Annotated in this window: 43 protein-coding genes, 1 other RNA gene and 2 pseudogenes; 33 read left to right on the plus strand and 13 right to left on the minus strand. The window is 68.4% G+C overall.

What is annotated here, in order from left to right:
- The 11 genes and pseudogenes from FE811_RS27420 to phoB form a co-directional block, all read left to right on the plus strand.
- A pseudogene (locus tag FE811_RS27420) lies at window positions 1-446 on the plus strand (hypothetical protein); the annotation flags it as partial.
- Window positions 447-552: 106 nt separating this feature from the next.
- Complete coding sequence (locus tag FE811_RS09695; RefSeq protein WP_116221134.1) at window positions 553-2,577, plus strand: hypothetical protein; 2,025 nt, start codon at window positions 553-555, stop codon at window positions 2,575-2,577.
- Entirely contained in the window at window positions 2,574-4,607 is a 2,034-nt protein-coding gene (locus tag FE811_RS09700) for a type I secretion system permease/ATPase (RefSeq protein WP_116221133.1), read from the plus strand. Before FE811_RS09695 ends, FE811_RS09700 begins: the two co-directional genes overlap by 4 nt.
- Window positions 4,604-5,935, plus strand: a complete 1,332-nt coding sequence (locus FE811_RS09705; protein WP_116221132.1) for an HlyD family type I secretion periplasmic adaptor subunit — start codon at window positions 4,604-4,606, stop codon at window positions 5,933-5,935. Before FE811_RS09700 ends, FE811_RS09705 begins: the two co-directional genes overlap by 4 nt.
- A 208-nt stretch (window positions 5,936-6,143) precedes the next feature.
- Window positions 6,144-7,244, plus strand: coding sequence for a chorismate synthase (aroC, locus tag FE811_RS09710; protein ID WP_072460827.1), 1,101 nt, complete (start codon window positions 6,144-6,146; stop codon window positions 7,242-7,244).
- Window positions 7,245-7,497: 253 nt separating this feature from the next.
- A complete protein-coding gene (locus tag FE811_RS09715) occupies window positions 7,498-8,526 on the plus strand; it encodes a substrate-binding domain-containing protein (RefSeq protein WP_116221131.1) in 1,029 nt (342 codons plus the stop codon).
- Between the two features lie 61 nt (window positions 8,527-8,587).
- A complete protein-coding gene (gene pstC / locus FE811_RS09720) occupies window positions 8,588-9,778 on the plus strand; it encodes a phosphate ABC transporter permease subunit PstC (protein ID WP_036756841.1) in 1,191 nt (396 codons plus the stop codon).
- Window positions 9,775-11,118 (plus strand): phosphate ABC transporter permease PstA, encoded by a 1,344-nt coding sequence (pstA, locus tag FE811_RS09725; protein ID WP_036756844.1) that lies wholly within the window; start codon window positions 9,775-9,777, stop codon window positions 11,116-11,118. The genes pstC and pstA overlap by 4 nt, the downstream gene beginning before the upstream one ends.
- Before the next feature lie 20 nt (window positions 11,119-11,138).
- A complete protein-coding gene (gene pstB, locus FE811_RS09730; protein ID WP_116221130.1) occupies window positions 11,139-11,936 on the plus strand; it encodes a phosphate ABC transporter ATP-binding protein PstB in 798 nt (265 codons plus the stop codon).
- A gap of 18 nt (window positions 11,937-11,954) precedes the next feature.
- On the plus strand, window positions 11,955-12,665 hold the full coding sequence (phoU, locus tag FE811_RS09735; protein WP_036756850.1) for a phosphate signaling complex protein PhoU: 711 nt from the start codon (window positions 11,955-11,957) through the stop codon (window positions 12,663-12,665).
- A 3-nt stretch (window positions 12,666-12,668) separates the two neighbouring features.
- Window positions 12,669-13,358, plus strand: a complete 690-nt coding sequence (phoB, locus tag FE811_RS09740; protein ID WP_116221129.1) for a phosphate regulon transcriptional regulator PhoB — start codon at window positions 12,669-12,671, stop codon at window positions 13,356-13,358.
- A 1,082-nt stretch (window positions 13,359-14,440) separates the two neighbouring features.
- Here phoB and FE811_RS09750 read toward each other — a convergent pair.
- The 3 genes from FE811_RS09750 to tldD form a co-directional block, all read right to left on the minus strand.
- Complete coding sequence (locus tag FE811_RS09750; protein WP_116221127.1) at window positions 14,441-16,600, minus strand: OmpA family protein; 2,160 nt, start codon at window positions 16,598-16,600, stop codon at window positions 14,441-14,443.
- 108 nt (window positions 16,601-16,708) lie between these two features.
- Window positions 16,709-17,941: a DNA-processing protein DprA gene (dprA, locus tag FE811_RS09755; protein ID WP_370362670.1), complete on the minus strand. Its 1,233-nt coding sequence runs from the start codon at window positions 17,939-17,941 to the stop codon at window positions 16,709-16,711.
- Between the two features lie 104 nt (window positions 17,942-18,045).
- Window positions 18,046-19,467 (minus strand): metalloprotease TldD, encoded by a 1,422-nt coding sequence (gene tldD / locus FE811_RS09760; protein ID WP_072460821.1) that lies wholly within the window; start codon window positions 19,465-19,467, stop codon window positions 18,046-18,048.
- Between the two features lie 160 nt (window positions 19,468-19,627).
- Between tldD and coxB the strand changes: the two genes are divergently transcribed.
- The 10 genes from coxB to FE811_RS09810 all read left to right on the plus strand — a co-directional run bounded on the left by coxB (window position 19,628) and on the right by FE811_RS09810 (window position 28,527).
- Window positions 19,628-20,524: a cytochrome c oxidase subunit II gene (gene coxB / locus FE811_RS09765; RefSeq protein WP_036756866.1), complete on the plus strand. Its 897-nt coding sequence runs from the start codon at window positions 19,628-19,630 to the stop codon at window positions 20,522-20,524.
- 9 nt (window positions 20,525-20,533) lie between these two features.
- Window positions 20,534-21,451, plus strand: a complete 918-nt coding sequence (gene cyoE / locus FE811_RS09770) for a heme o synthase (protein ID WP_036756869.1) — start codon at window positions 20,534-20,536, stop codon at window positions 21,449-21,451.
- Window positions 21,451-21,708 (plus strand): hypothetical protein, encoded by a 258-nt coding sequence (locus FE811_RS09775; RefSeq protein ID WP_036756965.1) that lies wholly within the window; start codon window positions 21,451-21,453, stop codon window positions 21,706-21,708. The genes cyoE and FE811_RS09775 overlap by 1 nt, the downstream gene beginning before the upstream one ends.
- Window positions 21,705-22,289 carry a cytochrome c oxidase assembly protein gene (locus tag FE811_RS09780; RefSeq protein ID WP_072460818.1) on the plus strand — a complete coding sequence of 195 codons (585 nt, stop codon included), beginning with the start codon at window positions 21,705-21,707 and terminating at the stop codon, window positions 22,287-22,289. Before FE811_RS09775 ends, FE811_RS09780 begins: the two co-directional genes overlap by 4 nt.
- A gap of 34 nt (window positions 22,290-22,323) precedes the next feature.
- Entirely contained in the window at window positions 22,324-23,148 is an 825-nt protein-coding gene (locus FE811_RS09785) for a cytochrome c oxidase subunit 3 (protein WP_072460817.1), read from the plus strand.
- A 65-nt stretch (window positions 23,149-23,213) separates the two neighbouring features.
- Entirely contained in the window at window positions 23,214-23,885 is a 672-nt protein-coding gene (locus FE811_RS09790; RefSeq protein WP_116221126.1) for an SURF1 family protein, read from the plus strand.
- Between the two features lie 10 nt (window positions 23,886-23,895).
- Entirely contained in the window at window positions 23,896-25,284 is a 1,389-nt protein-coding gene (gene thrC, locus FE811_RS09795; protein ID WP_116221125.1) for a threonine synthase, read from the plus strand.
- Window positions 25,281-26,546: a pitrilysin family protein gene (locus FE811_RS09800; protein ID WP_072460814.1), complete on the plus strand. Its 1,266-nt coding sequence runs from the start codon at window positions 25,281-25,283 to the stop codon at window positions 26,544-26,546. The genes thrC and FE811_RS09800 overlap by 4 nt, the downstream gene beginning before the upstream one ends.
- Window positions 26,546-27,127 (plus strand): GNAT family N-acetyltransferase, encoded by a 582-nt coding sequence (locus tag FE811_RS09805; RefSeq protein WP_036756879.1) that lies wholly within the window; start codon window positions 26,546-26,548, stop codon window positions 27,125-27,127. The genes FE811_RS09800 and FE811_RS09805 overlap by 1 nt, the downstream gene beginning before the upstream one ends.
- Complete coding sequence (locus FE811_RS09810; protein ID WP_116221124.1) at window positions 27,127-28,527, plus strand: FAD-binding oxidoreductase; 1,401 nt, start codon at window positions 27,127-27,129, stop codon at window positions 28,525-28,527. The genes FE811_RS09805 and FE811_RS09810 overlap by 1 nt, the downstream gene beginning before the upstream one ends.
- On the opposite strand, the gene FE811_RS09815 is transcribed toward FE811_RS09810, so the two are convergent.
- Window positions 28,490-29,401 carry a LysR family transcriptional regulator gene (locus FE811_RS09815; protein ID WP_116221707.1) on the minus strand — a complete coding sequence of 304 codons (912 nt, stop codon included), beginning with the start codon at window positions 29,399-29,401 and terminating at the stop codon, window positions 28,490-28,492. The genes FE811_RS09810 and FE811_RS09815 overlap by 38 nt on opposite strands.
- Before the next feature lie 103 nt (window positions 29,402-29,504).
- Between FE811_RS09815 and FE811_RS09820 the strand changes: the two genes are divergently transcribed.
- Window positions 29,505-29,930: a DoxX family protein gene (locus FE811_RS09820; protein ID WP_116221123.1), complete on the plus strand. Its 426-nt coding sequence runs from the start codon at window positions 29,505-29,507 to the stop codon at window positions 29,928-29,930.
- A gap of 126 nt (window positions 29,931-30,056) precedes the next feature.
- Complete coding sequence (locus tag FE811_RS09825) at window positions 30,057-31,559, plus strand: acetyl-CoA hydrolase/transferase family protein (protein WP_116221122.1); 1,503 nt, start codon at window positions 30,057-30,059, stop codon at window positions 31,557-31,559.
- Between the two features lie 114 nt (window positions 31,560-31,673).
- On the opposite strand, the gene FE811_RS09830 is transcribed toward FE811_RS09825, so the two are convergent.
- The 5 genes from FE811_RS09830 to FE811_RS09850 all read right to left on the minus strand — a co-directional run bounded on the left by FE811_RS09830 (window position 31,674) and on the right by FE811_RS09850 (window position 35,535).
- Window positions 31,674-32,456 carry a MetQ/NlpA family ABC transporter substrate-binding protein gene (locus FE811_RS09830; RefSeq protein WP_116221121.1) on the minus strand — a complete coding sequence of 261 codons (783 nt, stop codon included), beginning with the start codon at window positions 32,454-32,456 and terminating at the stop codon, window positions 31,674-31,676.
- Window positions 32,457-32,475: 19 nt separating this feature from the next.
- Entirely contained in the window at window positions 32,476-33,150 is a 675-nt protein-coding gene (locus FE811_RS09835; RefSeq protein ID WP_116221120.1) for a methionine ABC transporter permease, read from the minus strand.
- Entirely contained in the window at window positions 33,140-34,186 is a 1,047-nt protein-coding gene (locus FE811_RS09840) for a methionine ABC transporter ATP-binding protein (protein WP_116221119.1), read from the minus strand. Before FE811_RS09840 ends, FE811_RS09835 begins: the two co-directional genes overlap by 11 nt.
- 132 nt (window positions 34,187-34,318) lie before the next feature.
- A complete protein-coding gene (gene tpiA / locus FE811_RS09845) occupies window positions 34,319-35,062 on the minus strand; it encodes a triose-phosphate isomerase (protein ID WP_116221118.1) in 744 nt (247 codons plus the stop codon).
- A 101-nt stretch (window positions 35,063-35,163) separates the two neighbouring features.
- Complete coding sequence (locus FE811_RS09850; RefSeq protein WP_036756906.1) at window positions 35,164-35,535, minus strand: iron-sulfur cluster assembly accessory protein; 372 nt, start codon at window positions 35,533-35,535, stop codon at window positions 35,164-35,166.
- A 196-nt stretch (window positions 35,536-35,731) separates the two neighbouring features.
- On the opposite strand from FE811_RS09850, the gene rpsD reads away from it, so the two are divergent.
- A complete protein-coding gene (rpsD, locus tag FE811_RS09855) occupies window positions 35,732-36,352 on the plus strand; it encodes a 30S ribosomal protein S4 (protein ID WP_036756914.1) in 621 nt (206 codons plus the stop codon).
- A gap of 240 nt (window positions 36,353-36,592) precedes the next feature.
- Window positions 36,593-37,207, plus strand: a complete 615-nt coding sequence (locus FE811_RS09860) for a hypothetical protein (RefSeq protein WP_072460905.1) — start codon at window positions 36,593-36,595, stop codon at window positions 37,205-37,207.
- 186 nt (window positions 37,208-37,393) lie between these two features.
- On the opposite strand, the gene acnA is transcribed toward FE811_RS09860, so the two are convergent.
- Complete coding sequence (acnA, locus tag FE811_RS09865; protein WP_116221117.1) at window positions 37,394-40,153, minus strand: aconitate hydratase AcnA; 2,760 nt, start codon at window positions 40,151-40,153, stop codon at window positions 37,394-37,396.
- 258 nt (window positions 40,154-40,411) lie between these two features.
- Between acnA and FE811_RS09870 the strand changes: the two genes are divergently transcribed.
- The 8 genes and pseudogenes from FE811_RS09870 (at window position 40,412) to rpmG (ending at window position 48,232) form a co-directional block, all read left to right on the plus strand.
- The gene (locus FE811_RS09870) at window positions 40,412-41,530 is read left to right on the plus strand and encodes a thioredoxin family protein (protein ID WP_116221706.1); all 1,119 of its coding nucleotides are present in this window, start codon (window positions 40,412-40,414) and stop codon (window positions 41,528-41,530) included.
- 93 nt (window positions 41,531-41,623) lie between these two features.
- Window positions 41,624-42,229 (plus strand): inner membrane-spanning protein YciB, encoded by a 606-nt coding sequence (locus FE811_RS09875; RefSeq protein ID WP_036756925.1) that lies wholly within the window; start codon window positions 41,624-41,626, stop codon window positions 42,227-42,229.
- A gap of 69 nt (window positions 42,230-42,298) precedes the next feature.
- Window positions 42,299-43,495 carry an O-succinylhomoserine sulfhydrylase gene (metZ, locus tag FE811_RS09880; protein WP_116221116.1) on the plus strand — a complete coding sequence of 399 codons (1,197 nt, stop codon included), beginning with the start codon at window positions 42,299-42,301 and terminating at the stop codon, window positions 43,493-43,495.
- 118 nt (window positions 43,496-43,613) lie between these two features.
- Window positions 43,614-44,543, plus strand: a pseudogene (folE2, locus tag FE811_RS09885) (GTP cyclohydrolase FolE2); the annotation flags it as partial.
- Window positions 44,543-44,845 carry a hypothetical protein gene (locus FE811_RS09890; RefSeq protein WP_140847295.1) on the plus strand — a complete coding sequence of 101 codons (303 nt, stop codon included), beginning with the start codon at window positions 44,543-44,545 and terminating at the stop codon, window positions 44,843-44,845. The pseudogene folE2 and the gene FE811_RS09890, both read left to right, overlap by 1 nt.
- 55 nt (window positions 44,846-44,900) lie before the next feature.
- Window positions 44,901-47,291: an ATP-dependent helicase gene (locus tag FE811_RS09895; RefSeq protein ID WP_116221113.1), complete on the plus strand. Its 2,391-nt coding sequence runs from the start codon at window positions 44,901-44,903 to the stop codon at window positions 47,289-47,291.
- Between the two features lie 204 nt (window positions 47,292-47,495).
- Window positions 47,496-47,865: RNase P RNA component class A (gene rnpB, locus FE811_RS09900), an RNA gene on the plus strand.
- A 199-nt stretch (window positions 47,866-48,064) separates the two neighbouring features.
- Window positions 48,065-48,232 (plus strand): 50S ribosomal protein L33, encoded by a 168-nt coding sequence (rpmG, locus tag FE811_RS09905; RefSeq protein WP_036638206.1) that lies wholly within the window; start codon window positions 48,065-48,067, stop codon window positions 48,230-48,232.
- 84 nt (window positions 48,233-48,316) lie between these two features.
- Here rpmG and tam read toward each other — a convergent pair whose 3' ends face one another.
- From tam to FE811_RS09920, 3 genes are all read right to left on the minus strand, one after another.
- Window positions 48,317-49,084: a trans-aconitate 2-methyltransferase gene (tam, locus tag FE811_RS09910; RefSeq protein ID WP_116221112.1), complete on the minus strand. Its 768-nt coding sequence runs from the start codon at window positions 49,082-49,084 to the stop codon at window positions 48,317-48,319.
- 79 nt (window positions 49,085-49,163) lie between these two features.
- The gene (locus FE811_RS09915; protein WP_116221111.1) at window positions 49,164-52,397 is read right to left on the minus strand and encodes an error-prone DNA polymerase; all 3,234 of its coding nucleotides are present in this window, start codon (window positions 52,395-52,397) and stop codon (window positions 49,164-49,166) included.
- Window positions 52,397-53,462, minus strand: a 1,066-nt coding sequence (locus FE811_RS09920; protein WP_140847297.1) for a DUF6504 family protein, incomplete at its 5' end; no start/stop codon positions are given. The genes FE811_RS09920 and FE811_RS09915, both read right to left, overlap by 1 nt.

Here is a 53,462-nt window from a genome sequence, read left to right on the forward strand (position 1 = left end):
CGGGCTTCGGCGCTGCCCTGTCGGCGGCCGGCAACGGCGGCCGTGCGGACGGCACCGGCGAAGGCTACGGCGATGCCGTGGGCGGCAACGGCCTGGGCGGTGCGGCCAATGGCACCACCGGCGGCGCCGGCGGCGCGGCCAGCTCGACCGGCGGCTATGCCCTGGGCGGCAGCGGCATGAACACCAGCAGCGGCAATGGCGGCGACGGCGGCCAGGTGATGTCGGGCGACGGTGGCTATGCTCATGCCGGCACCTGGGGGTCGAACAATGGCGATGACGGCTATGTCAACGGCTATTCGACCGCTTCGGCCGACTCGATCCTGGATACCTCGGCGTTCAACCAGAGCATCGTGATGGGTGCGAACGTGCTGGGCAACACCGTCGACATGACCGTGGTCGGCGGCGATCTCAGCTCGTCGGTGATCGGCCAGGACGATCTGGGCTGACAGGCCCCCACGCGAACGTCCTGCGCAGGGTCTTCCTGCGCAGGTTTCCGTTTAATTGATTTCCCTCGGCCTTGCCGGAATTGTTTTATCGAGGAAGGTGGCAGACATGCTGGTGATCGACGCGACAGAAGAAGCGATCTGGCACTTCATCGGAATTTTCCACCTTGCGGAAGAACATGGGCGGATGCGGATCGAATACGATCGCCTGACCGCCCGGAAGGCCGGCCCCGACCTGGGCCCGGTCGAACCGACCCACCAGGCGGCCGACCATTCCTATCAGCCGCTCGATTACCAGCCCGAGATCCGCTACGCACCGCCCTATCGCCCCGGCGAGGGGCTTTCGGCCGATCCGGCCCCGCCCGTGCTGGTGCTGGACCACCATTTCCCGCGCGCCTCGGTTTCGCCCGAGGTGATGTCCGCCAGCATGCCCAATGCCGGCGTGCCCTGGTCCGCCAAGCCGCCGGGCGGCGTGGTGACGCCGGTGCCGGAATGGGTTCTGCCGGTGCCGGGCTCGGTCGCCGTCATCGTGGTCCAGAAGACCCGGCTGGCCGATGACGACCAGGTGAATGCCGACGCCATGCGCGAGGGGGTGGTCGATCTGCAGCTGTTGACGGACCGGCTGGAATCGCTGGCCGCGCAGGCCGAGCAGCTGGGCATCGCCCTGCCGGTGGCGATGCCGGCGGACGAGCCCGCCTTTCGCCTGATCGCTGAGACCTTCCGCCAGACCGACCTGCCCGAGACCGAAGCCCCCGGCGCCGAGGTCCATGCGCGCCAGGGCGCCGATGCCGAGGGCCTGTACCAGAACGGCGTCAAGGTCGATGCCCGTCCCGACATCGACGCGCTCATGCCCGCATACCGCCAGGAGGTGGCGGCCGAGCAGGCGCGCGAGGCGCAGGAGGGCGCCCCGGTCACCAGCCGCGACGGCCCGACCTCGGCCGGTCCCACCAGCGTTGCCGGCCCCGGCGAGATCGGGCAGGGCCATGACCTGATCCTGGGCAACAATACGCTGATCAACCAGGTCACGATCCATTCCGCCGCGGTGACGGCGCCGGTCGTCGCCGTGGCGGGGGGCGTCTACAGCTACAACATCATCAGCCAGACCAATGTCTGGAGCGATACGGATGCGCTGGGCGGCCTTGCCGCCGCCGCGCAGGGCCAGGCCAGCCCGACGCAGGGGCTGAACTTCGCCAGCTACACCAGCTTCTCGAACCCGATGCCGGTGCCGCAGGGCGACGATGATGCGCCGCAATACTGGGTGACGGCGACGCTGGAGGGCAGCCTCATCAGCATGAACTGGATCGAGCAGTTCAACCTGATGTCGGACAACGACATCGCCTCGATCACGCTTCAGGCCAACCAGACCCTGCTGCTGATGGGCGAGAACGGCGCGCTGAACCACGTCTCGCTGCTGGAGCTGGGGATGAGCTACGATCTCATCATCGTCGATGGCCAGGTCATCAACCTGAACGCGATCCTGCAAACCAACGTGCTGCTGGACGACGACCGCATCATGGTCAGCGACGGCCATGGCGGCAGGATCAGTTCGGGCGACAACCTGCTGATCAACGATGCGACCATCCATCAGGTCGGCCTGTCCGGCGTGGTCGCGACCGGCGCGGACCATGCGGCGATGCTGGCGGGGGCGGCGGCGGGCGATGTCAGCCTGCCGCAATCGGTGCTGAACGATCCCGCCTTCCAGGGCCTGGACCTGGTGCGGGTGCTGCATATCAAGGGCGACATGGTTTCGGTCAACCTGGTGCGGCAGACGAACGTGCTGGGCGATGCCGACCAGATCGAGGTCTATCGCGACGACCTTCTGCAGGCGGGGGGCGAGATCAACGTCGTCACCGGCTCGAACCTGCTGGTGAACGCGGCGGTGATCGCCGAGTTCGGCGTCGATGCGACGATCTATGCCGGTGGCGAGGTCTATTCCGACGCGCTGCTGCACCAGGCCGAACTGGTCATGACCCACGATCCGCTGATGCCCACCCCGCCGCCCGGCCTGGCCAGCGAGGCGGTGCTTTTCCTGGCCGAGGGGATGCTCGGCGACGATGCCGGCGACGGCGATTTCGTGCCGATCGGCACGAATGCCGATGTGCCCGCCGACATCATGCAAACGGTGCTGGCATGACCCGATCCGACAAGACCAGCGAGCGGCTGGTGCTCGAACCCGAGATGTGCGTCGATTGGCAGGGCGAGAAGCCCCGCCCGCCGGCCTCGAAGCCCATGGGCACCGGCCCCACCATCGAGCGGCAGGCCGGGCGCATTCCCCCGGCGCCCGCCACGGTGCAGGCAAAGGACGGCGCCGCCTTCCACAAGCGGGTGTCCGAGCCCGACATCGCCGGGGCGCTGGGCGCGACGATCCGCCGGATCTGGGCCAATATCCTGGGGGTTCTGCTGTTCAGCGGCGTCTCGAACATGCTGGTGCTGGCGATCCCGATCTACCTGTTCCAGATCTCGGACCGGGTGCTGACCAGCCGCTCGATCGACACGCTGGTCATGCTGACGGTGGTGATCGTCGGCGCCGTGCTGCTGCAGGTGGTGTTCGACGCCATCCGGCGCGGCATGCTGCTGCGCAGCTCGGTCGACATCTCGGCCCGGCTGGGCGCGCCCATCCTGTCGGCGGCGGCGCGCGCCTCGCTGCAAAGCGCCGGGCAGGAATACCAGACGCTGGGCGATCTGCAGCAGGTGCGCAGCTTCCTGGTCTCGGGCACGCTGCTGTCGCTGCTGGACCTGCCCTTTGCGCCGCTGTTCATCCTGGCGATCTTCCTGGTCCATCCGCACCTGGGCCTGATGGTGCTGACCACGGCGGTCCTGCTGATGGCCATCGCGATGATGAACCAGCGCGCCACCGCGAAATCCTTTGCCGAGGCGAACCGGCACCTCAGCCGCGCCAACCTGCACCTGGATTCGATGATGCGCAATTCGCAGATCATCAACGCGCTGGCGATGATCCCCGAGGCCGTGACCATCTGGGGCCGCGACGCCGCCAGCTCGATGACGGCGCAGGTGCGCGCCCAGGACCGCAACATCGCCTTTGCCGGCGCCTCGCGTGCGGTGCGGCTGCTGACGCAGGTGGGACTGCTGGGCTGGGGCGCCTACCTGGCGCTGCACGGCGAGATCACCGGCGGCATGGTCATCGCCGCCTCGATCATCGCCGGCCGCGCGCTGGCCCCCATCGAGGGCGCCATCGAGGGCTGGAACCACGTGCTCTTGTCGCGCGCCGCCTATGGCCGCATCTCGGCGCTGCTGAAATCCTCGCCGCTGAACCAGCAGCGGCTGAAGCTGCCCCATCCCGAGGGGCGGCTGGATGTCGAGCGGCTGCTCTACGTCCCGAACGGGACCAAGCGGGTGGTGCTGAACGCGATCACATTCTCGCTGAACCCCGGCGCATCGCTGGCCATCGTCGGCAATTCCGGCGCCGGCAAGACGACGCTGGGCAAGATGCTGGTCGGTTCGATCCTGCCCACCTCGGGCAGCGTGCGGCTGGACCTGATGGACCTGCGCAACTGGGACCAGCGCCAGCTGGGCCAGTGCATCGGCTATCTGCCGCAGGACGTGCAGCTGTTCCCCGGCACCATCAAGGACAACATCGCCCGGATGCGGCCCGACGCCCGCGACGAAGAGATCTACCAGGCCGCGGTGCTGGCCGATGTCCACGACATGATCGCCAAGCTGCCCGAGGGCTACGAGACCATCGTGGCCGCCGACGGATCGCCGCTGTCGGGCGGGCAGAAGCAGCGCATCGGCCTGGCGCGGGCCTTTTTCGGCGGCCCCCGCCTGGTGGTGCTGGACGAGCCGAACTCGAACCTCGACACGGCGGGGGACCGCGCGCTGTCCAGGGCGATGGCGCTGGCCAAGAAGGACGGCATCACCATGATCGTCGTGACGCAGAAATACCAGCTGCTCCAGGACGTGGACAACATCATGCTGCTGGCCGACGGGCAGATCGCCGCCTTCGGCGCGCGCGACCAGATGCTGGAGCGGCTGGCGAGCCGCAAGCAGCCGCCGGGCAACCAGCCCCCCGCCATGGCCCGCCCGCCGCAAGCCCCGCAGGCCCAGGCCCCGCAACCCCAGGCTGCCCAGCCGCAAGCCGCCCCGCCCCAGGCAGGGCCGGGCCGGCAGCCCGCGACACCCCCCGCACCGGAGGCAGGCCGATGACCAGCAGATCCGACCCCGACGGCCTCTATGACCGGGTTCCGCGCTCGGTGACGCGGCATCTGGTCTTTGGCATCGCCCTGCTGGTGCTGTCCCTGGGCGGGTTCGGCACCTGGGCCTTCCGGGCGCCGCTTGCCGCGGCGGTGATGGCGCCGGGCAGCTTCGTCGCCACCGGCCGCAACAAGATCGTCCAGCACCTGGAAGGCGGCATCATCCGCGAGATCCTGGTCGACGAGGGCGAGGAAGTGACCGAGGGCCAGGTGCTGATCCAGCTGGACCGCACCGCCGCCATCGCCAACCGGCGCGAGCTGGAATTGCGCCGCGCCCGGCTCGAGGCGATCAGCGCCCGGCTGCGGGCGGAATATGCCGGCGCCGAGACGCTGGTCTTCGACGGCTTCCTGCAGGAATATGAGGACGAGCCCAGCTTTGCCGCCATCATGGCCGAACAGCAGGCGGCCTTTCGCGCCGCCCGCGCCCGGCTGGATGGCGAGGTCATCCTGCTGCAAAGCAATATCGCCGCCAGCCGGTCGCGCATCGAGGGCTACCAGGGCCAGCTGGCCGCCATCGAGACCCAGCTTGCCCTGCTGCGCGAGGATCACGGCGCTCGCGACACGCTGCTGCAGCGCGGGCTGGTGCGGCGCAGCGACGTCAACGTCCTGGCGCGGGCCATCGCCGATGCCGTGGGCGAGGGGGGCCGCATCAGGGCGCTGATCGCCGAGACGGAAGAGGCCGTGCGCAAGGCCGAAAGCGAGATCGAGCAGGCGCTGACCCAGCACAAGCAGGCCGCGCTGAACGAAAGCCAGGGCATCGAGGCCGAGCTGGACAGCGTCCGCGAGCAATCGCTGAAGGCGCAGGACGTGCTGGAGAGGGCCTATATCACCTCGCCCGTGTCGGGGACCATCGTGCGCATGCATTACCACACGCCCGGCGGGGTGATCGAGGCGGGCAAGCCGATCCTCGAGATCCTGCCGCAGGATGCGCCGCTGATCATCGAGACCCATGTCGCGCGCACCGACATCGACGAGATCGAGGTCGGGCAGAAGGCGGCGGTGCGGCTGACTTCGCTGAACCAGCGCACCACCCCGGTGCTTCAGGGCCACCTGGTCTATGTCTCGGCCGATGCGCTGGCCACGCAGACCGACGGTATCCAGCGCGAGGTCTATGTGGTGCGCATCGACCTGCCGCCCTCGGAGCTTGGGCGGGTGCATGGCTTCCGGCCGACGCCGGGGATGCCGGCGGAGGTCATGATCGAGACCTCGGCCCGGACCTTCGCGCAATACCTGGTCAAGCCGATCGAGGACAGCCTGTCGCGGGCCTTCCGCGAGAATTAGCCTTGGCGGCGGCGGGCCGGCCCGGCAGTGCCGGTTGGCGTGGCTTTCGGCGCGGAACCGGCCTTGGCATTGAAAGGAAAGGATAATTTCCCGCGCAGCGGCCCGGTTTGCCGCGGCACCCCTGCGGGCCGGTCCGGCGGCGGGCCGGGCTGGGGATTGCCCCTTGCCCGGCCTGCGGCTATCGCAGGCAAAAAGGGGTCCGGCAATCATGAGCTTCAACACCTTCGGTCGCGTCTTCACCTTCACCACCTGGGGCGAAAGCCACGGCCCGGCGCTGGGCGCCACGGTGGACGGATGCCCGCCGGGCGTGGCGCTAGACGAGGGCTGGATCCAGCAATTCCTGGACCGCCGCCGCCCCGGCAGTTCGAAATTCACCACGCAGCGGCAGGAGCCGGACCGGGTGCGCATCCTCTCGGGCGTCTTCGAGGGAAAAACCACCGGCACGCCGATCCAGCTGATGATCGAGAACACCGACCAGCGCAGCAAGGATTACGGCGAGATCGCCCAGGCCTTCCGCCCTGGCCATGCCGACATCGCCTATCATCTGAAATACGGCATCCGCGACTATCGCGGCGGCGGCCGTTCCAGCGCGCGCGAGACGGCGGCGCGGGTCGCGGCGGGCGGCGTCGCCCAGGCGGTGCTGCGCGAGCTGGCGCCGGGGCTGAAGATCACCGGCTACATGGTGCAGATGGGCGAGCTGCATTTGGACCGGGCGAATTTCGACGCGGCCGAGATCGGCAACAACCCGTTCTTTCTGCCCGACGCCTCGGCCGTGCCGGCCTGGGAGGATTACCTCAACGCCATCCGCAAGGCGCAGGACAGCGTCGGCGCCGCCGTCGAGGTGCTGGTCCAGGGCTGCCCGCCGGGGCTGGGCGCGCCGGTCTATGCCAAGCTGGACACCGACCTGGCCGCCGCGATGATGTCGATCAACGCGGTCAAGGGCGTCGAGATCGGCGAGGGCATGGCCGCCGCCGCCCTGACCGGGACCGCGAATGCCGACGAGATCCGCATGGGTAACGAAGGCCCGCGCTTCCTTTCGAACCATGCCGGCGGCATCCTGGGCGGCATCTCGACCGGGCAGGACATCCTGGTGCGATTCGCCGTCAAGCCGACCAGCTCCATCCTGACCCCGCGCCGCACCATCGACCGGCGGGGCGAGGAGATCGAGCTGATCACCAAGGGCCGCCACGATCCCTGCGTCGGCATCCGCGCCGTGCCCATCGCCGAGGCCATGGCGGCCTGCGTGATCCTGGACCACCTGCTGCTCGACCGGGCGCAGACCGGCGGGCAGCGCGGCCGGATCGGCTAGGCAAGGCGCGCGACGGGCGGGGAAGGGGAGGGGAACGCCGTTCCCCTCTTGGCCCGTTCCGGGCCAATTCACCCCATGGGGTATTTGGAAAACGGAGAAGGCCCTGGCGCGGCGGGTTTCAGCCGTTCACCGTTTTGCAGATACCCCTGCATTGTTGCGGAACTGTTACATTGCTTTCGCATAACCGTCGCACCGGCGTTCTAGAGAACGCACAGGCCGAATCCGGCCCCATGGAAATGTCAGGAGTGATCCTATGAAATCCGCGAAATTCACCGTGTCGGCGCTGGCCGTGATCGCCGCTTCGGCCACGGCTGCCGCCGCCCGCGACCAGATCCAGGTCTCGGGCTCGTCCACGGTGCTGCCCTATTCGACCATCGTCGCCGAGGCCTTTGGCGAGAATACCGATTTCCCGACCCCGGTGGTGGAATCGGGCGGCTCCTCGGCCGGGCTGAAGAAATTCTGCGAGGGCGTGGGCGAGAACACCATCGACATCGCCAACGCCAGCCGCCCGATCAAGGCCAGCGAGATCGAGGCCTGCAAGGCCGCCGGCGTGACCGAGATCATGGAAGTCCGCATCGGCTATGACGGCATCGTCTTTGCCAGCGACATCGAAGGCAACGACTTTGCCTTCACCCCGGCCGACTGGTTCAACGCGCTGGCGGCCGAAGTCGTGGTCGACGGCAAGGTCGTTGCGAACCCCCATGCCAAGTGGAGCGACATCCGCGCCGAGTTGCCCGACCAGGAGATCCTGGCCTTCGTGCCCGGCACCAAGCACGGCACCCGCGAGGTCTTCGAGGAAAAGGTGATCGCCGCGGGCTGCGAGGAATCGGGCGCCGCCGAGGTGCTGAAGGCCGAGAAGGGCGAGGACGAGGGCGCATCGGCCTGCATGGCGCTGCGCACCGACGGCAAGTCCATCGACATCGACGGCGACTATACCGAGACCCTGGCCCGCATCCAGTCGGCCAAGAACGGCATCGGCGTCTTCGGCCTGTCCTTCTATGAGAACAACACCGACAAGCTGAAGGTCGCGACCATGGCCGGGGTCAACCCCTCGACCGAGACCATCGCCTCGGGCGAATACCCGGTTTCGCGTCCGCTGTTCTTCTATGTCAAGAAGCAGCATATCGGCACCGTGCCGGGGCTGAAGGAATTCGCGGAATTCTTCGTCTCGGACGAGCTGGCCGGGCCGGAAGGGCCGCTGGCCGCCTATGGGCTGGTGGCCGACCCGGAACTGGCCGTGACCCAGGCCGCCGTCGCCGACGAGGCGATCCTTTCCGAATGACCTGCCGGGCGCGGGGGGCTGCCCCCCGCGCCCGTTCCGTTTCCCTGGCTCGAGGGCTCACATGCCTGTCTCATGGACCTTGCTCGTCGTCCTTGCCCTTGCCGGCGCGGGCTATCTTGTCGCCCGCGCGCGCGTCGTCGCGATGGCCGGGGGCGATGTGCGGCGGCTGCATTCGCGGCCCAGCTATCACGGCTGGAACGCCGCCCTGCTGACGGCGCTGCCGGCGCTGTTCCTGATCGCGATCTGGCGCTTCGTGCAGCCGGCGGCGAACCCGACGCCCGTCGCCATCCTGGCGCTGGTGCTGGCCGCGGCCGGGCTGGGCCTTGCGCTTTTCCGCGCCGCGCCGGGCTTTCGCGCCCGCAACGCGGTCGAAACCATGGTCAAGGGCCTGCTGATCCTGTGTTCCAGCATCGCCATCCTGACCACCGCCGGGATCGTCTTTTCGATGCTGTTCGAAACCGGGCATTTCTTCCAGAAATATTCCTGGCACGAGTTCTTCTTTGGCACCACCTGGTCGCCGCGTTTCGGCGGCGGCTCGCAGCTGGGCATCCTGCCGCTGCTGTGGGGCACGATCTACATCTCGCTGATCGCGCTGGCGGTCTCGGTGCCGATCGGGCTGTTCGCGGCGATCTACATGTCCGAATACGCCTCGGCCAGGCTGCGCGGCGTGGCCAAGCCCATGATCGAGGTGCTGGCCGGCATCCCGACCATCGTCTACGGCCTTTTCGCGCTGATTACCGTGGGCCCGATGCTGCGCGACTACTTCGCCCAGCCGCTGGGCCTGGGCAATTCCGGCTCGTCGGTGATGACGGCGGGGCTGGTCATGGGCATCATGCTGATTCCCTTCGTCAGCTCGCTGTCGGACGACATCATCAACGCCGTGCCGCAATCCTTGCGCGACGGCGCGCTGGGCCTGGGCTCGACGCAATCGGAAACCGTGCGCAAGGTGGTGCTGCCCGCCGCGCTGCCGGGCATCGTCGGCGCCGTCCTGCTGGCCGCGTCCCGCGCCATCGGCGAGACGATGATCGTCGTGCTGGGCGCGGGGGCCGCCGCCCGCATGGACCTGAACCCGTTCGAGGCCATGACCACGATCACCGTCAAGATCGTCAGCCAGCTGACCGGCGACAACGATTTCGCCGCGCCCGAGACGCTGGTCGCCTTTGCGCTGGGGCTGACCCTTTTCGTCATCACGCTGGGGCTGAACATCGTCGCCCTCTACGTCGTGCGCAAATACCGGGAGCAATACGAATGAGCGACGCAACCCTGCAAGGCGCGCAGCCCCGCCCGTCGCTGCTGGCCGCCGACCCGCGCACCCGCAAGCGCAACGCCGCCGAGGCGCGGTTCCGCGCCTATGGGCTGGGCGCCATCCTGGTCTCCATGGTGATGCTGGTGATCCTGCTCTTCACCATCCTGACCGGCGGCATCGGCGCCTTTCGCCAGACCTACCTGGAAATCCCGGTCGCGCTGGACGCGGCGCAGCTGGACAAGAACGGCAACCGCGACCCCGCCGACCTGCGCAAGGTCCTGACCCTGACCTATGGCAAGATCCTGCAGCAATCGCTGGAACAGTCCATCGCCGACAAGGGCATCGCCATCGCCGAGCTGTCCGACAAGGACGTCTCGGGCCTGATCTCGAAAGAGGCCTCGGCGCAGCTGCGCAACCGCGTGCTGGCCGACCCCGAGCTGATCGGCCAGACCGTCGAGGCCCGCGTGCTGGTGAACGGCCGGGTCGACGGCTATTACAAGGGCCGCGTCAGCATGGAAAGCGCGGCGCGCGACGCCAATACCTCGCCGGCGCAGCTGCAACTGGCCGATGCGCTGAAGGCGCAGGGCATGCTGGCGACCCAGTGGAACTGGTCCTTCCTGACCAGCCCCGACGCCTCGGACCAGCGCCCCGAGGCCGCCGGCGTCGGCATCGCCATCCTCGGCTCGCTCTACATGATGCTGGTGGTGCTGGTGCTGTCGGTGCCGATCGGCGTCGCCGCCTCGATCTACCTGGAGGAGTTCGCGCCCAAGAACCGCTGGACCGACATCATCGAGGTGAATATCTCGAACCTGGCCGCGGTGCCCTCGATCGTCTTCGGCATCCTGGGCCTTGCCGCCTTCATCAACTTCGCCGGGCTGCCGCAATCGGCGCCCATCGTCGGCGGCCTGGTGCTGACCCTGATGACGCTGCCCACCATCATCATCGCCACCCGCGCGGCGCTGAAGGCGGTGCCGCCCTCGATCCGCGACGCGGCGCTGGGGGTGGGGGCGTCCAAGATGCAGTCGGTGTTCCACCACGTCCTGCCGCTGGCCATGCCGGGCATCCTGACCGGCACCATCATCGGCCTGGCCCAGGCCCTGGGCGAGACCGCGCCGCTCTTGCTGATCGGCATGGTGGCCTTCGTCAAGAACTTCCCCTCGGCCCCGCCGGACGGGCTGTTCGAACCCGCCTCGGCCCTGCCGGTCCAGGTCTACAACTGGACCCAGCGCGCCGACCCCGCCTTCATCGAGCGCGCCTCGGGGGCGATCATCGTGCTGCTGGTGTTCCTGCTCTGCATGAACCTGCTTGCCATTCTCCTGCGCCGCAAGTTCGAGCGCCGGTGGTAATCTCGGGAAGGAGACCCGATATGAACGACATGAGACTTCTGGAGCGCAGCGTGGACCAGTCGGAAATCAAGATCGCCGCCCGCGACGTGCAGGTCTGGTATGGCGAAAAGCACGCGATCAAGGACGTGAACGTCGATCTGCTGGACAAGACCGTGACCGCCTTCATCGGTCCCTCGGGCTGCGGCAAGTCCACCTTCCTGCGCTGCCTGAACCGCATGAACGACACCATCGACATCAGCCGGGTCGAGGGCAAGATCACGCTCGACGGCGAGGACATCTACGACAAGCGCGTGGACCCGGTGCAGCTGCGCGCCCGCGTCGGCATGGTGTTCCAGAAGCCGAACCCCTTTCCCAAGTCGATCTATGACAACGTGGCCTATGGCCCGCGCATCCACGGCCTGGCCCGCAACCGTGCCGAGCTGGAAGAGATCGTCGAGAAATCGCTGCGCGGCGCGGCGCTGTGGAACGAGGTCAAGGACCGGCTGAACGATCCCGGCACCGGCCTGTCGGGCGGACAGCAGCAGCGGCTTTGCATCGCCCGCGCCGTGGCGACCCAGCCCGAGGTGCTGCTGATGGACGAGCCCTGCTCGGCGCTGGACCCCATCGCCACCAGCCAGGTCGAGGAGCTGATCGACCAGTTGCGCGCCCAGTTCTCGGTGGTGATCGTGACCCATTCCATGCAGCAGGCGGCCCGCGTCAGCCAGAAGACCGCCTTCTTCCACCTGGGCAACCTGGTGGAATACGGCAACACCGACGACATCTTCACCAATCCGCGCGATCCGCGCACCGAAAGCTATATCTCGGGCCGCATCGGCTAGGCCGGAAAGGGATCTGACATGAACAACGAACGCCACATCCTGTCCGCCTTCGACCGTGACCTGGAAACCGTGCAGGCCCTGGTCGTCAAGATGGGCGGCATGGTCGAAAGCGCCATCCACGACGCCGCCATCGCGCTGGAAACCCGCGACGGCGAGCTGGCCGACGACATCCGCCGCCGCGACAAGGCCATCGACGCGCTGGAGCATCAGATCAACGAGGAGGCGGCGCGCCTGATCGCGCTGCGGGCGCCGCGGGCGACCGACCTGCGCATGGTGCTGTCGGTCATCAAGATCTCGCATATCCTCGAGCGGGTGGGCGATTACGCCAAGAACATCGCCAAGCGCAGCAACGTGCTGGCCGACATGCCCGCCATCGACGGCGCCGGCATGGCGCTGCGGCGCATGTCCGCCACGGTCGAGGCGATGATGAAGGACGCGCTGGACAGCTATATCCAGCGCGACGCCGCGCTGGCCGCCGACGTGCGCAAGCGCGACCTCGAGGTGGACCAGATGTATAACGCGCTGTTTCGCGAGTTCCTGACCCATATGATGGAAGACCCGCGCAACATCACCGCCTGCATGCACCTGCATTTCATCGCCAAGAACATCGAGCGCATGGGCGACCACGCCACCGGCATCGCCGAGCAGGTGATCTACCTGGCCACGGGCGAGCTGCCCGAGGATCCGCGCCCCAAGGGCGAAAGCGTGCCGCGCATGGAGGGGGCCTGATCCATGGCGCAGACCCAACCCTGTGTCCTGGTCGTCGAGGACGAGGGCGCGCAGCGCGAGGTGCTGAAATACAACCTCGAGGCCGAGGGCTTCGACGTCGTGCTGGCCGAGAACGGCGACGAGGCCATGCTGCTGGTGGCCGAGGAGCAGCCCGACCTGATCGTGCTGGACTGGATGCTGCCCAATGTCAGCGGCATCGAGATCTGCCGCCGGGTCAAGGCCGATCCCTCGACGCGGCAGATCCCGATCATCATGCTGTCGGCGCGTTCCGAAGAGGTGGACCGGGTGCGCGGGCTGGAGACCGGTGCCGACGACTATGTGGTCAAGCCCTATTCCGTGGTCGAGCTGATGGCGCGGCTGCGCACCCAGCTGCGCCGCACCCGGCCGGCCTCGATGGGCGAAAGGCTCAGCTTCGGCGACATCATCCTGGATGCGGGCGAGCATCGGGTGTTCCGCGCCGGCCAGCCGCTGCACCTGGGCCCGACCGAATTCCGCCTGCTCTCGACGCTGATGGAAAAGCCCGGCCGGGTCTGGACGCGCGAGCAATTGCTGGACCGGGTCTGGGGCCGCGACATCTATGTCGACACCCGCACCATCGACGTCCATGTCGGCCGGCTGCGCAAGGCGCTGATGGCCCATGGCGGCGACAACCCGGTGCGCACGGTGCGCGGCACCGGCTATTCGCTGGGCTGAGGATCCGGCCACCGCCGTTTTCCCGCCCGTTGCCATGGCTGGCGGCCCCCGCCTGCATGCGGGGCCGGTGCGGCCAAGGGGCTTAGAGCTTTCCAGGCTTACCTCGCCAGGGAGCCTCGATCCGCGAAATCCTGCGGCCGCAGCTCCGGCCCGGTCCTGAGCTGGCGGATGCCCGGCGGACCGCAGCGCGCCAAGCCTTCGCAGAGGAGCGCCGGCGGTTCGGGAGTGCCGCGTGGCTTCCAGGTTCTGCACTCGCAAGCGGGCTTCCGTTTGGGAACGGTTCGTGCTTCGAGCGTCTTGCGGAGCTTGAATGGCACCTCTCGCGCTGAGGGATCGGGAATGGGCGCGGATTGCACCGCTTCTTCCCGACAAGCCTCGTGGCCTTGCGCGGACGGACGACCGGCGCGTCCTGAACGGGATCTTCTCCATCCTGCGGACAGCGCCGGCCCTGGCGCGACCTTCCCAAGCGTTACGGTCCACATGCGACCGCTTCCAGCCGATGGGTCAGGGTGGGCGTTTGGCTTGGGGTTTTCGAGGCATTGGCGGCCGCTTCGCTCCAGTCGATGCCGTTGATCGACAGTTCCATCATCCGGGCTCACCAGCATGCCGCCGGCGAAAAGGGGCCCCGGATCATGCCATTGGCCGCTCTCGTGGAGGACTGACCAGCAAAATCCATGTTGTGCTCGACGAAAGCGGACTGCCGGTTCGCCTCGTTCCTGCGGCGGGCCAGGCTTCCGACAAGGTGCGGCGCCCGCGCTGCTTGAACAGCCGCCCGCCGCCTGCATCGTCGCTGCCGGTCGCGGCTATCACGGGCAGCACCTGGTCGATCTGGTTGCCCGACGGGACGGGCAAGCCCAGATCCCCACCCAGCGCGACCGCAAGGTCCAGCGATCGCTCGACCCAGCAGCCATCTGCCGCTAGGGTCTACGGGTCTACGGGTCTACGGGTCTTGCCGATCCGGGGAACTTCCCTTCCGATTGCCGGGTCGTGCAGACGGCAACCGCCAGCCGCGGGAACTGGTCCCGCGGCTGGCTTTCGGTCTCGCGGCTGCGGGCTTGAGCTCCCGCACCCCACGCCCGCAGTCAGTTCTGCGCCAGCAGGTCGGTGATGCGGCGCACGGCGACGCGGCGGTTCTGCCGCTCGGGCCCGTCGGTCGACACCAGCAGGAACTGCTCGCCATAGCCCTGCACCACCATGTTCTCGGGCGGCACCTGGAAATATTCCGCCAGCGCCAGCGCCACCGATTCCGCCCGGCGGTCGGACAGCGCCAGGTTGGCGGCATCCGAGCCGACGGCATCGGTATAGCCCTCGATCATGTAGATCTCGCGCGGGTTCTGGTCGATGCTGTCGCGGATCACCTTGCCCAGCGTCGCCAGTTGCTGCGCCTGGTCGGGGGTGATCGCCGAGGAGCCGGTGTCGAAGGTGATCTCGGGCACGTTCACCGGCGCGACCAGGGCGCGGACCTCGGGGATGTTGCGGACCTGGCCCAAGCTGAAGCGGCGGTCCACCGCCGCCTCGCGGTTCAGCGCCTCGCGCAGCGCGGCCTCGTCCAGCCGCTCGCGGTTGATGCGGACCGGCGGCGGCGCCGGCAGGGTCGAGATCTGCACCGGCTGCGCCTGGGTATCGTCGATCAGCCGGGTTTCGGTGCCATCGGCACGCAGCAGGGTGCGGCGCAGGATGTTCATGTTCGCGTCGCGGATGGTGACGACCCGGCTGCCGTCGGCACGCACCACCGTGGTCCGGGTCGAGCCGTCGTCGAAGGTTTCCGTCTGCACGTTCGAGCCGGGCCGGTACAGCAGGGTATTGTCGTCCTTGATCACCTGCTGGCTGCCGTCGGGCAGGGTGACGACCACCCGGTCGCCGGTGTTCAGCGCCACATGGCGGTCGTTGGACAGCATCTTGCCGACCGCCATCCCGGCCGCACCGGCAAGCAGCAGCTTGGCGATGTCCTTGACCGTGTCGTCGTCATCGTCGTCCTGGCGCGCCTCCTGCGCTTGCGGATCGGCGGCGGGCTGCTGTTGCTGTTGCATGCCCTGCATGACCGAGGTGGCGAATTCCTCGGCCGAACTGCGGGCGTTTTCCTCGGTGATCTGCATCTCGTCCAACTGGCCCTGCGCCGGTTCGGCATCGCCGGCGGCCAGGGCGGCGGCTGCCGCGGGGGCCGCTTCCTCGGCCGCGCGCTGCGCGACGGCGTTCGGCTGCGCCTGGGCCTCGGGTGCCTGCACCTCGGCGGCCTGTTCCGGCTGGCCTTGCTCGGGTTGGGGCTGCTCCGGTTGGGCCTGCCCGGTTTGGGCCTGCCCGGTCTGGCCTTGCTCGGGCGCGGTCTCTTCGGGTTGCGTGGGCTGGCCGTCGGCCTGTTCCTGCAAGCGGCGCTCCAGCTCTTGTGCATCGGGGCGCGGTTCTTCGCCCGTGGCCTGTTCGCCGGGCAGGGCCTGCTCCGAGGGCTGGTCCGATTCGGGCCCGGTCTCTTGCGCCTGCTCTTGCAGACGGCGTTCCAGTTCCTGCGCATCGGGGGTCTGGGAAGGCTGGGCCTCATCCGCGCGGGCCGGGTCGGCCGGCGGTTCCGCCTGCCCGGCCGATTGCGGCTGTTCGGCCGAGGTCTCGGCCTCGAGCGCCTTCTTCAGCGCCTCGGCGTCCTGGGCCGGTTCGGCCTGCCCGGCCTGGCCGGCATCCTGCGGCGTGGCCGCATCCGGCTTTTGCGCGGGGGCGGGATCGGTCGTGGTCACGGCTTCGGGCGTATCCGGCTTGGGCGCAGGCTCGCCTTGCGGGGCCGCCTGCTCGGGTTGCGCGACCTGGGGCTTGGCCGGCGGCTCGGCCGCCTCGACCACCGGGGGCTTGGGTTGCGGCTCCTCGGCCTGGGTCACTTCGGGCTTGGGTGCGGGGGAAGGGGCCGGCTGCTCTTGCGGTGCGACCTCGCCCTGGGCCTGCGGCTCTGCGGCCGGTTCGGCGCCGGGTTCTGCGGCAGGTTCCGCGGGGGCTTCGGTTTCGGCGCCCTGCGCCTGCGGCTCGGCGGGGGCCTCGCCCTCGGCCTGCGGCTGTTCGGCCGGTTCCGGGGCAGGCTCTGCCGCGGGTTCGGGCGGCTCTTGCGGCTGCCCGGCCTCGGCCCCAGCTTGCTGGTCCGGCGGCAGGATGACCTGTTCGTCAGCGCCTTGGCCCTGCTGGTCCTGCGCCACCGCCAGTTGCGGGGCGATCAGGGACAGGCAGGTCACCATCGCGGTCGTGGTCTTGTAGATGCGGCGCATGTCGGTCCTCTTTTTCCGATGGTCGCTTGATCCCGGATCAACCGTCGGCCATCGGTGCAGTTCCCCAACAAGCGCGTGACCGCAGCGTGATCGGAGAGGCGAGGGGCCTCAGCCGCCGCTCAACGCCAGCCTGCCGCCGGCCATGCGCTGCACCCGGCCCGACAGTTCCAGCGCCAGGATCGCGGGGGCAAGGACCGCGGCGGGCACCCCCAGGTCGCGGATCAACATGTTCTCTTCGGTCGGGCTGGGGCCAAGCCGCGCCAGGATCCGCCCCTCCAGGTTCACCGGGCCGCCGGCGTCGCGCGGCTGGTGCGTCGCCACCGGGCGGGGGGTGTCGTGGCCCAGTTCCGCAAGCCGGCGGGCGACGGCGGCCGGCTGCCTGACCCGCCCGGAGACCGGGGCGGTCGGGGTAGGGGCCGGCGCGGGCTGTTCCGCCGCGGCCGCCGGGGCGTTCGATTGCAAGGCCGCCAGCACATCGGCGGAATTGCGCACCAGCAAGGCGCCGTCGCGGATCAGCGCATTGCAGCCGGCGGCCCGCGCATCCATCGGATGGCCCGGCACCGCCATCACCTCGCGCCCCTGGTCCAGCGCGCAGCGCGCGGTGATCAGGCTGCCCGAGCGATGCGCGGCCTCGACCACGACCACGGCGCGCGACAGGCCCGAGATGATGCGGTTGCGGGCCGGGAAATGCCGGGCCACGGGTTCCGTCCCCGGCGGCTGTTCGGTGACGAGCAGGCCGGTTTCGCAGATCGCCTCGGCCAGGGCCGCGTTTTCGCTGGGATAGATCATGTCGATGCCGCCGGCCATGACCGCGATGGTGCCGCCGTGCAGCGCGGCCTCATGCGCGACGGTGTCGATGCCGCGCGCCAGCCCGGCGACGACCGCCGTGCCCGATTGCGACAGGCCCGCGGCCATGCCCCGCGCCATGCGCAGGCCCAGCGACGAGGCATTGCGCGCGCCGATCACCGCCACGGGCATGCGTTGCAGCACTGCCATGTCGCCGCGCAGCCACAGCACCGGCGGCGCCTCGGCCACCGTGCGCAGCAGGGCGGGGTAATCCGGGTCGCCCCAGGTCACCAGCCGGGCGCCGGCGCGGCGGCCGGCCGCGATCTCGGCCTCGGCGACCGAAAGGGGGCAGGGGGTGTAGTCCTGGATCCCCGCGGCCTGGGCCATCGCGGGCAGGGCGGCCAGCGCCGCCTGGGCGCTGCCATGTTCGCCCAGCAGCCGGTGGAAGGTCGCCGGCCCCACCTTGCGAGAGCGGATGAGGCGCAAGGCCGCAAGCCCCTCCCCTTTTGGGCGGGGTCCGTGGTGGGGGTCCAAGGAAAGCTGCCTTGCCATCATGTTCCATGCCTCTGCCTGATCCGCAGGCCGAAACATCGCATGGCAAAGGTTAAGAATGGGTTAGCCGGCGAAGAATTTCTTCAACCCCTTGGAATCGCGGCTGTTCAGGTCGCCGAGCCGCCGATGGTCAGCCCGCCGATGCGCAGCGTGGGCAGGCCGACGCCGACCGGAACCCATTGCCCCTGCTTGCCGCAATTGCCGATTCCCGGATCCAGCGACAGGTCGTTGCCGATGGCGCGGATCTGCCCCAGCGCGGTCGCGCCGTCGCCGATCAGGGTCGCGCCGCGGATCGGGTCGCCGACCTGGCCGTTCTTCACCCGATAGGCCTCGGTGCAGGAGAACACGAACTTGCCGTTGGTGATGTCCACCTGCCCGCCGCCGAAGCCGACCGCATAGATGCCGTCCTCGAGCCCGGCAAGGATCGAGGCCGGATCCTCGGACCCCGCCAGCATGAAGGTATTGGTCATGCGCGGCATGGGCGCATGGGCATGGCTTTGCCGGCGCCCGTTGCCGGTCGGCGCCACCCCCATCAGCCGGGCGTTCTGCCGGTCCTGCATGTAGCCGACCAGGATCCCGTCCTCGATCAGGACGTTGCGGCCGGGGGGCGTGCCCTCGTCATCGACCGAGATCGAGCCGCGCCGGTCGGGAATGGTGCCGTCGTCGACCACGGTCACGCCGGGCGCGGCGACGCGCCGGCCCATCAGCCCGGCAAAGGCGGAGTGCCCCTTGCGGTTGAAATCCCCCTCGAGCCCGTGGCCCACGGCCTCGTGCAGCAGGATGCCGGGCCAGCCCGGCCCCAGCACCACGTCCATCACGCCTGCAGGCGCCGGGACCGAGCGCAGGTTGACCAGCGCGATGCGCAGCGCCTCGCGCACCAGCCCCTGCCAATGCTCGGCCGCGACCAGGCCCGTAAGGCCGATGCGCCCGCCGCCGCCGGCGGTTCCCGATTCGCGCCGCGCGTTGGATTCCACGATGACCGAGACGTTCAGCCGCGCCATCGGACGGATGTCGGTGGCCAGCCCGCCCTCGGGGCGCAGGATCGCCACTTCCTGCACCGAAGTCGCGATGCTGGCCGAGACCTGGACCACCCGCGGGTCCAGTCCGCGCGCGAATGCGTCGATTTGCCGCAGAAGCGCCACACGGGCGGCAAAGGGCACCTCTTCGGCCGGGTCGATGGCGGCGTAAAGCGGGCGGATTTCGCCTTGCGGTGGCAAGGCCAGCGTGCCGCCGCCGGCGCCGACCGCCAGCCGCACCGTCTGGGCCGCCTTCTTCAGCGCGGCCTCGTCGATCTCGGTCGAATGGGCATAGCCCGTCACCTCGCCGCGCACGGCGCGCAGGCCAAAGCCCTGTTCGGCGTCATAACTGGCGGTGCGCAGCCGGCCGTCGTCGAAGACCAGCGCCTCGGAACGCGCGCGTTCCAGGAAAAGTTCGCCGTCATCCGCGCCCGCCAGGGCGTCGCGCAGGATGCGCAGCGCGCGGTCCTGATCGAGATGCGTCCGAAAGGGCGAAAACGAGGCGTCTGTCATGGAACCGGTCCTTGTCATGTCGCCCGGCCTAGGGGTTTTTTGACAAGAAGTCGATAGGTATGGCTTGCCCGCCGGGGTAAGATATGGTTCTGGTGCAGGACCGAATGCTGGGGGCTCTGGGACAGGGGTCTGCCGGTGGCATGATAGGCAACGGGATGGGATGATGGCAATTGCGACCAAGCGCCGCGGGGTGGCGGCGGTGATGAGCCTGGGAGTTGCGACGATGACGGCCGTGCCGGCCTGGGCGCAGGACGTGCTGGGCGATCTGCCGGTGATCGGCAAGCCGGTGAACGGCGGGATGAACTTCCAGCCGGCGTCGAGCCCGCTGGCGCATGACCAGCAATGGCTGGATCATTTCGTGCTCTACATCATCACGGCCGTGACGATCTTCGTCTGCCTGCTGCTGCTGATCTGCATCGTGCGCTTCAACCGCCGGGCGAATCCGGTGCCGGCGCGCTTTACCCACAACACCCCGATCGAGGTGATCTGGACCCTGGTCCCGGTGCTGATCCTGGTCGCCATCGGCGCCTTCTCGCTGCCGATCCTGTTCCGCAGCCAGGAGATGCCGAACGATCCCGACCTGGTGATCAAGGCCATCGGCCACCAGTGGTATTGGTCCTATGAATATCCCAACGACGCCATCGCCTTCGATGCGCTGATGCTGGAAAAGGAAGCCCTGGCCGACGCCGGCTATTCCGAGGACGAATACCTGCTGGCCACCGACAATGCCGTCGTGGTTCCGGTCGGCAAGAAGGTGCTGGTGCAGGTGACGGCGACCGACGTGATCCACGCCTGGACCGTGCCCGCCTTTGCCGTCAAGCAGGACGCCGTGCCGGGCCGCATCGCGCAGCTGTGGTTCTCGGTCGACCAGGAAGGCGTCTATTTCGGCCAGTGTTCCGAGCTTTGCGGCATCAACCACGCCTATATGCCCATCGTCGTCAAGGCGGTCAGCCAGGAGAAATACGACGCCTGGCTTGCCGGCGCGAAAGAGGAATTCGCCGCCGACGCCTCGGACTACCTGCCCGCCAGCCCCATCAAGCTGGCCTCGGCAGAGTAAGGTCGGGCCGTGGCCGATATCAACGCATACGAGGGGCCCGCCGAGGCGGGCTTCGGCGACTATGTCGCGCTGCTGAAGCCGCGCGTCATGTCGCTGGTTGTGTTCACGGCCTTCGTCGGGCTGTGGATCGCGCCGCAGCCGGTCAACCCCTTCGTCGCCTTCTGCGCGGTGCTGTTCATCGCGCTGGGGGGCGGCGCCTCGGGCGCCCTCAACATGTGGTATGACGCCGACATCGACGCGGTGATGCGCCGCACGGCGGGCCGTCCGGTGCCCTCGGGCCGCGTGACCTCGGGCGAGGCGCTGGCGGTCGGCATCGCGCTGTCGGGCCTGTCGGTGATGATGCTGGGGCTGGCGGCGAACTGGTTCGCGGCCGGGTTCCTGGCCTTCACCATCTTCTTCTATGCCGTGGTCTACACGATCTGGCTGAAGCGCTCGACGCCGCAGAACATCGTCATCGGCGGCGCGGCGGGGGCGTTTCCGCCGATGATCGGCTGGGCCTGCGCCACCGGCGGCATCGGCATCGAGTCGCTCTTGATGTTCGCGCTGATCTTCTTCTGGACGCCGCCGCATTTCTGGGCGCTGGCGCTGTTCATGAAGGACGACTATTCCAAGGCCGGCGTCCCCATGCTGACCGTGACGCATGGCCGCAGGGTGACGCGCTGCCACATCTTCGCCTATACGCTGGTGCTGGCGCCCTTTGCGATCTGGCTGGGCTTCACCTCGGTCGGCGGGCCGCTCTACCTGGCGGTCTCGGCTGTGCTGAACGTGCTGTTCATCGCCGGTGGCTGGCAGATCCTGCGCCGCGACGAGGACCAGGCCCAGGCCGACGGCTACCGGGTCGAGAAGCGCTATTTCCGCCTGTCGCTTTACTACACCTTCCTGCATTTCCTGGCGCTTCTGGTCCAGCATTGGATCGGGGGGTGGTGATGCTGCCCCAGGTCGAACACGAGCTGCACAAGCGCCGCCGCAGCCGCAACATCGGGCTGCTGGTCGTGCTGCTGGCCTTCGTTGCGCTGGTCTTCGGGCTCTCGGTGGTCAAGATCACCCAGGGCGACATGATGCAGGGCTATGACCACCGGCCGCGCGCCTCGATGCTGCCGCAGGATCCCGATCCGCCGGCGGCCAATGCCGCGCCGGTCGCGGCGCCGGGCACGCCGGCGGCCAACCAGGAGGCAGGCGAATGAGCGGGCAACCGAGGTCGAACGGCCGCACCGTGGCCATGCTGGCCGGCGTCGTCGTGCTGATGGGCGCGCTTTCCTGGGCGGCGGTGCCGTTCTATTCCTGGTTCTGCAAGGTGACGGGCTTTGCCGGCACGACCAACGTGGCCGAGGCCGCCTCGGATACCGTGCTGGAGGAAAAGATCCGCGTGCGCTTCGACGCCAATGCCGACAGCAACCTCGGCTGGACCTTCCGCCCCATGCAGCGCGAGATGGAGCTGAAGATCGGCGAGAACGCCATCGCCTTCTACGAGGCGATCAACAATACCGACCAGCCCGTCACCGGCACCGCCAGCTATAACGTGGCGCCCGATGCGGCCGGCTATTTCTTCAACAAGATCGAGTGCTTCTGCTTTACCGAGCAGACGCTGGCACCGGGCGAGCGGGTCGAGATGCCGGTCAGCTTCTTCGTCGATGCCGATCTGGTGAACGACCGCGACGCGGGCCGCATCCGCGACATCACCCTGTCCTATACCTTCCACCGGACCGATCCTCCCGCGCCCAAGCAGGCGGCGCTGGACGCGAAAACGGAACCGACCGTAAACTGAGCAACAAGAACCAGCAACAGCCGGGAACGCAGCCATGGCCCATGTAAAGAACCACGATTATCAGATCCTGCCGCCATCGATCTGGCCCTTCCTCGGCGCGATCGGCGCCTTCGTGATGCTGACTGGCGCGGTCGCCTGGATGAAGGGAATCACGGTCTTCGGGCTGCCGGTCGAGGGGCCGTGGATGTTCCTGATCGGCCTGGCCGCCGTTCTCTACACCATGTTCGGCTGGTGGGTCGATGTCGTGAACGAGGGCGAGTCGGGCGAACATACCCCGGTGGTGCGGATCGGCCTGCAATACGGCTTCATCCTGTTCATCATGTCCGAGGTGATGTTCTTCGTCGCCTGGTTCTGGGCCTTCATCAAGAACGCCATGTATCCGATGGGGCCGGACAGCCCGATCAAGGACGGCGTCTGGCCGCCGGAAGGCATCGTCACCTTCGACCCCTGGCACCTGCCGCTGATCAACACGCTGATCCTGCTGCTGTCGGGCGTCGCCGTGACCTGGGCCCACCACGCCTTCGTGCATGAGGGCGACCGCAGGACGACGATCAACGGGCTGATCGTCGCCGTGATCCTGGGCGTCTGCTTCACCGCGCTGCAGGCCTATGAATACAGCCACGCCGCCTTCGGCATGGCCGACACGGTCTATGCCGGCACCTTCTTCATGGCCACGGGCTTTCACGGCTTCCACGTCATCATCGGCACGATCTTCCTGTTCGTCTGCCTGATCCGCCTGATCAAGGGCCAGATGACCCAGCAGCAGCATGTCGGCTTCGAGGCCGCCGCCTGGTACTGGCACTTCGTCGATGTGGTCTGGCTGTTCCTCTTTGTCGTGATCTATATCTGGGGCCGCTGATCCCGACAGACATTTCCACGGCGCGGGGCAGATGTTCCCGCGCCGTTTGCTTTGGAGGCCCGCCCATGCGCCGTTACCTGTTCCCGCTGATCGTCGGCGTGCTGGGCTGCGCCATCCTGATCTCGCTGGGCGTCTGGCAACTTCAGCGGCTGGACTGGAAAGAGGGGATGATCGCGCAGATCCAGCAAAGGATCGAGGGCGCGCCCGTGGCCCTGCCGGCCGCGGTGGACCCGTCGATGAAATACATGCCGGTGCTGGTCTCGGGCCAGACCACGGGCGAGGAAATCAACGTGCTGTCCGGCACGCGCGAGCTGGGCGGGGGCTACCAGGTGGTCTCGGCCTTCCTGACCGACGACGGGCGCCGGATCCTGCTGGACCGGGGCTTCGTCGACCAGGACCACAAGCGCGACCCGCGCCCCCCGGTGCGGCTGCAGGTCGCGGGCAACCTGCATTGGCCCGACGAGAAGGGCAGCGCCACGCCCGAGCCCAACCTGGCCGAGAACATCTGGTTCGCCCGCGACGTGCCCGCCATGGCCGCGCAGCTGGGGACCGAGCCGATCCTGGTTGTCGCGGCCGAGGTTCGCGGCGACGCCCAGGGCGTGCAGCCGATCCCGGTCGCGGTCGAGGGCATTCCGAACAACCACCTGAGCTATGCCGTGCAATGGTTCATGATCGCTGCGGTTTGGGCAGGGATGACAGTGGCGCTGATCTGGCGTATCAGGCAGCGGCAATACTAGGGGAGACGCGATGCGTTACGTTTCGACTCGGGGGCGGGCTCCGGTCCTGGACTTCGAACAGGCGATGATGACCGGGCTGGCGCGCGACGGCGGGCTCTACCTGCCCGAGGCGATCCCGATGTTCTCGGCCGACGAGATCGCCCGCTTCGAGGGCCTGCCCTATGAAGAGGTCGCGCGCCGCGTCATCAGCCCCTTCGTCGGCGAAAGCTTCAGCGATGCCGAGCTGCGCGGCGCCATCGCCCGCGCCTATCAGGGCTTCGACCATATCGCCCGCGCGCCCTTGGTCCAGCTTGCGCCGGGCCATCACCTGCTGGAGCTGTTCCACGGGCCGACGCTGGCCTTCAAGGACTTCGCCATGCAGCTGATCGGCCAGCTGTTCCAGCTGGCGCTGGCGCGTTCGGGGCAGCGGGTCACGATCCTGGGCGCGACCTCGGGCGATACCGGCTCGGCCGCGATCGAGGCGTTCCGGGGCCTGTCGAACGTCGATGTGTTCATCATGTATCCGCATGGCCGCGTCAGCGAGGTGCAGCGCCGGCAGATGTCGACGCCCGCCGACGCCAATGTCCATGCCCTGGCCGTCGACGGCACCTTCGACGATTGCCAGGCACGGCTGAAGGATCTGTTCAACGACCACGATTTCCGCGACGCGGTCGGGCTTGCCGGCGTCAACTCGATCAACTGGGCGCGGGTGCTGGCGCAGATCGTCTATTACTTCACCGCCGCCGTCAGCCTGGGCGCGCCGCGGCGCGAGGTGGATTTCACCGTGCCGACCGGCAATTTCGGCGACGTCTTCGCCGGCTCCATCGCCAAGGCCATGGGCTTGCCCATCGGCCGGCTGGTGGTGGCCACCAACCAGAACGACATCCTGCACCGGGCGCTGACTGGCGGCGAATACCGGGTGGGCACGGTCGAGCCCTCGATCAGCCCGTCGATGGACATCCAGGTCAGCTCGAATTTCGAGCGGGCGCTGTGGCTGGCCTATGACCATGACGGCAATGCGGTGTCGCGGCTGATGGACGAGCTGAAATCCGGCGGCTTCGTCATCAGCCAGGGCGCATTGCAGGCGCTGCGCGAGACCTATGTCTCGGGCCGCGCCTCGGAGGCGGAGACGACGGCGATGATCGCCACCATCCGCGCCGAGACCGGCGAGGTGATCTGCCCGCATACCGCCGTCGCCGTGAAGGTGGCGCGCGAGCATCTGCGGCCGGGTGTGCCGATGATCTCGCTCTCGACCGCGCATCCGGCGAAATTCCCCGACGCGGTCGAGGCCGCGACCGCCATCCGCCCGCCCCTGCCGCCGCATATGGCGGACCTGTTCGAGCGCGACGAGCGCATCACCCGCATTGAAAACGACGCCGAGGCCATTAAATCGCTGATCCTTGAACGGAGAACAGTGTGAGCCAGATCCGCAACAGCATCCTTCCCAACGGGCTGCGCGTCGTCAGCCGCGACATGCCCGGCCTGCATTCCGCCGCCATCGGCATCTGGGTCAATGCCGGCTGCCGCGACGAGCGCGCCGAGCAGAACGGCATCGCCCATTTCCTCGAACACATGGCCTTCAAGGGCACCGCCCGGCGCAGCGCGCTGGAGATCGTCGAGTCGATCGAGAATGTCGGCGGCTATATCAACGCCTATACCTCGCGCGACGTGACCTCGTATTATGCGCGAGTGCTGGCGGGGGATGTGGAGCTGGCGCTGGACGTGATCTCGGACATCGTGATGAATCCGGTCTTCGACCAGCGCGAGATCGAGGTCGAGCGCGGCGTGATCCTGCAAGAGATCGGCCAGGCGCTGGACACGCCTGACGACGTGATCTTCGACTGGCTGCAAGAGGCGGCCTATCCCGACCAGCCCATGGGCCGCACCATCCTGGGCCCGGCCGAGCGGGTCAGCCGCTTCGACCGCGCCGACCTGTCGGGCTTCATCACCGAGCATTACGGCCCCGAGCGCATGATCGTCGCCGCCGCCGGTGCCGTCGATCACGACCGCATCCTGCGCCAGGTCGAGGCGATCTTCGGCGGCCTGCCGGCGCGCGCCCTGACCACCCGCGAGCCCGCCCGCTGGCAGGGCGCCGAGGCGCGCCGCGTCAAGGGGCTGGAGCAGGCGCATTTCGCGCTGGCCTTCGAGGGGCCGGGCTACCAGGCGCCCGATTTCTATGCCGCGCAGATCTGGACCTCGGCGTTGGGGGGCGGCATGTCCTCGCGCCTGTTCCAGAAGCTGCGCGAGGAAAAGGGCCTGTGCTATTCGATCTTCGCGCAGTCCGGTTTCCACGACGATACCGGCATGGTGACGATCTATGCCGGCACCTCGGGCGAGCAGATCGCCGACCTGGCCAACCTGACCGTGGACGAGCTGAAGCGCTCGGCCGAGGACATGACCGAGGCCGAGGTGGCCCGCGCGCGCGCCCAGCTCAAGGCCGGGCTGCTGATGGGGCTGGAAAGCCCGACCGGCCAGGCCGAGCGCATGGCGCGGTCGCTGGCGATCTGGGGCCGGGTGCCCGACCCGGCCGAGGTGGCGGAACGCATCGACGCCGTGACCGTGGCCGACATCCGCGCCCATGCCGAGCATCTGATCGCCCATGCCCGCCCGGCGCTGGCGCTTTACGGGCCGGTCGCCGGCGCGCCTTCGCGCGAGGTGCTGGCCGAAAGGCTTGCCGCCTGATGTTCTCGCGCCGCCGTCCGCCGCGCCTGGAAACCGAGCGGATGGTGCTGCGCCTGCCGGCGCATGCGGATTTCGCCCTCTGGGCGGGGCTGCGGGCCGAAAGCCGCGCCTTCCTGACCCCATGGGAGCCGGTCTGGGCGCCCGATCACCTGACCAAGCGCGGCTTTACCAACCGGGTCTATTGGGCGCAGCGTGCCAGCCGCAACGGCACGGCGCTGCCCCTGTTCCTGATCCGGCGCGACGGTGCGCTGCTGGGCGCGATCACGCTGGACAACATCCGCCGCGGCCCGGCGCAATCGGCGACCATCGGCTATTGGATCGGCCAGCCCTTTGCCCGGCAGGGCTATATGCGCGAGGCCATCGGCGCGCTCGTGCAGCACGCCTTCGGCGAGATGGACCTGAGCCGGATCGAGGCCGCCTGCCTGCCGGAAAACACCCCTTCGCGCGGTGTGCTTGAGCGTTCCGGCTTCAAATACGAGGGCGTGGCGCAAAGCTATCTCCAGATCAACGGGCGCTGGCGCAACCATGTGCTTTACGCCAACCTGCGCCACGACCGGCGCGGCAAGACCGAGGTGCGCTGATGCTGAACCAGGCCGATGACGCCCTGGCCGCGATGCTGCCCGCAGGGGTGTTGCGCGAGGTGACACCCGCCTACCTGGAAGAGCCGCGCGGCCGCTACCTGGGCCGGGCCGGGCTGGTCGCCGCCCCGCGCAGCACGGATGAGGTCGCCGCCGTGGTCCGCGCCTGCGCCGCGGCGCGCGTGGGCATCGTGCCCCGCGGTGGCGGCACCGGCCTGGTCGCGGGCCAGGTCATGCCCGACGGCCCTGCGGCGCTGATCCTGTCGCTGGAACGGATGACGGCGCTGCGCGGCATCTGGCCCGAAGAGAACGTGCTGGTGGCCGAGGCCGGCATGACCCTGCAAGCCGTGCGCGACGCGGCCGAAACCGCCGGCCGGCTGTTCCCGCTGTCGCTGGCCAGCCAGGGCACCGCCGCCATCGGCGGCTGCCTTGCGACCAATGCCGGCGGCGTCACCGCGCTGCGCTATGGCACGGCGCGGGCGCTCTGCCTGGGGATCGAGGCGGTGCTGCCCGACGGCTCCGTGGTTCACGACCTCAAGCGGCTGCGCAAGGACAATACCGGCTATGACCTGCGCGACCTCTTGATCGGGGCCGAGGGCAGCCTGGGAATCATCACCGCCGCCAGCCTGAAGCTGGTGGTGCCGCCGCCGAACATCGGCACCGCCATGCTGCAGGTGCCCGGCCCCGAGGCGGCGCTGACGCTGCTGTCTCTGGCCGAGGGGCGCATGGCCGGCGGCGTCACCGCCTTCGAGCTGATCGGCGGGCAGGGGCTGGCCTTCCTGGCCGAGGTTCTGCCCGAGATCCGCCAGCCCTTGCCCGGCGCCGAATGGTCGGTGCTGGTCGAGGTCGGCCTGCCCGAGGGGCTGCCCCCCGAGGCGGCGCTGGAGGGGCTACTGGTGGACGCGATGGAGCGCGGCCTCGTCACCGACGGGGTGATCGCGCAATCGGGTGCGCAGGCGGCGGGCTTCTGGCACCTGCGCGAACATATCCCCGAAGCGAACCGCCGCATCGGCGCCGTTGCCAGCCACGACATCAGCCTGCCCCTGTCCGAGATCGCTGGCTTCATCCGCGACGCCGGCGAGCGGCTGGCGGGCGAGGGGTTGCGGATCAACTGTTTCGGCCATCTGGGCGACGGCAACCTGCATTACAACCTGTTCCCGGCGCCAGGTCGCAGCCGTGCCGAATACGACGACCGGCGCAAGGCGCTGTCCGAGCTGGTGCATGGCATGGTGGTTGCGCGCGGAGGCTCGTTCTCGGCCGAGCATGGCGTCGGGCGGCTGAAGGTCGGCGACCTGGAGCGCTGGGGCGATCCGGCGCGGCTCAAGGCGATGCGGGCGATCAAGGCGGCGCTCGATCCGCTGGGGATCATGAATCCGGGCGCGGTTCTTTCAGCAGCGGGCTGAGCGCCATGCGCAGGTGGTCCAGATAGGCCGTCAGCCGCGGCGGCATGAAGGGCTGCGGCAGATACAGCGCCTGGATGTCCAGCTGCGGCCGCAGGAAATCGGGCAGCAGCCGTTCCAGCCGGCCCTCGGCCAGGTCGCGGGCGACGACGAAGCTGGGGATCATCGCGATTCCCTCGCCCTCCAGCGCCAGGTGCCGCACCGCCTGGGCGCTGTTCACGGTGATGCGGCCGGGCAGGGGGACGCTGACCGCCTTGCCATCCACCAGGAAAACGGCGCGGCCGGGGTTCTGGGCATTGCTGTCGCGGATATTCGCATGGTCGCGCAGATCCTCGGGCCGGGCGGGGCGGGGATGCGCGCCCAGATAGGCGGGGCTGGCGACGGCCCAGGCCTCGGTCTGGCCGATGCGGCGGGCGATCAGGCTGGAATCGGGCAGCTGGCCGATGCGCAGCGCCAGGTCGAAGCCCTCGGCCGCCAGGTCGACATAGCGGTCCGACAGGTTCAGGTCGATCTCGACCCCCGGATGCGCGCGGGTGAAATCGCGGGTCAGGGTGGTCGCGAACATCTCGCCGAAGGTCACGGGCGCGGTCACGCGCAGCCGGCCGGCCAGCGCGCCTTCCTCGGCATGGGCCTGGGCGTCCAGTTCCTCGACCGCGGCCAGCACGCGGCGCGCGGCGGCCAGGTAACGCTCGCCCGAGGGGGTCAGCGACAGGGCGCGGGTGGTGCGGTTCAGAAGCGTGACCCCCTGCTGCCCCTCCAGCGCGGCGACATATTTGCTGACCAGCTTGTTCGAGATCCCCAGCCGCTCGCCCGCCCGCGTGAACGAGCCGGCATCGACCACGGCGACAAAGGCGCGGATGCCGTCGATCCTGTCCATCGCAATCTCCATGGCGGCGATAATATTTCCATGAATATGGCCGTTTTCGCGACAATCGCCAAGGGCTATCTGAGGACCAGCGAACAGTTCAAGGAAACGCATCATGACCGACCTTAGCCATGGCGGCACGACCGCCGCCACGCGCAATGCCGACATTGCCGCCTTCATCCTGCGGGTCTCGACCGGCCTGTGGTTCCTGGTCCACGGGCTGACGAAGCTGCTGGTCTTCACGCCTGCCGGCACCGCCGGCTATTTCCAGTCCGTCGGCCTGCCGGGCGCGCTCGGCTACCTGACCATGCTGGCCGAGATCCTGGGCGGGCTGGTGCTGGTCGCCGGCCTGTTCACCCGCCAGGTCGCGCTGGTCCTGGCCGCCGTCCTGCTGGGCGCGGCCTGGTTCGGCCATGGCGGCAACGGCTTTGCCTTCGGCAATCCCGGCGGCGGCTGGGAATATCCGGTGCTTTGGGCCGTCACCATGGTCGCGCTGGCGCTGCTGGGCGACGGGGCCTGGTCGCTGGGCAAGCGCCGCTGATCCGGGCGCGAAACGATCTTGCGGCGGCCGGCCTTCGGGCCGGCCTTTCCTTGCGCGCATGGCTGGGTTGATTTGTCAGTCCTGCGCGATGGCTCTAATCATCGCCCGAGTTCCAGGGAGGCCGCCATGACCGAGGATTACCTTCACCGCATCCGCCACAAGGCCCTGCGCCAGCGCGTGGTTGGCGCCGATCAGGCCGCCAGCCTGATCCGCGACGGCATGGTGCTGGGCATGTCGGGCTTTACCCGTGCCGGCGAGGCCAAGGCCGTGCCCCTGGCGCTGGCCGAACGCGCCCGGCGCGAGCCGCTGAAGGTGACGCTGATGACCGGGGCGTCGCTTGGCAACGACCTCGACAAGACCCTGGCCGAGGCGCATGTGCTGTCGCGCCGCATCCCCTTCATGTCCGACCCGGCCCTGCGGCGGGCGATCAATGCGGGCGAGGTGATGTATATCGACCAGCACCTGTCCGAGACGGTCGAGCAGCTGCGCACCGGGCAACTGCCGCCGGTGGACATCGCCATCGTCGAGGCGGTGGCGATCACCGAGACCGGCGGCATCGTCCCCACCACCTCGGTCGGCAATTCTGCCAGCTTCGCGCTTCTGGCCGAGAAGGTGATCGTCGAGATCAACCTGAGCCAGCCCGAGGCGCTGGAGGGGCTGCACGACATCTATATCCCCACCTATCGCCCGACGCGCACGCCGATCCCGGTGGTGACGCCGGAAAGCCGGGTCGGCTTCCCCTTCATCCCGGTCCCGCCCGAGCGTATCGCGGCCATCGTGATCTCGACTAAGCTGGACAGTTCCTCGACCATCCACGACCCGGACGCCGAGACCCGCGCCATCGCCAGCCACCTGACCGAGTTCCTCAAGCACGAGGTAGCGCGCTCGCGCCTGCCCAGCCACCTGCATCCCCTGCAGGCCGGCATCGGCACCATCGCCAATGCGGTGCTGCACGGCTTCATCGACAGCCCGTTCCACGACCTGACGATGTATTCGGAAGTGCTGCAGGATTCGACCTTCGATCTGATGGATGCGGGCAAGATGGTCTTTGCCTCGGGCTCCTCGATCACGCTTTCGGCGGCGAAATACCGCGACGTGATGGCGCGGTTCCACGAGTTCAAGCCCCGGCTGGTGCTGCGCCCGCAGGAGATCTCGAACCACCCCGAGGTGGTGCGGCGGCTGGGGCTGATCTGCATCAACACGGCGCTGGAATTCGATCTTTACGGCAACGTCAACTCGACCCATGTCATGGGCACGCAGATGATGAACGGCATCGGCGGCTCGGGCGATTTCGCGAGGAATGCCTATCTGTCGGTCTTTGTCACCAAGTCCATGGCCAAGGGTGGGGCGGTGTCGTCGGTGGTGCCGATGGTCAGCCATGTCGACCATAGCGAGCATGACGTGGACATCCTGGTGACCGAGCAGGGGCTGGCGGACCTGCGCGGGCTGGCGCCGCGCGAGCGGGCGCGGGTGGTCCTGCAGAACTGCGTGGCGCCGGAATGGCGCGACGGGCTGGAGGATTACCATGCCCGCGCGCTGGCGCGGGGCGGGCATACGCCGCATCTGGTCGAGGAGGCGCTGAGTTGGCACGACCGGCTGCGCCGGACCGGCAGCATGAGGCCGGAATGAGGCAAACGCGCCCGGCCGATCCTGCGCGGACGCGTTGCGTGTCAGGCGGTGGCGGGGGCTCTGCCCCCCGNGGTCGGATCGGCGTCCCCCGGGGTATTTTCACAACAAAGAAGATCACCAGGCCGGGATGACGGCGCCCTGGTATTTCTCTTCGATGAACTGCTTCACCGCCGGGTCGTGATAGGCCTCGACCAGTTGCTTGGCCCAGGGTGCGTCCTCGTCGCCCTTGCGCACGACGATGATATTGGCATAGGGGCTGTCGGGTTTTTCCATGGCGATGGCGTCCTCGTTCGGGTTCAGCCCGGCATCCAGCGCATAATTGGTATTGATGATGGCGATGTCCGCATCGGCCAGGGCGCGCGGCAGCTGGGCGGCGTCGAGTTCCAGGAACTTCAGGTTCTTCGGGTTCCCGGTCACGTCGAGCGGCGAGGGGGTGAGGCCGGTGTCCTCGGCCAGGGTGATCGCGCCCTTGTCCTGCAGCAGCAGCAGCGCGCGGCCGCCGTTGGTGGGGTCGTTCGGGATCGCGACCTTGGCGCCCTCGGGCAGTTCGTCCAGCGATTTCAGCTTGTCGGAATAGACCCCCATCGGCGTGGTGATGGTCTTGGCGATGCTGACCAGATCGAAGCCGCGGTCCTTGATCTGGTTGTCCAGATAGGGCTGGTGCTGGAAGCTGTTGGCTTGCAGGTCGCCATCGGCCAGCGCCTGGTTCGGCACCACGTAATCGGTGAATTCGACGATGTCGATGGTCAGGCCCTTGTCCTTGGCGACCTTGGCGACCTCTTCCATGATCTCGCCATGCTCGCCCGGCGAGACGCCGACCTTGATTTCCTCGGCCGCGGCCAGGGTCGCGGAGAGGGCGAGCGCCGAGGTCAGGGCGGCAAGGCTGAATTTGCGCATGGGTCTTGGTCCTTTCAGGTTATCGGCCCCGGTTGCGGGGCGCGCGCTTGTCGAAACGGGCGGCGATCCATTCGCCGGCCGATTGCACCAGTTGCACCAGCACGATCAGGATCACCACGACGGCCAGCATCACCTCGGGCATGAAGCGCTGGTAGCCGTAGCGGATGCCGAGATCGCCCAGGCCGCCGCCGCCGACGGTTCCGGCCATTGCGGAATAGCCGATCAGGCTGACCACGGCCAGCGTCAGGCCCAGGATGATGCCGGGCATCGCCTCGGGGATCAGCACCTTCCTGACAATCTGCATGGGCGTGGCGCCCATGGCGCGGGCGGCCTCGATCAGGCCGGAATCGACCTCGCGGATCGCGGTCTCGATCAGCCGGGCGATGAAGGGGGCGGCGGCCAGCGTCAGCGACACGATGGCCGCATTGGTGCCAATGGAAGTGCCGACCAGCTTTCTGGTGAACGGCATAATCGCGATGATCAGGATGATATAGGGCAGCGAGCGGGTGGCGTTCACCACCAGTCCGAGGACGGTGTTCAGCCAGGGCGCCGACAGCAGCTCGCCCCGGCGCGAGGTGGCCAGGAACACGCCCAGCGGCCCGCCGATCAGCGTGCCGAGCAGGGTGGAGAGGGCGACCATGTAGAGCGTCTGCAGCGTCGCCTGCCACAGGATCGGGATCAGGTTAGCCGACATAGCCAAGCACCTCGGTCAGAAGCCCGTGTTCCTCGAGGAAGCGGCGCGATTCCTCGAGCCGCGGGGCGGGCAGGGCGACGATCAGGCTGCCGAAGGGCCTGGTGCCGATCTCTTCGATGGCGCCGGCCAGGATGTTCACGCTGACCCCGCGTTCCGAGGTCAGACGCGCCAGCATCGGGTCGGTGGCATGGCTGCCGATGAAGGTGATCTGCACCACCGCCTCGGCCTCGGGGGCTTGGGGCGCGTCCCGCATCTGGCCGGCGACGAATTGCGGCACGGCGACGCCGGTCACGCCGGTCAGGAACGAGCGCGTGGTGGGATGGGCGGGCTTCGAGAAGACCGCGTAGGTCTCGCCCGCCTCGACGATGCGGCCGCCCTCGATCACCGCCACGTGGCTGCAGATGTCGCGCACCACCGCCATTTCATGGGTGATCAGCAGGATGGTCAGGCCCAGGTCGCGGTTGATGGCCTGCAGCAGGTCCAGCACCTGCCGCGTGGTGTCGGGGTCGAGCGCCGAGGTCGCCTCGTCCGACAGAAGCACGCGCGGCCCGGTCGCCAGCGCGCGGGCGATGCCGACGCGCTGCTTCTGTCCGCCGGACAGCTCGGCCGGGTAGCGGCCGGCCTGCGCGGTCAGGCCGACGCGCTCGATCAGCTCGGTGACGCGGGGGGCGATCCTGGCGCGCTCCTCGCCGGCGATCTCCAGCGGCAGGGCGATGTTCTCGGCCACGGTGCGGCTGGCCAGCAGGTTGAAATGCTGGAAGATCATGCCGACCTCGCGCCGGATCCGGCGCAGGCTGGCATCCGAGGCGGCGCCCACGTCGCGCTCGTTCACGATCACCTTGCCGGCGCTGGGGCGTTCCAGCCCGTTCACCATGCGCAACAGCGTCGACTTGCCGGCGCCGGACCGGCCGATGATGCCGGTGATCGCGCCCTGCGGCACGTCCAGCCAGATGTCGTGCAGCGCCACCACGTCGCTGCCGCCCTTCTGCGGATAGCGGCGCGTCACGCCCTGGAATGAGATTGCCGGCCCTGTCATCGCCCCTGCCTTGAATGTCAGGCGAGACCTATGCCCGCCGGGCCGGGCTTGGCAAGGGGCAGGTGCCCGGCAAAAGGGCAATGCCATTCCAAACCGGAGGGTTCGGATGGAATGGCGTTCCTTTCGCCGGCGTTACGCTGCGGAAAGCGCGGCGATGATCGGGCCGAAATCCTCGGCCTTGAGGCTGGCGCCGCCGACCAGCGCCCCGTTCACATGCGGGATGGCAAAGATCTCGGCCGCATTGCCGGGCTTGACCGAGCCGCCATAGAGCAGGGCGAAGTCGGCGCCGTCGGCGAAGCGCGCGGCCAGGCGGTCGCGCATCAGGGCGTGGACCTCGGCGATCTGGTCGTTCGTGGGGGTGCGGCCGGTGCCGATGGCCCAGACCGGCTCATAGGCGATCACCGTGTTCGCGGCCGTCGCGCCATCGGGGACGGAACCGGCAAGCTGGGCCGAGATCACGTCGAGCGTCTGGCCGGCGTCGCGCTGCGCCTCGGTCTCGCCGACGCAGATCACCGCGACCAGGCCCGCCTGATGCGCGGCGACGGCCTTGGCGGTGACCTGGGCGTCGGTTTCGGCATGGTCGGTGCGGCGCTCGGAATGGCCGAGGATCACATGGCTCGCGCCCGCATCCTTCAGCTGCGCGGCGGCGATGTCGCCGGTATGGGCGCCCGAGGTCCTGGCGTGGCAATCCTGGCCGCCGGTGGCGATGCGGCCCTGCGCGCGGACGGCCATGGCATGGACCAGGGTGGCGGGGGGGCAGATCAGCACGTCGCAGCCCGGTGCCGGATGATCGGCCAGCAGCCGGTCGATCTCGGCCAGCGAGGCCAGGGTTCCGTTCATCTTCCAGTTGCCGGCGGCGAGTTTGCGCGGGGCCATCTGCCTCTCTCCCTTTTCATGGACTGACAGGGGATTAGGCCGGGGATTTCGCGCGATCAAGACGGCTGGGCGATGTGGGCGCTAACTTGCGGCAAAAAGGCTCAGGCTTTGGCGGCCGAACCCTCCAGCGGGGTGAAGCTGACCGATTCGCCGCAGCCGCAGCTGTCGGTGACATTGGGGTTGCGGAACTTGAAGCCGGATTCCAGCAGGCCGGATTCATAGTCGATCTCGGTCCCGAACAGGAACATCTGCGCGGTAGGGGCGATCAGCACCCGCGCCGCGCCCTGCTCGACCACCTCGTCGCCGGGGGCGGCGGTCTCGGCCAGCTCCATGGTGTATTCCATGCCGGCGCAGCCGCCCTTCTTCAGGCCGATGCGCAGCCCGCTGGCGGATTTCTGGGCCATCAGCCGGGCGATCTGCCGCTCGGCCGCCTGGGTGATGGTCACGGGGGATTTGCCGGGGATCGAAAACATCTCGGGCCCTTTTCTGTTCGCTGTCTCTCATTTAGGAGCATCGAGGCTGCCGCTCAAGGGGTGCTTGACTCCGGGCACGGGGCGGCTATAAGCGCCGCTTCATTGGTGTTGGTGGACCCCGCAAGGGGAATCCTGTCGGGCAATATGCCAAAGGACAACGCCCTTCGAGAACATAACATAAAGAAGGAGATCAGCGATGACCAAACGCACCGCTGCCAAGTACAAGATCGACCGCCGCATGGGCGAGAACATCTGGGGCCGCGCCAAGTCGCCGCTCAACCGCCGCGAATACGGCCCCGGCCAGCACGGCCAGCGCCGCAAGGGCAAGCTGTCGGACTTCGGCACCCAGCTGCGCGCCAAGCAGAAGCTCAAGGGCTATTACGGCGACCTGACCGAAAAGCAGTTCCGCCGCATCTACGCCGAGGCCGAGCGCGTCAAGGGCGACACCGGCGAGAACCTGATCGGCCTCTTGGAGCGCCGCCTGGACGCGGTGGTCTATCGCGCGAAATTCGTGCCGACCATCTTCGCCGCCCGCCAGTTCGTGAACCATGGCCATGTCGAGGTGAACGGCAAGCGCGTGAACATCGCCTCGTATCGCGTCAAGGAAGGCGACGTGATCTCGATCCGCGAGCGGTCGCGCCAGCTGGCTATCGTGCTGGAGTCGGTCGGCCTGGCCGAGCGTGACGTGCCGGACTACCTGGAAGTGGACCACAACAAGATGACCGCGAGCTTCGTGCGCACCCCGGCCCTGGGCGACGTGCCCTATGCCGTGCAGATGGAGCCGAACCTGGTCGTCGAATTCTACGCGAAGAACTGATCCCTTCAGGATCGCAGGAATGCCGGGCCGTCCCTTCGGGGGCGGCCTTCGCTTTTCCGGCGCCGTCGCAGGGAGTATTTGAAGAACGAAGAAGCCTGGGCCTGCCGGTGTGGCCGGCAGAATATTTGGAAAACGGTGCAGCGCCGCGCCGTTCACAATCGGGCAAGCGCGGGGCGAGCGGCTTGCATGGCGACGAAACATTCTGGCAAATCGGCACGCAGGGCAGATATGGGGAAGGCGATGCGCGGGCTGGTGGTGGCTTTGATCGGGGCGATGGGATTGCCTGCGCCGGCGGGCGCGCAGGAGAATCCGGCCAGGGACGAGCGGCTCTGGACCTGCGAGACCTCGATCGCCGGCGAGCGGACAGCGATCAACTATCTCCGCGATGACGAGTTCCGCGCGAATGTCGGCCGGTTGGAGAAGAATTTCTCCGGTTGGGGACGGATCTCCTGTCCCGGCTACGTCACCCTGCGCGAGATCCTGCGGCGCAACCAGATGGCGGACGACGGCAGCTATTGCCTGCTCTGGGATAAGCAGCACGACACCTATATCGGCGCGCAGAAGGGGCCGCGCAAAGGGAATGCGCTATGCCGCAAGACCTTTTGCGAACGGGTGAACACGGCGCGGCAGGCGACTTTCCGCAATGCCAATGCGCTGGCGGTTGCCGGCTATGATGCGGTGACCCAACGGCCCGGCGCCACGATCCTGGCCGCGACCTCGGGGCAGATGGTCGGCACGCTCGAGGCGGCGGGGGCAGCGGCGATGGGCATGGCGGCCTCGCCGGTAGCGGTGGGTTCGCTGGTGATCGGTTCGGCCGCCGTGGGCGGAAGCCTGTGGTATTGCACCGAGGAATAGGCTCGCCGCCGCCGGGCGCGGCATCCGCCTTCACCGTCTTGCAAATACTCCGCCGGCCATCCCGGCAGGCCCAGGCTTCTTCGTTCCTCAAATACTCCCTGCGACGGCGCCGGAAAAGCGAAGGCCGCCCCCGAAGGGACGGCCCGTCATTCCTGGCCTCCGGCATTCCTGGCCGATGGCCCTGGATCAGGCTTTCGCCAGGTTGCGCAGCACGTAATGCAGCACGCCGCCATTCTCCAGGTATTCGATCTCGACCTCGGTATCGACGCGGGCCTTGAGCTGGATCACCTTCTCGCTGCCATCGGCATAGCGGATGGTGCAGGCGACCTGCGACAGCGGCTTGAACTCGCCCGCCAGCCCGTCGATCGAGATCACCTCGTCGCCCTTGAGGTTCAGCGTCTTGCGGTTCTCGCCGCCGGTGAACTCGAAGGGGATCACGCCCATGCCGACCAGGTTCGAGCGGTGGATGCGCTCGAAGCTTTCGGCGATGACCGCCTTGACGCCCAAGAGGTTGGTGCCCTTGGCCGCCCAGTCGCGCGACGAGCCGGCGCCGTATTCGACCCCGCCGAAGATCACCAGCGGCGTGCCCTGCGCCTGATAGGCCATCGAGGCGTCGAAGATCGAGGTCTGCTGCCCGTCCGGGCCCAGGGTATAGCCGCCCTCGACCCCGTCCAGCATCTCGTTGCGGATGCGGATGTTGGCAAAGGTGCCGCGCATCATCACTTCGTGGTTGCCGCGGCGCGAGCCGTAGCTGTTGAAGTCCTTGGGCGCGACCTGGCGCTCGGTCAGGTATTTGCCGGCCGGGGTGGTCGGCTTGAACGAGCCGGCGGGCGAGATGTGGTCGGTGGTGATCATGTCGCCCAGGATTGCCAGGATGCGGGCGCCGTCGATATTGCTGATCTGGCCCGGATTCTTGGACATGCCGCGGAAATAGGGCGGGTTCTGGATATAGGTCGAGGTCGGCGGCCAGTCATAGGTCTCGCTGTCGGTGATCTCGACCGCCTGCCAGCGCTCGTCGCCCTTGAACACGTCGGCATATTTCTTCTGGAAGGCCTCGCGCGTCACGGTGGCCTCGACCAGTTCCGCGACCTCCTGCGAGGTCGGCCAGATGTCCTTGAGGTAGACGTCCTTGCCCTCGGGCGTCTGGCCGATCGGATCCTTGGTCAGGTTGATGTTCACGTCGCCGGCGATGGCATAGGCCACGACCAGCGGCGGCGAGGCCAGGTAGTTCGCGCGCACGTCCGGCGAAATCCGGCCCTCGAAGTTGCGGTTGCCCGACAGCACGGCGGTGGCGACCAGGTCGTTGTCGTTGATCGCCTTGGAGATCGCCGCATCGCCCAGCGGCCCCGAGTTGCCGATGCAGGTGGTGCAGCCATAGCCGACCAGGTTGAAGCCGATGGCGTCCAGGTCTTCCTGCAGGCCGGCGGCCTCCAGGTATTCGCCCACCACCTGCGAGCCGGGGGCCAGCGAGGTCTTGACCCAGGGCTTGCGGGTCAGGCCGAGCGCGCGGGCCTTGCGCGCCACCAGGCCGGCGCCGATCATCACATAGGGGTTCGAGGTGTTGGTGCAGGAGGTGATCGCCGCGATCACCACCGAACCGTCGCGGATGGCATAGTCCTTGCCCTCGACCGCCACGCTCTTGCGCACGTCGGTGCCCGAGGTGGCGACCACGCCGCCGCCTTCCTCGACCATCTCCTCGGCCGCGGCCGACATGTCCACGCCGCGATATTCGGCCACGGTCTTGTAGAAGGCGCGGGCGGCAAGGTTCAGCGGCGTATAGTCCTGCGGACGCTTCGGACCCGAGATCGCGGGGACGATGTCGCTCATGTCCAGGTGCAGCGTGTCGGTATAGACCGGCTCGTAATCCGTGCCGCGCCAGAAGCCGTTCTCTTTGGCATAGGCCTCGACCAGGGCGATGCGGTCCTCGTCGCGGCCGGTGTTGCGCAGGTAGCGCAGCGTCTCGGCGTCGATGGGGAAGAAGCCGCAGGTCGCGCCGTATTCGGGCGCCATGTTGGCGATGGTGGCGCGGTCGGCCAGCGGCAGGTGGTCGAGCCCCTCGCCGTAGAACTCGACGAACTTGCCGACGACGCCCTTCTTGCGCAGCATGGCCACGACTTTCAGCACCAGGTCGGTCGCGGTGGTGCCTTCCATCATCTTGCCGGTCAGCTTGAAGCCCACGACCTCGGGGATCAGCATCGAGACGGGCTGGCCCAGCATCGCCGCCTCGGCCTCGATCCCGCCGACGCCCCAGCCCAGCACGGCCAGACCGTTGACCATGGTGGTGTGGCTGTCGGTGCCGACCAGCGTGTCGGGATAGGCGACGGTCTCGCCCGCCTGATCGGTGTCGGTCCAGACGGTCTGGGCCAGGTATTCCAGGTTCACCTGGTGGCAGATGCCGGTGCCGGGCGGCACCACGCGGAAGTTGTTGAACGCCTTCTGCCCCCATTTCAGGAAGGTGTAGCGTTCCAGGTTGCGTTCATATTCCAGCTCGACGTTGCGCTGGAAGGCGCGGGGGTTGCCGAAATCGTCGATCATCACCGAGTGGTCGATGACCAGGTCCACCGGGTTCAGCGGGTTGATCTTTTGCGCATCGCCGCCAAGCGCCTTGATGCCGTCGCGCATCGCGGCCAGGTCCACCACCGCCGGGACGCCGGTGAAGTCCTGCATCAGCACGCGGGCCGGGCGATAGGCGATCTCGCGCGGGTTCTGGCCGCCTTGCCGCGCCCATTCGGCGAAGGCCCTGATGTCCTCGACGCTGACCGTGCGGCCGCCGTCCTCGAAGCGCAGCAGGTTTTCCAGCACCACCTTGAGCGAGGCCGGCAGCTTCGAGAAATCGCCCAGGCCGGCCTGGGTGGCGGCGTCGATCGAGTAATAGGCATAGCTCCGAGAGCCCACCTGAAGCTGGCGGCGCGTCTTGGCGGTATCGGTTCCGGTTTCGATGGGCATGGACTCGGCTCCCTATCCTTGAAAAAGGTGGCTGAATGGCGGTGCTGCCTGCCATTTGCCCCTTTTCGGGATGGGGTTCAAGAGGGCGGGACAGGCTTTGTATGCCATTGTATGCCAAATTTTCGCTGCGGCGGCAAGATGTGGGTTTTCCATCACGGTCACGCTGCGGGAACGGGGCACTAACAAAGCATTGATTTGTCGTTCCCCGGCGCGGCGGTTTAGCTGTTGCGGATCGAAGGGGCCGGGAAAACGGGCGACATGACGGCAAGGCGCATCAAGACGACGGCTTGGGGACAGGGGCGGAAGGCGGCGATCCTGCCGGGGCTGGCCTGCGCCCTGTGGGTGCTGCTGGGCGGATTTGCCGCGCCCGCCCTGGCGCAGGACGCAGGCGGGGCGGCCGCCCCCGATCCCGCGCCGGCCGCTGCCGCGGCGCCGCAATCGCCCCAGGGGCCATCCTCCGGGACCGGCGGCGATGGAGCCGCCTTCGCGCCCCTGGCCCCGCCCGCCGCCATGTCCGAATCCGCCCTGTCCGAGGATGAGGACGACGGCATCATCGGCCTGATCGAGGCGCCCGAGGGCGCGCCGGGCGTTCCCGCCGAGGGCATGCCGCCGGTCATCGACCCCGGCGCGCTGGCCGCCTCGGCCATGGTTTCCTTTGCCGAGGTGCAGCCGCGCGCCGGCATGATGGGCCCCATCGGCCACCCGCCGGTGGTGGTCGAGCTTTTCACCTCGCAGGGCTGCTCGTCCTGCCCGCCGGCGGACGAGCTGCTGGCCGACCTGGCCGACCGCGAGGATGTCCTGGCGCTGTCCTGGCATGTCGATTACTGGGACTATCTGGGCTGGGCCGATGAATTCGCCCGCCCCGAATTCACCCGCCGCCAGCAGGTCTATGCCCACCAGGCCGGCGAGCGCGCGATCTATACGCCGCAGATCGTCGTCGGCGGCACCGATACGCTGATCGCGCTGCGCCCGGCCGAGCTGATGGGCCTGCTGCAGACCCAGATGGCGCGGCCTGCGCCGGTCATGGTCTCGTCCAGCCAGGGCAAGGACGGCTTTCGCATCGAGTTGACGCCGCGCGGCGCCATCGCCGACCGGGTGGCGATCATCCTGGTGCGCTATGCGCCGCAGCGGCGGGTGGCGATCAAGGCCGGCGAGAACCGCGGCATCGCGCTGGAATACCGCAACGTGGTGCTGGCGGCCGAGCGCATCGCCGAATGGGACGGCCGCACGCCGCTGCGCATGACCGTCCGCCGCGACAGCCAGAACAGCGCCGATTTCCCGGCCGATACCCGACATGCCATCCTGGCGCAGGAACTGGGGCGGGGCGACCCGCGCTCGGCCAGCGGGCCGATCCTGGCCGCGATCCGGCTGGACTGAACCGCGCCTGCGCCGCCCCGGCTTGCGCCGGCGCAGGCTCCGGGGCAAAACCCGGCCCGTGCCGCAGACGACCATCCCAGACAGGAGCCTCCCTTGACCGAATCGCGCAAGATCGCCCCCTGGCTCAAGGCCGCATTGGAATTCGGCCCGCTGATCCTGTTCTTCCTGGTCTTCATGCGCTTTCGCGACCAGACCGTCAGCCTGGCGGGGCGGGACTATTCCGGCTTCATCCTGGCCACGCTGGTCTTCGTGCCGGTGCTGGCGCTCAGCACGCTGGCGCTGTGGCGGCTGACGGGCAGGCTGTCGCCGATGCAGATCGCGACGCTGGTGCTGGTCGTGGTCTTCGGCGGGTTGTCGGTCTGGCTCAACGACCCGAAATTCTTCAAGATGAAGCCGACGATCATCTACCTGATCTTTGCGGGCCTTCTGGGCGCCAGCCTGGTCCTGCGCCGCAACTGGCTGGAGCTGGTCCTGTCCGAGGCGCTGCCGATGAACGCCGAGGGCTGGCGCATCCTGACCCTGCGCATGGCGCTGCTGTTCCTGACCCTTGCCGCGGCGAACGAGGCGGTCTGGCGGCTGATGTCGGAAACCGCCTGGGTGAACTTCAAGACCTTCGGCCTGCCGGCGATCATGGTGGTCTTCTTCGTCGCCAACGCCCGCCTGTTCGAGCGCCACGCCCAGCCCCGCGACGGCGAATAGCGCCGGCTGCACCCTTGCATGGCTGGCCGGGCGGGTTTAACCCGAATCCCTGAGCATCAGGAGCGAGCCATGTCCCCGGAGTCGAAGTCCCAGGAGCCGAACCAGCCTCTGCATCCGCGCACCCGCGCGGTCCATCACGGCATCCGCCGCAGCCAGTATGGCGAGATGGCCGAGGCGCTGTTCATGACCCAGGGCTTTTCCTATGACAGCGCCGAACAGGCCGAGGCGCGCTTTCTGGGGGCCGGCCCGGACGAGTTCATCTATGCCCGCTACGGCAACCCGACCTCGCGCATGTTCGAGGACCGGATCGCCGACCTCGAGGGCACCGAGGACGCCTTTGCCACCGCCAGCGGCATGGCGGCGGTCAACGGCGCGCTGATGTGCTTTCTCAAGCCCGGCGATCACATCGTCTCGTCGCGGGCGCTGTTCGGTTCCTGCCTCTACGTGCTGGACCTGCTGGCCCGGTTCGGGGTCGAGGTGTCCTATGTCGACGGCACCGACATCGACCAATGGCGCGCGGCGCTGCGGCCCGACACGCGGGCGGTGTTCTTCGAATCGGTGTCGAACCCCACGCTCGAGGTGGTGGACATCGCCGCCGTCGCGGAACTGGCCCATGCGGTCGGCGCGCTGGTGGTGGTGGACAATGTCTTTGCCACCCCGGTCTATTCCCGCGCCGCCCGGCAGGGCGCCGACGTGGTGGTCTATTCCGCGACCAAGCATATCGACGGCTCGGGCCGCTGCCTGGGCGGGGTGATCTGCGGCACGCGGGCCTTCGTGCGCGAGGTGGCCGAGCCCTATCTGAAACACACCGGCGGCGCGATCAGCCCCTTCAACGCCTGGCTGATGCTGAACGGGCTGGCCACGATGGAGCTGCGCGTGCGCGCCCAGACCGACAGCGCCCTGCAGCTTGCCGCCGCGATGAAGGACCAGGCCGGGATCGCCCGCGTGATCTATCCGGGCCTGCCCGAGCATCCGCAGCACGACCTGGTCATGCGGCAGATGGGCGCGGGCGGCACCATGGTCGCCCTCGACCTCGGCTCCAAGGAGGCGGCCTTCGCGGCGATGAACCGGATGCGCATCTTCCAGATCTCGAACAACCTGGGCGATGCGAAATCCATCGTCACCCACCCCTCGACCACCACGCATCAGCGCCTGCCCGAAGAGACGCGCCTTGCGCTTGGCATCACGCCCGGCCTGCTGCGCCTGTCGATCGGGCTGGAGGATGCCGGCGACCTGATCGCCGACATCCGCCGGTCGCTGGGCTGAGCATCGCGCGGAAGTGCCGGAGACCCCTTTCTTTTCCGGCACCGAGCCCCCAGATAGGAGCCGTCCTGACAGGGAGACGACCATGACCGACGCCCGTCCCGTCGCCACCGAGCGCGCCTATCCGGCGCTGAGCCGCGAATACCCGGCCGATTTCCGCGTGGACGACAGCTACAAGGCCAGCCTGCCGGACCTGCAGAACGGCCCGGCCAGCCTGATCGTCGGCGCCCGCGCGCCGATCCAGCATGTCGGCATCTCGAACTTCCGCCTGCCGATCCGCTACCTGACGCAAGAGGGCGGCGAGATCGCGCTGGAAACCAGCGTCACCGGCACCGTCAGCCTGGAAGCCGACCGCAAGGGCATCAACATGAGCCGCATCATGCGCTCGTTCTACGCCCATGCGGAAAAGCAGTTCTCGATGGGCGTGCTCGAGGCGGCGCTGGAGGATTACAAATCCGACCTGGGCAGTTTCGACGCCCGCATCATGATGCGGCTCAGCTATCCGATGCGGGTCGAATCGCTGCGCTCGGGCCTGTCGGGCTGGCAATATTACGACATCGCGCTGGAACTGGCCGAACGGGCCGGGCAGCGGCTGCGGATCATGCATTTCGACTACGTGTATTCCTCGACCTGCCCCTGCTCGCTGGAACTCAGCGAACATGCGCGCCAGATGCGCGGCCAGCTGGCGACGCCGCATTCGCAGCGGTCGGTGGCGCGCATCTCGGCGGTGATGCAGGGCGATACGCTGTGGTTCGAGGACATGGTGGCGCTGTGCCGCCGCGCCGTCGCCACCGAAACCCAGGTCATGGTCAAGCGCGAGGACGAGCAGGCCTTTGCCGAGCTGAACGCCGCCAACCCGATCTTCGTCGAGGATGCGGTGCGCGCCTTTGCCGCCGAGCTGATGGCCGAGCCGCGCATCGGCGATTTCCGCGTCGTCGCCAGCCACCAGGAATCGCTGCATTCCCATGACGCGGTCTCGGTGCTGACCCGGGGCGAGACCTTCGCCCATGCCAGCCTGGACCCTGCGATCTTCGCCGGCCTCAGGGCGTAATGCTGTGGTTGTCCAGCGGAATGGCCTGTCTCCTGACGGCCCGGCTGGCGGCAATCTGGCTTTGTCTGGGCCATCGCTATCCTGAATGGCACCGGCGACGGCTGGCCGAGGGGCGGGCGTCCGGTCCCCTCGCGTTCGGGATGCTCCATGCCAATCCGCTGTTCGACGGCCACGGGTTTCTGGACTGGTACCACCCGCGCAACCGCCGCGAACGCATCCGGTGCTACGCGGTCGGTGCGGTTTTTCTCGCCCTGGCCTTTCTGGTTTTCTGGGGACTCACCGCCGCGGTAGGCGGCCTGTGAACGAAATGAGAACGACGGGCTTTCCCGAGCGCGGCTGCGGGGCTATGGTGCGGGCATGAGCAATTTCGACGACTCGGACGCCTTCGAGGCCGCAGCCGCCCCGGTTCCGCTTTCCCAGCGTGCCATGGGCGTGCGGCCCGCGCCCTATCTGGACGGGCTGAACCCGGCGCAGCGCGCCGCGGTCGAGGCGCTGGACGGCCCCGTGCTGCTGCTGGCCGGCGCCGGCACCGGCAAGACCCGCGCCCTGACCACCCGCATCGCGCATCTGCTGAACCTTGGTCGCGCGCGTCCGGGGCAGATCCTGGCCGTGACCTTCACCAACAAGGCCGCGCGCGAGATGAAGAACCGCATCGGTCGTCTTCTGGGCGAGATGGTCGAGGGCATGCCCTGGCTCGGCACCTTCCATTCGATCAGCGTCAAGATCCTGCGCCGCCACGCGGAACTGATCGGCGATGGCGCGCTGCACCTGAAGCCCAGCTTCACCATCCTGGACACCGACGACCAGGTCCGGCTGCTCAAGCAGCTGATCCAGGCCGAGAATATCGACGAAAAACGCTGGCCGGCGCGCCAGCTCGCGCATCTGATCGACGGCTGGAAGAACCGCTGCCTGTCCCCCGCCAAGCTGCCCCAGGGCGAGGAACGCGCCTTCGACGGCCGCGGCGGCCGGCTTTACGCCGCCTATCAGCGCCGGCTGCTGGAGCTGAACGCGGTCGATTTCGGCGACCTGTTGATGCATTGCGTGAACCTGTTCCAGGCGCATCCCGACGTGCTGCGCGGCTGGCAGGACCGCTTCCGCTATATCTTGGTGGACGAATACCAGGACACCAACACCGCGCAATACATGTGGCTGCGGCTCTTGGCGCAGGCGCATCGCAACATCTGCTGCGTCGGCGACGACGACCAGTCGATCTATGGCTGGCGCGGCGCCGAGGTCGGCAACATCCTGCGCTTCGAAAGCGATTTCCCCGGCGCCCAGGTGATCCGGCTGGAACAGAACTATCGCTCGACCCCGCATATCCTCGCCGCCGCCTCGGGGCTGATCGCGGCGAACAAGGGGCGCTTGGGCAAGACGCTCTGGACCGAGGCCGAAGAGGGCGAGCGCGTCCGCCTGATCGGCCATTGGGACAGCGAGGCCGAGGCGCGCTGGATCGGCGAGGAGATCGAGGCCTTCCACGGCGGCCATCGCCACAGCGTCGGCCGGCGCAGCCTGAACGACATCGCCATCCTGGTGCGGGCCAGCCACCAGATGCGGGCCTTCGAGGACCGCTTCATGACCATCGGCCTGCCCTATCGGGTGATCGGCGGCCCGCGCTTCTACGAGCGGCAGGAAATCCGCGACGCCATGGCCTATTTCCGCCTGGCGGTCAGCCCCACCGACGACCTGGCCTTCGAGCGCATCGTGAACGTCCCCAAGCGCGGGCTGGGCGACAAGGCGGTGCAGAAGATCCAGGTCGAGGCGCGCGAACGCGGGCTGTCGCTCTTGGAGGGCGCGGCCTCGGCCGTCGCCACCGGCGCGATTGGCGGCAAGGGCGCGGGGGCGCTGCGCCAGTTCACCGAGGCGATGGGCCGCTGGCACGCCGATGCGCTGGACAGCCGCGTGAACCATGTCGAGCTGGCCGAGCGCATCCTGGACGAATCCGGCTATACCGCCATGTGGCAGAACGACAAGAACCCCGACGCGCCGGGCCGGCTCGACAACCTCAAGGAACTGGTCAAGGCGCTGGAGGAATTCGAAAACCTTCAGGGCTTCCTGGAACATGTCGCGCTGGTCATGGACAATGACAAGGGCGAGCAGTCCGAGGAGGTCAGTATCATGACCCTTCACGCCGCCAAGGGGCTGGAATATCCCATCGTCTTCCTGCCGGGGTGGGAGGACGGGCTGTTCCCCAGCCAGCGCAGCATGGACGAAAGCGGCATGAAGGGGCTCGAGGAGGAACGGCGCCTGGCCTATGTCGGCATCACCCGCGGCGAGGAGCTGGTGACGATCAGCTTTGCCGGCAACCGCCGCATGTATGGGCAATGGCAGTCCAGCCTGCCCTCGCGCTTCATCGACGAACTGCCCGAGGATCATGTCGAGGTGCTGACGCCGCCGGGCCTCTATGGCGGCGGCTATGGCGCGGCGGCCCAGCCCTTTGCGCAATCGGTGATGCACGAACGCGCGGCGCGGGCCGATGTCTACAACTCGCCGGGCTGGAAGCGGATGCAGGAACGCTCCGCCCAGCGGGCCCAGCCCGTGCATCGCACCCCGGTCGTCATCGACGCCGAGCCGGCGGCGCGGTTTTCGGTCGGCGACCGGGTATTCCACCAGAAATTCGGCAATGGCACCATCATGGGCATCGCCGAGGACACGCTGACCATCCAGTTCCCCACCGGCTTCAAGACGGTGAAGGCGGGCTACGTGCAGCCCTCGTCCGGCGGCGGCGCGCTGGACGACGTGCCGTTCTGAAGCGCCTGCGCCGCGCACCCCGCCATCCCGGCCGCGCCCCCCGATTGCACCCGCTGAACCGGCGGATCCTCTACAACCGCGCCTCCGGCCATCCCGCGCGGTTGCACCGCCGCAGCCGTCTTCTTCGTTCTTCAAATACTCATCCGGCGGCGCAACCGGCGCGGCGCTTGACCCCGAAGGCGCCGCGCCCTATCTGAGCCTTGCGCGGATGGCCGGATGACCGCGGCGGCAACGTCGAGGAAAGTCCGGACTCCATGAAGGCACGGTGCCGGGTAACGCCCGGCGGGGGCAACCCCAGGGAAAGCGCCACAGAGATGAGACCGCCGGCGGCACGCCGCAGGCAAGGGTGAAACGGTGGGGTAAGAGCCCACCGCGGGGCTGGCAACAGTCCCGGCACGGCAAGCCCCACCGGGAGCAATGCCGAATAGGGACCGCGCGTCGCAAGACAGGGCCGCCTTCGCCCCAGCAGGTCCGGGTTGGCAGCTAGACCCCGTCAGCAATGGCGGGGCCAGAGGAATGGTCATCGAAGGGGGCGACCCCGGAACAAAATCCGGCTTACAGGCCATCCGCGCAAATCTTTCCTGATCGCTCCGGCAAGCGGCCCGCGGGCCTTTGGCGGGCACGGTTCGGGGGCGGTCGATTTTCGCCGCAAGGCTGTCGATTTCCGGCCGATTCCCGGTTGACTTCGCCCGTTCTGCCGCTAAAAGGCGGGCTTCAAGAGAATTCCACGGGGTTGGCGAGACGCATTTTGCCCCGCAGCAGGAGCGAAAGAGATGGCGAAGCCGACGACGATCAAGATCCGTCTGAACTCGACGGCCGGGACCGGGCATTTCTATGTCACCAAGAAGAACGCCCGCACGATGACCGAAAAGATGACGGTCAACAAATACGACCCGGTTGCGCGCAAGCATGTCGAATACAAGGAAGGCAAGATCAAGTAGGATCTGCCCCTTCGACGGGACCATGCAAGGCCGCGCCCCGCAACGGGCGCGGCTTTTCCTTTGGGCCGCCGCTCCGCCAGCCCCTCAGGCGGCCGTGGCGACCAGGAAGCTGCGCGGAAAGGGCAGCAGCACCCGGCCCGCGGCTTCGGGGTAATGGGGCGCGATCCCGCGGCGATAGGCGGCAAGGAACTCGGGCCGCTCGGCCTTGTCCAGCCGGTCCAGATAGGGTCGCAGCGCCGAGCCGAGGAACCATTCCACGATCCCTTCCAGCCCGTCCAGCTCGACATGATAGACCGTGCGCCAGACATCGACGCGGGCGCAGGACGGGCGCAGCAGGGCATGCAGTTCTGCCGGCGACAGCAGCGGCCGGCGTTGCCCCGCCGCCCCGGCCAGCCGGGCCGACCAGCGCGGATCGCCGGCGGCGCGGCGCATGGCCACATGGCTCGGCTCGTCCAGATTGTCGGGCATCTGCACCGCCAGCACGCCGCCGGGGCGCAGCAGCCCGACCAGATGCGGCAGCAGCGCCCGGTGATCGGGCACCCATTGCAGCGAGGCATTGGCAAAGATCAGCTCGGGCGGTGCCTCGGGACGCCAGCTTTCGACATCCCCCTGCACGAAGCGGCAGCCGGGCAGGGCGGCCTGGGCGGTGCGGATCATGTCGGCGTCGGGATCAAGGCCGACGATCTGCGCGCCGGGAAAACGCTCGGCCAGCAGCGCGGTGGAATTGCCCGGCCCGCAGCCGATGTCCGCCACCAGGCCCGGCGTCTCCAGCGGCACCGCCGCCAGCAGGTCGCGCGCCGGGCGGGTGCGGTCGCCCAGGAATTTTGCATATTGTGCGGCCGACCATTGCACGGCGTTTCCTCCGCCCCCGATTCGTCCGCAGCCTAGCGGATGGGCCGCGGCGGAAACAGGGCGCGCGCCGGTCGCGGCCCTAGTGGAAATCGCGCGATTTCGGCAGCACCCTGACCTGGCGCGGATGGCCGGCGCGCGGGGCCGGCAGGGCCGGGGAGGTCTCTCCGGCCAGGCGCAGCAGCGCGTCGGAGCGGTCGCCCAGCCAATGCGCGACGATATGGGTCACGCCCGCGGCGCGCTGCAGCTGGCCATGCACTTCCAGCAGGCGGGCGGTCATCACCACCTTGCGGAAACGCGCGAAGGTCTTTTCCCAGATCACCAGGTTCGCCACCCCGGTCTCATCCTCCAGCGTGACGAAGCAGGTGCCGTTGGCGCTGCCGGGACGCTGGCGCACCAGCACGATGCCGGCCATGCGCAGGCTGGCGCGGTTCGGCAATCGCGCCAGGCCCGCCGCCGGGACATAGCCCTGCGCCGTCAGGCTGCGGCGCAGGAAGGCCATGGGATGGGCCTTCAGCGACAGGCGCAGCGTCTGGTAATCGGCGGCGACATGTTCGCACAGGGCCATGGCAGGCAGGGCGACGGCGGGCTCGGCCCCCTCGTCCCGGCGCCCGAACAGCGGCAGTTCCGGCGCGTCGCGCAAGCCGCGCGCCTGCCACAGCCCCGCCCGCCGGTCGAGCCCCATCGAGCGCAGCCCGTCCGCCGCCGCGATCAGCCGGATGGCGCGGGCATCGAGTCCGGCGCGCGCCTTCAGGTCGGCCAGGTCGGCATAGGGTTCGTCCCGTGCCGCCGTGATCCTGCCGGCCAGCGCCTCGGACAGCCCGTCGATCTGGCGCAGGCCCAGGCGCAGGGCGAAGGCGCCGTCGCAGGGCTCCAGCGTATTGTCCCATGCGCTGATGTTCACATCGGCCGGCAGCACGGTGACGCCGTGGTCGCGCGCGTCGCGCACGATCTGGGCGGGCGCGTAGAAGCCCATCGGCTGGCTGTTCAAGAGCGCCGCGGCGAAGGCGGCCGGGTGATGGCATTTCAGCCAGGCCGAGACATAGGCCAGGTGCGCAAAGGCCGCCGCATGGCTTTCGGGAAAGCCGTAATCGCCGAAACCCTTGATCTGGTTGAAGCATCGCTCGGCGAAGTCGCGGGTGTAGCCGCGTTCGACCATGCGGCCGACCATGCGGACCTCCAGCCGGCCGATGGTCCCGCGCGAGCGGAAGGTGGCCATGGCCTTGCGCAGCTCGTCCACCTCGTCGGGGGTGAATTCGGCGGCGACCATGGCGATCTTCATCGCCTGTTCCTGGAAGATCGGCACGCCTTCGGTGCGGAACAGGATATTTTTCAGCTCGTCCGGGTCGCCATCCTTGGGGCCGGGGTAATCGACCGTCTCCAACCCCGCCCGGCGGCGCAGATAAGGGTGGACCATGTTGCCCTGGATCGGGCCGGGACGGACGATGGCGACCTGGATCACCAGGTCGTAGAACTCCTTGGGCTTCAGCCGCGGCAGCATGGCCATCTGCGCCCGGCTTTCGACCTGGAAGGTGCCGATGCTGTCGCCCCTTTTCAGCATCTCATAGGTCGGCTGGTCGTCATGGTCGAAGTCCGAAAGCGCCAGCGCCTTGCCGTAATGCACCCGGACCAGCTCGAAGCATTTGCGGATGCAGGTCAGCATCCCCAGCGCCAGCACATCGACCTTGAGGATGCGCAATTCGTCGATGTCGTCCTTGTCCCATTCGATGAAGCTGCGCTCGGGCATGGCGGCATTGCCGATGGGCACGGTCTCGGACAGCGGCCCCTCGGTCAGCACGAAGCCGCCGACATGCTGCGACAGGTGGCGCGGCATGCCGATCATCTCGTCGGCCAGCCTGACCGCGCGCCGCAGCAGCGGGTCGTCCAGGTCGAGCCCCGCCTGGTCGGTCGAGGCGGCGGAGATGTCCTTGCCCCAGCTGCCCCAGACCGTGTCGGCAAGCGCCGAGGTCACGTCCTCGGACAGGCCCATGACCTTGCCGACCTCGCGGATGGCGCTGCGCGGGCGATAGTGGATCACCGTGGCGCAGAGGCCGGCACGGTCGCGGCCGTATTCGTCATAGATGTGCTGGATGACCTCCTCGCGCCGCTCATGTTCGAAATCCACGTCGATGTCGGGCGGCTCCTTGCGGTTTTCGCTGATGAAGCGCTCGAACAGCAGCTGATGCTTGGCGGGATCGACCGGGGTGATGCCAAGGACGTAGCAGACCGCCGAATTGGCCGCCGAGCCGCGGCCCTGGTGCAGGATCGCCGCATCATGGGCAAAGCGCACGATCTCGTGGATGGTCAGGAAATATTGCGCATATTCCTTGCGTGCGATCAGATCCAGTTCCTTGCGAATGGTGGCTTGGACCTGCGGCGGGATGCCGTCGGGATAGCGCCGGCGGGCACAGCGCCAGGTCAGATCCTCGAGATGCTGTTGCGGGGTCAGGCCGGCGGGCACGGTCTCCTTGGGATATTCGTATTGCAATTCGTCCAGCGAAAAGCGGCAGCTGTCGGCGATCTCGCGCGTGGCGCGGATGGCATGGGGCCAGTCGGAGAACAGGCGCACCATCTCGGCCGGGGGTTTCAGGTAACGCTCGGCGTTCTGCGCCAACAGCAGGCCGGCCTCTACGATGGTGGTGCCCTCGCGGATGCAGGTCATCACGTCCTGCAGCGGGCGGCGGTCGGGCGCGTGGTAATGCACGTCGTTCACCGCGACGATGGAGAGCCCCGAGGCCCGCGCCCCCCGGTCCAGCCGGTTGATCCGCGCCCGGTCGTCGCCGCGATAAAGCCAGCTTGTCGCGACATGGGACAGCTGCGGCAGGCGCGCGGCCAGTCCGGGCAGGGGCGACAGATCCTCGCCCGGCAGCCAGACCAGCCGCAGCCCCTGCGCATGGGCGGCCAGGTCGCCAAGGCTCAGGTCGCAGCGCCCCTTCTGCTGCCATTTCCCGTCCAGGTCGTGCCGCCGCCCCTTGGTGATGAGCGCGGCGAGCCGGCCATAGGCGGCGCGGTCGGTGGGATAGGCCAGGAAGGCGGTGCCGTCCGCCAGCACGATCCGCGCCCCGATCACCGGGCGCAGCTGCAGCTTCTTCGCCGCGGCATGCAGCCGCACCACGCCGGCCAGGCTGTTCAGGTCGGCGATCCCCAGCGCGTCATAGCCCATCAGATGCGCCGCCAGCGCCAGTTCGCGCGGATGCGAGGCGCCGTGCAGGAAGCTGAAGGCGCTGGTCACGGCCAGTTCGACGTAATCCGCGGGCGGGTTCGGGACCTCGACCTTGGGCAGCAGGATCTCGGGGCGGGAATGATGGTCGGGCATCAGGCGAATATCCCGTGCAGGAACCAGCGCGGCGTGCCGCCGCGGCCGTCATGGACCAGCCCCTCGCGATAGATCCACAGCCGCAGGCCGCTGTCGTCCTCGATGCGGAAATAGTCGCGCAGCCGCGTGCCGGCGCGGTCGTGCCACCATTCCGGGGCGATGCGCTCGGGCCCGGCATGGCGGGCGACGCGCAGGGTCTGCCGACGCCAGACGAACTGCGCCGGCGGCCCCTCGGGGATGACGTAGAGGACGCGGATCTCCTCGGGCGGGTTGAGCAGGCGGATGGGCCGGTCGGGGCGCGCGGGCGGGGCCGGGTCGGCGGCCAGCGGCGGGCCGGGGGTTTCGGCGCGTTCGGGGACATGGCTTTCGCGCGGCAGCGGGCGGCTGATCGCAGCCGTGCCGAAGCGCGCCGCCAGCCGGTCCACCAGCCGCGCCAGCGCCAGTCCCTGGGGCGCGGCGCCGTCCAGGCCGGGCTGGGCCTGGGCCAGCGGCTCGACCGCCTCGGCGGCCAGCCGGATCAGGTCGAAGCCATAGCCGGGGTCCAGCCGCTCCAGCCGGCCGTCGAACAGCCGCAGCAGGTGGCCGGGATCGCGCGTGGGCGCAGCCATGGCGACGCGGATGTCGCGCCGCTCGCCATCGACGCGAAAGACCGACAGGCACAGCCGCCGGCAGCCGCGATCCGCCGCCGCCATCTGCGCGCAAAGCGCCTCCAGCAGGCCGGGCAGCCAGTCGGATGGGTCCATCACCGGCTCGGCCAGCCGGGCCTCGGCGCTGTATTCGGGCGCGGGCTCGGGCGCGTCCAGCGGCTCGGCCGCCCGCCCCAGCGCCTGGTCGAGCCGGACCAGCGGGTTGTCCTGCGGCAGGGCGCGGGCAAAGCGGCGCATCAGCGACAGACGCGGAATGACGGCCAGGTCGCCGATGGTCCTGAGCCCCAGCCGGCGCAAGAGCAGCAGGGTCTCGTCCGACAGCCGCAGCCCCGCGACCGGCAGCGGCGCCAGCGCCGGCAGCGGATCGGTGCAGATCGCGCGCTCGGGGCCAAGGCGGGCCAGCGCCCAGGCCGCGCCG

This window comes from Paracoccus sp. FO-3 (assembly GCF_006386455.1).
In the GTDB taxonomy this organism is placed as follows: Bacteria; Pseudomonadota; Alphaproteobacteria; order Rhodobacterales; family Rhodobacteraceae; genus Paracoccus; species Paracoccus versutus.

Excerpts from the sequence above, each read along its gene's own strand:
- FE811_RS09695 (WP_116221134.1), top strand. The coding sequence starts at position 553 with ATGCTGGTGATCGACGCGACAGAAGAAGCGATCTGGCACTTCATCGGA.
- thrC (WP_116221125.1), top strand. The coding sequence starts at position 23,896 with ATGCGTTACGTTTCGACTCGGGGGCGGGCTCCGGTCCTGGACTTCGAA.
- FE811_RS09810 (WP_116221124.1), top strand. The coding sequence starts at position 27,127 with ATGCTGAACCAGGCCGATGACGCCCTGGCCGCGATGCTGCCCGCAGGG.
- FE811_RS09805 (WP_036756879.1), top strand. The coding sequence starts at position 26,546 with ATGTTCTCGCGCCGCCGTCCGCCGCGCCTGGAAACCGAGCGGATGGTG.
- FE811_RS09705 (WP_116221132.1), top strand. The coding sequence starts at position 4,604 with ATGACCAGCAGATCCGACCCCGACGGCCTCTATGACCGGGTTCCGCGC.
- pstB (WP_116221130.1), top strand. The coding sequence starts at position 11,139 with ATGAACGACATGAGACTTCTGGAGCGCAGCGTGGACCAGTCGGAAATC.
- FE811_RS09850 (WP_036756906.1), bottom strand. The coding sequence starts at position 35,535 with ATGTTTTCGATCCCCGGCAAATCCCCCGTGACCATCACCCAGGCGGCC.
- phoB (WP_116221129.1), top strand. The coding sequence starts at position 12,669 with ATGGCGCAGACCCAACCCTGTGTCCTGGTCGTCGAGGACGAGGGCGCG.
- phoU (WP_036756850.1), top strand. The coding sequence starts at position 11,955 with ATGAACAACGAACGCCACATCCTGTCCGCCTTCGACCGTGACCTGGAA.
- FE811_RS09915 (WP_116221111.1), bottom strand. The coding sequence starts at position 52,397 with ATGCCCGACCATCATTCCCGCCCCGAGATCCTGCTGCCCAAGGTCGAG.
- FE811_RS09870 (WP_116221706.1), top strand. The coding sequence starts at position 40,412 with ATGACGGCAAGGCGCATCAAGACGACGGCTTGGGGACAGGGGCGGAAG.
- dprA (WP_370362670.1), bottom strand. The coding sequence starts at position 17,941 with ATGATGGCAAGGCAGCTTTCCTTGGACCCCCACCACGGACCCCGCCCA.
- FE811_RS09860 (WP_072460905.1), top strand. The coding sequence starts at position 36,593 with ATGCGCGGGCTGGTGGTGGCTTTGATCGGGGCGATGGGATTGCCTGCG.
- FE811_RS09775 (WP_036756965.1), top strand. The coding sequence starts at position 21,451 with ATGCTGCCCCAGGTCGAACACGAGCTGCACAAGCGCCGCCGCAGCCGC.
- tpiA (WP_116221118.1), bottom strand. The coding sequence starts at position 35,062 with ATGGCCCCGCGCAAACTCGCCGCCGGCAACTGGAAGATGAACGGAACC.
- FE811_RS09700 (WP_116221133.1), top strand. The coding sequence starts at position 2,574 with ATGACCCGATCCGACAAGACCAGCGAGCGGCTGGTGCTCGAACCCGAG.
- FE811_RS09825 (WP_116221122.1), top strand. The coding sequence starts at position 30,057 with ATGACCGAGGATTACCTTCACCGCATCCGCCACAAGGCCCTGCGCCAG.
- tldD (WP_072460821.1), bottom strand. The coding sequence starts at position 19,467 with ATGACAGACGCCTCGTTTTCGCCCTTTCGGACGCATCTCGATCAGGAC.
- FE811_RS09785 (WP_072460817.1), top strand. The coding sequence starts at position 22,324 with ATGGCCCATGTAAAGAACCACGATTATCAGATCCTGCCGCCATCGATC.
- FE811_RS09835 (WP_116221120.1), bottom strand. The coding sequence starts at position 33,150 with ATGTCGGCTAACCTGATCCCGATCCTGTGGCAGGCGACGCTGCAGACG.
- rpmG (WP_036638206.1), top strand. The coding sequence starts at position 48,065 with ATGGCGAAGCCGACGACGATCAAGATCCGTCTGAACTCGACGGCCGGG.
- aroC (WP_072460827.1), top strand. The coding sequence starts at position 6,144 with ATGAGCTTCAACACCTTCGGTCGCGTCTTCACCTTCACCACCTGGGGC.
- pstA (WP_036756844.1), top strand. The coding sequence starts at position 9,775 with ATGAGCGACGCAACCCTGCAAGGCGCGCAGCCCCGCCCGTCGCTGCTG.
- pstC (WP_036756841.1), top strand. The coding sequence starts at position 8,588 with ATGCCTGTCTCATGGACCTTGCTCGTCGTCCTTGCCCTTGCCGGCGCG.
- FE811_RS09780 (WP_072460818.1), top strand. The coding sequence starts at position 21,705 with ATGAGCGGGCAACCGAGGTCGAACGGCCGCACCGTGGCCATGCTGGCC.
- FE811_RS09790 (WP_116221126.1), top strand. The coding sequence starts at position 23,214 with ATGCGCCGTTACCTGTTCCCGCTGATCGTCGGCGTGCTGGGCTGCGCC.
- rpsD (WP_036756914.1), top strand. The coding sequence starts at position 35,732 with ATGACCAAACGCACCGCTGCCAAGTACAAGATCGACCGCCGCATGGGC.
- FE811_RS09830 (WP_116221121.1), bottom strand. The coding sequence starts at position 32,456 with ATGCGCAAATTCAGCCTTGCCGCCCTGACCTCGGCGCTCGCCCTCTCC.
- FE811_RS09895 (WP_116221113.1), top strand. The coding sequence starts at position 44,901 with ATGAGCAATTTCGACGACTCGGACGCCTTCGAGGCCGCAGCCGCCCCG.
- acnA (WP_116221117.1), bottom strand. The coding sequence starts at position 40,153 with ATGCCCATCGAAACCGGAACCGATACCGCCAAGACGCGCCGCCAGCTT.
- FE811_RS09815 (WP_116221707.1), bottom strand. The coding sequence starts at position 29,401 with ATGGACAGGATCGACGGCATCCGCGCCTTTGTCGCCGTGGTCGATGCC.
- FE811_RS09820 (WP_116221123.1), top strand. The coding sequence starts at position 29,505 with ATGACCGACCTTAGCCATGGCGGCACGACCGCCGCCACGCGCAATGCC.
- FE811_RS09750 (WP_116221127.1), bottom strand. The coding sequence starts at position 16,600 with ATGCGCCGCATCTACAAGACCACGACCGCGATGGTGACCTGCCTGTCC.
- metZ (WP_116221116.1), top strand. The coding sequence starts at position 42,299 with ATGTCCCCGGAGTCGAAGTCCCAGGAGCCGAACCAGCCTCTGCATCCG.
- FE811_RS09715 (WP_116221131.1), top strand. The coding sequence starts at position 7,498 with ATGAAATCCGCGAAATTCACCGTGTCGGCGCTGGCCGTGATCGCCGCT.
- FE811_RS09890 (WP_140847295.1), top strand. The coding sequence starts at position 44,543 with ATGCTGTGGTTGTCCAGCGGAATGGCCTGTCTCCTGACGGCCCGGCTG.
- FE811_RS09840 (WP_116221119.1), bottom strand. The coding sequence starts at position 34,186 with ATGACAGGGCCGGCAATCTCATTCCAGGGCGTGACGCGCCGCTATCCG.
- coxB (WP_036756866.1), top strand. The coding sequence starts at position 19,628 with ATGATGGCAATTGCGACCAAGCGCCGCGGGGTGGCGGCGGTGATGAGC.